At 42.3% G+C, this 57,671-nt stretch carries 47 protein-coding genes and 4 tRNA genes (2 of these 51 running past the window's edge); 19 read left to right on the top strand and 32 right to left on the bottom strand.

What is annotated here, in order from left to right; all coding sequences use genetic code 11:
* Positions 1 to 934: the end of an efflux RND transporter permease subunit gene (locus tag BR06_RS0111720; protein ID WP_084154123.1), read on the top strand. 2,258 nt of this gene lie to the left of the window's left edge; the window shows 934 of its 3,192 coding nt (coding positions 2,259-3,192); its start codon lies off the left edge, out of view; the stop codon is at positions 932 to 934.
* Between the two features lie 240 nt (positions 935 to 1,174).
* Here BR06_RS0111720 and BR06_RS20740 read toward each other — a convergent pair whose 3' ends face one another.
* From BR06_RS20740 to greA, 5 genes are all read right to left on the bottom strand, one after another.
* Entirely contained in the window at positions 1,175 to 1,813 is a 639-nt protein-coding gene (locus BR06_RS20740) for a phosphatase PAP2 family protein (RefSeq protein WP_051677051.1), read from the bottom strand.
* Positions 1,814 to 1,884: 71 nt separating this feature from the next.
* Entirely contained in the window at positions 1,885 to 3,042 is a 1,158-nt protein-coding gene (locus BR06_RS0111710) for a PAS domain-containing sensor histidine kinase (RefSeq protein ID WP_051677049.1), read from the bottom strand.
* 58 nt (positions 3,043 to 3,100) lie between these two features.
* Complete coding sequence (locus BR06_RS19280; RefSeq protein WP_051677048.1) at positions 3,101 to 3,529, bottom strand: META domain-containing protein; 429 nt, start codon at positions 3,527 to 3,529, stop codon at positions 3,101 to 3,103.
* Between the two features lie 72 nt (positions 3,530 to 3,601).
* A complete protein-coding gene (locus BR06_RS0111700; protein WP_031483170.1) occupies positions 3,602 to 4,369 on the bottom strand; it encodes a hypothetical protein in 768 nt (255 codons plus the stop codon).
* A gap of 121 nt (positions 4,370 to 4,490) precedes the next feature.
* Positions 4,491 to 4,973, bottom strand: a complete 483-nt coding sequence (gene greA, locus BR06_RS0111695) for a transcription elongation factor GreA (protein WP_031483167.1) — start codon at positions 4,971 to 4,973, stop codon at positions 4,491 to 4,493.
* 360 nt (positions 4,974 to 5,333) lie between these two features.
* Here greA and BR06_RS0111690 point away from each other — a divergent pair, with 360 nt between their 5' ends.
* Both BR06_RS0111690 and BR06_RS0111685 read left to right on the top strand, forming a co-directional pair.
* Positions 5,334 to 6,524, top strand: a complete 1,191-nt coding sequence (locus tag BR06_RS0111690) for an HD-GYP domain-containing protein (RefSeq protein WP_031483165.1) — start codon at positions 5,334 to 5,336, stop codon at positions 6,522 to 6,524.
* A gap of 12 nt (positions 6,525 to 6,536) precedes the next feature.
* Positions 6,537 to 7,076 carry a class I SAM-dependent methyltransferase gene (locus BR06_RS0111685; RefSeq protein ID WP_051677046.1) on the top strand — a complete coding sequence of 180 codons (540 nt, stop codon included), beginning with the start codon at positions 6,537 to 6,539 and terminating at the stop codon, positions 7,074 to 7,076.
* A gap of 2 nt (positions 7,077 to 7,078) precedes the next feature.
* Here BR06_RS0111685 and BR06_RS0111680 read toward each other — a convergent pair whose 3' ends face one another.
* Complete coding sequence (locus tag BR06_RS0111680; protein ID WP_031483160.1) at positions 7,079 to 7,378, bottom strand: hypothetical protein; 300 nt, start codon at positions 7,376 to 7,378, stop codon at positions 7,079 to 7,081.
* 901 nt (positions 7,379 to 8,279) lie between these two features.
* Here BR06_RS0111680 and BR06_RS0111675 point away from each other — a divergent pair.
* From BR06_RS0111675 to BR06_RS0111665, 3 genes are read left to right on the top strand one after another with little or no spacing between them, the layout of a single operon-like run.
* Positions 8,280 to 9,413 carry a class II glutamine amidotransferase domain-containing protein gene (locus tag BR06_RS0111675; RefSeq protein ID WP_031483158.1) on the top strand — a complete coding sequence of 378 codons (1,134 nt, stop codon included), beginning with the start codon at positions 8,280 to 8,282 and terminating at the stop codon, positions 9,411 to 9,413.
* Positions 9,377 to 11,011 carry a glutamate synthase-related protein gene (locus BR06_RS0111670; protein WP_031483155.1) on the top strand — a complete coding sequence of 545 codons (1,635 nt, stop codon included), beginning with the start codon at positions 9,377 to 9,379 and terminating at the stop codon, positions 11,009 to 11,011. Before BR06_RS0111675 ends, BR06_RS0111670 begins: the two co-directional genes overlap by 37 nt.
* A 33-nt stretch (positions 11,012 to 11,044) precedes the next feature.
* A complete protein-coding gene (locus BR06_RS0111665; RefSeq protein ID WP_031483153.1) occupies positions 11,045 to 13,372 on the top strand; it encodes an FAD-dependent oxidoreductase in 2,328 nt (775 codons plus the stop codon).
* 88 nt (positions 13,373 to 13,460) lie between these two features.
* Here the strand turns inward: BR06_RS0111665 and BR06_RS0111660 are convergent, their stop codons facing one another.
* Positions 13,461 to 14,105, bottom strand: a complete 645-nt coding sequence (locus BR06_RS0111660) for an RluA family pseudouridine synthase (protein ID WP_031483151.1) — start codon at positions 14,103 to 14,105, stop codon at positions 13,461 to 13,463.
* A 514-nt stretch (positions 14,106 to 14,619) separates the two neighbouring features.
* Between BR06_RS0111660 and BR06_RS0111655 the strand changes: the two genes are divergently transcribed.
* Positions 14,620 to 14,964, top strand: coding sequence for a NirD/YgiW/YdeI family stress tolerance protein (locus tag BR06_RS0111655; RefSeq protein ID WP_031483149.1), 345 nt, complete (start codon positions 14,620 to 14,622; stop codon positions 14,962 to 14,964).
* Between the two features lie 119 nt (positions 14,965 to 15,083).
* On the opposite strand, the gene BR06_RS0111650 is transcribed toward BR06_RS0111655, so the two are convergent.
* From BR06_RS0111650 to BR06_RS0111635, 4 genes are all read right to left on the bottom strand, one after another.
* On the bottom strand, positions 15,084 to 17,285 hold the full coding sequence (locus BR06_RS0111650; RefSeq protein WP_456085391.1) for an ATP-binding protein: 2,202 nt from the start codon (positions 17,283 to 17,285) through the stop codon (positions 15,084 to 15,086).
* Between the two features lie 187 nt (positions 17,286 to 17,472).
* The gene (locus tag BR06_RS0111645) at positions 17,473 to 18,468 is read right to left on the bottom strand and encodes a BMP family lipoprotein (RefSeq protein ID WP_031483145.1); all 996 of its coding nucleotides are present in this window, start codon (positions 18,466 to 18,468) and stop codon (positions 17,473 to 17,475) included.
* A gap of 349 nt (positions 18,469 to 18,817) precedes the next feature.
* Positions 18,818 to 19,792, bottom strand: a complete 975-nt coding sequence (locus tag BR06_RS0111640; protein WP_051677043.1) for a DMT family transporter — start codon at positions 19,790 to 19,792, stop codon at positions 18,818 to 18,820.
* A gap of 223 nt (positions 19,793 to 20,015) precedes the next feature.
* On the bottom strand, positions 20,016 to 20,831 hold the full coding sequence (locus BR06_RS0111635; protein WP_031483141.1) for a helix-turn-helix domain-containing protein: 816 nt from the start codon (positions 20,829 to 20,831) through the stop codon (positions 20,016 to 20,018).
* A 742-nt stretch (positions 20,832 to 21,573) separates the two neighbouring features.
* Here BR06_RS0111635 and BR06_RS0111630 point away from each other — a divergent pair.
* From BR06_RS0111630 to BR06_RS19770, 3 genes are all read left to right on the top strand, one after another.
* Complete coding sequence (locus BR06_RS0111630; protein ID WP_031483139.1) at positions 21,574 to 23,112, top strand: methyl-accepting chemotaxis protein; 1,539 nt, start codon at positions 21,574 to 21,576, stop codon at positions 23,110 to 23,112.
* 321 nt (positions 23,113 to 23,433) lie between these two features.
* Positions 23,434 to 24,534, top strand: a complete 1,101-nt coding sequence (locus BR06_RS0111625) for an ABC transporter substrate-binding protein (protein ID WP_084154121.1) — start codon at positions 23,434 to 23,436, stop codon at positions 24,532 to 24,534.
* Positions 24,535 to 26,877, top strand: a complete 2,343-nt coding sequence (locus BR06_RS19770; RefSeq protein WP_051677040.1) for an ATP-binding protein — start codon at positions 24,535 to 24,537, stop codon at positions 26,875 to 26,877. It abuts the gene before it with no gap.
* Between the two features lie 451 nt (positions 26,878 to 27,328).
* On the opposite strand, the gene BR06_RS0111615 is transcribed toward BR06_RS19770, so the two are convergent.
* Positions 27,329 to 27,988, bottom strand: coding sequence for a heterodisulfide reductase-related iron-sulfur binding cluster (locus BR06_RS0111615; RefSeq protein WP_031483132.1), 660 nt, complete (start codon positions 27,986 to 27,988; stop codon positions 27,329 to 27,331).
* 129 nt (positions 27,989 to 28,117) lie between these two features.
* Here BR06_RS0111615 and BR06_RS0111610 point away from each other — a divergent pair, with 129 nt between their 5' ends.
* Entirely contained in the window at positions 28,118 to 28,999 is an 882-nt protein-coding gene (locus BR06_RS0111610; protein WP_034603002.1) for a bifunctional transcriptional activator/DNA repair enzyme AdaA, read from the top strand.
* A gap of 124 nt (positions 29,000 to 29,123) precedes the next feature.
* On the opposite strand, the gene BR06_RS0111605 is transcribed toward BR06_RS0111610, so the two are convergent.
* The 4 genes from BR06_RS0111605 to BR06_RS0111590 form a co-directional block, all read right to left on the bottom strand.
* Positions 29,124 to 29,200: transfer RNA gene (locus BR06_RS0111605), tRNA-Asp, on the bottom strand.
* Between the two features lie 38 nt (positions 29,201 to 29,238).
* Positions 29,239 to 29,314 (bottom strand) — tRNA-Val (locus BR06_RS0111600).
* 73 nt (positions 29,315 to 29,387) lie between these two features.
* Positions 29,388 to 29,747, bottom strand: coding sequence for a SpoIIAA family protein (locus BR06_RS0111595; protein ID WP_031483128.1), 360 nt, complete (start codon positions 29,745 to 29,747; stop codon positions 29,388 to 29,390).
* A 95-nt stretch (positions 29,748 to 29,842) separates the two neighbouring features.
* Entirely contained in the window at positions 29,843 to 31,894 is a 2,052-nt protein-coding gene (locus BR06_RS0111590; RefSeq protein ID WP_031483127.1) for a cache domain-containing protein, read from the bottom strand.
* 517 nt (positions 31,895 to 32,411) lie between these two features.
* On the opposite strand from BR06_RS0111590, the gene gltS reads away from it, so the two are divergent.
* The gene (gltS, locus tag BR06_RS0111585; protein WP_211252478.1) at positions 32,412 to 33,638 is read left to right on the top strand and encodes a sodium/glutamate symporter; all 1,227 of its coding nucleotides are present in this window, start codon (positions 32,412 to 32,414) and stop codon (positions 33,636 to 33,638) included.
* Between the two features lie 136 nt (positions 33,639 to 33,774).
* On the opposite strand, the gene BR06_RS20735 is transcribed toward gltS, so the two are convergent.
* Positions 33,775 to 35,661: a methyl-accepting chemotaxis protein gene (locus tag BR06_RS20735; RefSeq protein ID WP_051677039.1), complete on the bottom strand. Its 1,887-nt coding sequence runs from the start codon at positions 35,659 to 35,661 to the stop codon at positions 33,775 to 33,777.
* Positions 35,662 to 36,064: 403 nt separating this feature from the next.
* The gene (locus tag BR06_RS0111575; RefSeq protein ID WP_031483121.1) at positions 36,065 to 36,400 is read right to left on the bottom strand and encodes a zinc ribbon domain-containing protein YjdM; all 336 of its coding nucleotides are present in this window, start codon (positions 36,398 to 36,400) and stop codon (positions 36,065 to 36,067) included.
* Between the two features lie 269 nt (positions 36,401 to 36,669).
* Between BR06_RS0111575 and BR06_RS19765 the strand changes: the two genes are divergently transcribed.
* Positions 36,670 to 38,424 carry a DUF389 domain-containing protein gene (locus BR06_RS19765; RefSeq protein ID WP_051677037.1) on the top strand — a complete coding sequence of 585 codons (1,755 nt, stop codon included), beginning with the start codon at positions 36,670 to 36,672 and terminating at the stop codon, positions 38,422 to 38,424.
* Between the two features lie 137 nt (positions 38,425 to 38,561).
* On the opposite strand, the gene BR06_RS19760 is transcribed toward BR06_RS19765, so the two are convergent.
* Positions 38,562 to 39,302, bottom strand: coding sequence for an FRG domain-containing protein (locus BR06_RS19760; RefSeq protein WP_051677035.1), 741 nt, complete (start codon positions 39,300 to 39,302; stop codon positions 38,562 to 38,564).
* Between the two features lie 779 nt (positions 39,303 to 40,081).
* On the opposite strand from BR06_RS19760, the gene BR06_RS0111555 reads away from it, so the two are divergent.
* Positions 40,082 to 40,849 carry a substrate-binding periplasmic protein gene (locus BR06_RS0111555; RefSeq protein ID WP_031483112.1) on the top strand — a complete coding sequence of 256 codons (768 nt, stop codon included), beginning with the start codon at positions 40,082 to 40,084 and terminating at the stop codon, positions 40,847 to 40,849.
* Positions 40,850 to 41,041: 192 nt separating this feature from the next.
* Here the strand turns inward: BR06_RS0111555 and BR06_RS0111550 are convergent, their stop codons facing one another.
* From BR06_RS0111550 to BR06_RS0111520, 7 genes are all read right to left on the bottom strand, one after another.
* Entirely contained in the window at positions 41,042 to 42,109 is a 1,068-nt protein-coding gene (locus BR06_RS0111550; RefSeq protein WP_031483110.1) for a hypothetical protein, read from the bottom strand.
* 585 nt (positions 42,110 to 42,694) lie between these two features.
* Positions 42,695 to 43,471, bottom strand: coding sequence for a DUF3226 domain-containing protein (locus BR06_RS19755; protein ID WP_031483108.1), 777 nt, complete (start codon positions 43,469 to 43,471; stop codon positions 42,695 to 42,697).
* A 2-nt stretch (positions 43,472 to 43,473) separates the two neighbouring features.
* Positions 43,474 to 44,589 carry an AAA family ATPase gene (locus BR06_RS19750; protein ID WP_051677033.1) on the bottom strand — a complete coding sequence of 372 codons (1,116 nt, stop codon included), beginning with the start codon at positions 44,587 to 44,589 and terminating at the stop codon, positions 43,474 to 43,476.
* A gap of 270 nt (positions 44,590 to 44,859) precedes the next feature.
* Positions 44,860 to 44,936: transfer RNA gene (locus BR06_RS0111535), tRNA-Asp, on the bottom strand.
* 43 nt (positions 44,937 to 44,979) lie between these two features.
* Positions 44,980 to 45,055: transfer RNA gene (locus tag BR06_RS0111530), tRNA-Val, on the bottom strand.
* A gap of 145 nt (positions 45,056 to 45,200) precedes the next feature.
* On the bottom strand, positions 45,201 to 45,977 hold the full coding sequence (locus BR06_RS0111525) for a class I fructose-bisphosphate aldolase (protein ID WP_031483104.1): 777 nt from the start codon (positions 45,975 to 45,977) through the stop codon (positions 45,201 to 45,203).
* 24 nt (positions 45,978 to 46,001) lie between these two features.
* Positions 46,002 to 47,258 (bottom strand): RsmB/NOP family class I SAM-dependent RNA methyltransferase, encoded by a 1,257-nt coding sequence (locus BR06_RS0111520; RefSeq protein ID WP_031483102.1) that lies wholly within the window; start codon positions 47,256 to 47,258, stop codon positions 46,002 to 46,004.
* A gap of 331 nt (positions 47,259 to 47,589) precedes the next feature.
* On the opposite strand from BR06_RS0111520, the gene BR06_RS0111515 reads away from it, so the two are divergent.
* The 5 genes from BR06_RS0111515 (at position 47,590) to BR06_RS0111495 (ending at position 53,153) form a co-directional block, all read left to right on the top strand.
* On the top strand, positions 47,590 to 49,233 hold the full coding sequence (locus BR06_RS0111515; protein ID WP_031483100.1) for a hypothetical protein: 1,644 nt from the start codon (positions 47,590 to 47,592) through the stop codon (positions 49,231 to 49,233).
* A gap of 90 nt (positions 49,234 to 49,323) precedes the next feature.
* Complete coding sequence (locus tag BR06_RS0111510; protein WP_031483098.1) at positions 49,324 to 50,352, top strand: TRAP transporter substrate-binding protein; 1,029 nt, start codon at positions 49,324 to 49,326, stop codon at positions 50,350 to 50,352.
* Between the two features lie 69 nt (positions 50,353 to 50,421).
* Positions 50,422 to 50,934: a TRAP transporter small permease gene (locus tag BR06_RS0111505; protein ID WP_031483096.1), complete on the top strand. Its 513-nt coding sequence runs from the start codon at positions 50,422 to 50,424 to the stop codon at positions 50,932 to 50,934.
* A gap of 5 nt (positions 50,935 to 50,939) precedes the next feature.
* Positions 50,940 to 52,244 carry a TRAP transporter large permease gene (locus BR06_RS0111500; protein ID WP_031483095.1) on the top strand — a complete coding sequence of 435 codons (1,305 nt, stop codon included), beginning with the start codon at positions 50,940 to 50,942 and terminating at the stop codon, positions 52,242 to 52,244.
* Between the two features lie 12 nt (positions 52,245 to 52,256).
* Positions 52,257 to 53,153: an RluA family pseudouridine synthase gene (locus BR06_RS0111495; RefSeq protein ID WP_031483093.1), complete on the top strand. Its 897-nt coding sequence runs from the start codon at positions 52,257 to 52,259 to the stop codon at positions 53,151 to 53,153.
* Positions 53,154 to 53,251: 98 nt separating this feature from the next.
* On the opposite strand, the gene BR06_RS0111490 is transcribed toward BR06_RS0111495, so the two are convergent.
* The 6 genes in view from BR06_RS0111490 to BR06_RS0111465 are tightly spaced (at most 48 nt apart) and all read right to left on the bottom strand, a layout consistent with a single transcriptional unit that may run on beyond the window.
* Positions 53,252 to 53,638 (bottom strand): 4Fe-4S dicluster domain-containing protein, encoded by a 387-nt coding sequence (locus BR06_RS0111490; RefSeq protein ID WP_031483091.1) that lies wholly within the window; start codon positions 53,636 to 53,638, stop codon positions 53,252 to 53,254.
* An 11-nt stretch (positions 53,639 to 53,649) separates the two neighbouring features.
* Positions 53,650 to 54,726 (bottom strand): hydrogenase large subunit, encoded by a 1,077-nt coding sequence (locus BR06_RS0111485; RefSeq protein ID WP_031483088.1) that lies wholly within the window; start codon positions 54,724 to 54,726, stop codon positions 53,650 to 53,652.
* Between the two features lie 48 nt (positions 54,727 to 54,774).
* A complete protein-coding gene (locus tag BR06_RS0111480; protein ID WP_031483086.1) occupies positions 54,775 to 55,134 on the bottom strand; it encodes an NADH-quinone oxidoreductase subunit C in 360 nt (119 codons plus the stop codon).
* Between the two features lie 27 nt (positions 55,135 to 55,161).
* Positions 55,162 to 55,596: an NADH-quinone oxidoreductase subunit B family protein gene (locus BR06_RS0111475; RefSeq protein WP_031483084.1), complete on the bottom strand. Its 435-nt coding sequence runs from the start codon at positions 55,594 to 55,596 to the stop codon at positions 55,162 to 55,164.
* Between the two features lie 3 nt (positions 55,597 to 55,599).
* Complete coding sequence (locus tag BR06_RS0111470; protein WP_031483082.1) at positions 55,600 to 56,448, bottom strand: respiratory chain complex I subunit 1 family protein; 849 nt, start codon at positions 56,446 to 56,448, stop codon at positions 55,600 to 55,602.
* Positions 56,448 to 57,671, bottom strand: the 3' portion of a protein-coding gene (locus tag BR06_RS0111465) for an NADH-quinone oxidoreductase subunit 5 family protein (protein ID WP_031483081.1). Its footprint extends 681 nt past the window's final position; 1,224 of the gene's 1,905 nt are visible here — the last part of the coding sequence; the start codon falls outside the window, past its right edge; its stop codon occupies positions 56,448 to 56,450. The genes BR06_RS0111470 and BR06_RS0111465 overlap by 1 nt, the downstream gene beginning before the upstream one ends.

Genomic DNA, 57,671 nt, shown 5'->3' with positions numbered 1-57,671 from the left:
CGGTTTTTATATTAACGATTTCAATAAATTCGGTAGAACATATCGCGTTATGGCACAGGCCGCTTCTGAGTTTAGAACCAGCCCTGATGACATCGCTAAATTCTATGTGCGCGGTGACACGGGGAAGATGATTCCTCTGTCTACCTTGGTAACAAGCAAGAAGATTTTCGGGCCGGAATATATCCGTCGTTACAACCTTTTCAAGGCAGTTGAAATCACAGCATCGGGTGCTCCGGGCATTAGTTCCGGACAGGTTCTTTCTACCATGGAAGAAGTTGCCAGTGAAAATCTTCCTAGAGGGTACAGTTATGAGTGGACGAACATTGCCTATCAGGAAAAACAGTCCGGCGGCGAAATTGTAGTTATTTTTGCGCTCGCTGTGCTCATGGTATTCCTCGTTCTTGCTGCTCAGTATGAGAGCTGGATTATTCCGCTGGCTATTGTTTTTGCGGTGCCGCTCGGTGTATTCGGGGCGATTGCAGGACAATGGTTGCGCGGACTTGATAACAACGTTTATGCGCAAATCGGGTTAATTATGCTCATTGGTCTGGCCGCAAAAAATGCGATTCTTATCGTTGAATTTGCGAAGCAGAAATATGAGGGTGGTATGCCGTTCGTTGAGGCTGCCGTTGAAGCAGCTCATTTACGCTTCCGACCTATTTTGATGACCTCATTTGCATTTATCCTTGGTGTTATTCCACTTGTTATCGCAACAGGTGCCGGATCTGGTAGTCGTCATGCACTAGGTACTTCAGTTTTTGCGGGTATGATTGCCGCAACGATTCTCGGGGTATTATTTGTTCCGCTATTCTATGTTCAGCTTTTGAAGATAATCGAGCGGAAAAGCGCTAAAAAGGGCAATACTTATTCTTCACCGGGTGAGCCGAAGTCCGTAGAAGCAAATAAGTCCGGTCCCGACACTGATGATTCATAGGAATGAGTTTACCTTAGATCGTAGCTTTTGCGTTCTATCTGGATGTCGATAGAACAATTAGAAATACCAATGTAGGCAGTAATAAAATCAAAGCTCCTTAACGCAATATATTGCGTTAAGGGGCTTTTGTTTTATTGTTTAAAGTGCACTGGCGAATATGAAGTGGATGAAATCTGTTTACTTGCGTGTAAGTAAAAACGTCGGGTGGCAGCAGTAGCTTTTATGGAAAAGTAGTCGCGCTTAATTTGAAGTCGGGGTGTCCATGAAAATAAAGTAGTAACTCCATGCGGCGCAGGTCATTCCTATGAATGCACCGAATAGTACATCGGAAGGGTAGTGCTTGCCGATTACAACTCTGCTGATGCCAACAAGTAAGGCCAAAATTAGCGGTATGTACCGTTTTTTAGGCAGCAACATGGCGATTGCACAGGCCAGAGAAAAGATGCGCAGGGTATGCCCTGACGGGAATGAATTTTTGAGATATTTGGATGAAAACCAAGTAATTCCGTACGATTCTTTTTCAAAAAAGAGTGGCGGTCTGCAACGTCCGAAAAACCACTTGAGTTCATCTCCAATTAGCATAGCTGTTCCAGTTGCTAATGCAATTAGCAGTAAGCTCCGCGAGCGCATGCTGGGTCCATTAACAACAGCATCGCATGCGCCTGCAAGAAGAGAAGCAACGGTAATAGAAAGTATTACATGTTCAGAGGCAAGAGCACTGAGTCCTTTACCTATAGTTATCAGAAAGGTTCCTTTTAGTGTGTGGACGCCCTTTGCGATAGATAGGTCGAAATATTGGTAGAACAGGACGATTGCAATCAAAGTGATAACACCGGATATAAAGGTGTATCTCACCAGTTTTTTGGGATCTCTAAACATTATAAGCCTCCATTTGAGCCGGATGAATTAACGTCTAAGATTGAGTCTCTTTTATAAGCGATATTTTTTTGTTATGAAGGGGTGTTTAGTGAATATATTAAAGGTATTTTAACAAAGAAGGTAGTCCCTTTGGCTGAAGTTTCAAACCATGTTGTTCCCTGTAAATAATTTTCAGCAAACATTTTGACGCTATAGGTGCCAAGCCCTCTACCTTCACCTTTTGTGGAGAAGAATTTTTTATAAATTTTAAACTGATCGTCCTTGGGGATAAAATTTTCGTTTGAGATCTCAAAAACAATGTCGCTATTTTCTTTATGGCAATTGATAGTAACTGTTTGGTCGGTCGAAGAAGCTTCAATCGCGTTTTTAATTAGATTTTCAAGTACTCTGTATAAAATATTTTTGTCCGAAGAAATGCTTACAGCATCGGCTTCTTTGGAAAGAATAATTTTTTTACCATCCGTAATGGGGCTTCCGGAAAACATGGTCTTAAGGGAATCAAGCATATTGAATGTGTCAATCTGTTCAATCTCAACTTTAAGCTCTTCGTTATCCGCTGAAGTAAATAATTGATGGGCTTTGATCTCATTGGCTATGAAGTTGGCTCTCTCCTTGATCATGCCAGCAAGTTCGGGACTGCTGATTTCGTTTTGCTTCATTTGGATCAAAGAGCTTGCTCCGATGATTCCGTTCACTGCATTCATCAGATCGTGAAGGAATATCTTTTCTAAAATAGCTTTGTTTTTTTGGGCCGAAATGTCAGACAAATATAGAATAGAATAGAATTCTTCTTTAATTTTAAACGGCGAATAAAAAAGGGAGAAAGTAATAGCTTTAAGGACTCCCTGAGTCCTCGTTAGCAATGAGCATTCAGTGTTTGATACTTTGCCTTTAAATGACTTGGTTAATGCGTTTAACACCTCGCAATGCTCGCATTGGTCGTTTTCTCCGCAGCCTTGGGATGCATGAGAATTTATGCACCTAAGAAGCTCACCAGGGCGTAAGCCAAGTAAATCATCCTGCTTCTCTATGTCAAAAAGATTCATCAGCACTTTATTGCACAGAACTATTTCCCTGTTTTCGTTTATCACGAGAACAGCATGGGGGACGGCTTCAATAAGCCTTGGCCCAATCTCTAACTTTAAGGCTCTTTGTTGTTCACGAAGTGTAGCTTTGTCCGTTTTTTTTCGAGTAGTAATTATTGGATCAGAATTTTTATTTATTATCATATTCGCGATAGTGTCTCTGTTGAAGACAAGTTCTAAGGTAGTGGGAAAAGGTCATAATCTATTGGGTAGAAAATCGCAGGCTTCCGCCGTTCCCTTCCATAAAAAGGAGGCCGTTTTCAGTTCTGACGTTAAGCGATTGGCCAAGAGCTTGTAAGAACTTGAATTCTTGACTGTCAACGGCTTCAGCGCAGGCCATCCGTGTGCTGGCAAGAGGCCCAACTTCTAAGGTGTTGTTTTCTAAGGTATAGCTACCGTTAAATCTGTTGCAGCCTCCAGAACCTGTTACACGACCATCTTCAGTGAACATTGCCCATGACTGTGCAAAATCAATTACGCCAGTTCCATCTATGTCCTCAAGAACCCATTTTGTTTGTAAAGGGAGATCTGCTGTCAGCGTTGATTTGGAAGCTGAACAGCCTGCAAATATCAGAACGAGGCAGATTAATGCAATTCTGACTGCTAATGATGTGATGTGTTTTTTTGTCATTTTTTCAGGCACTCCTATTTTTGTTCTAAGTGTACTGTTGATGAAATATACAAAAAAATCAAGGAGTAGGTGCTAAGTTTGAAGTCCGCAAAGCATATACCCAAGGATAAGGCTGCATTTATCTTTGCAGGATGGGTAGAATGTCTTGTGCTGTTTTGTGCCGGACTTGTTTTCTTTGCCATAATAAAATTCAGCAATTCCGAGCGGGGTCAGGTTATTAAGCGCTGCAAAGTTGAGAAGCTTAGGTGCGCAGCAATCACCTGTTCCAGCAGGTATTCCTTTGCCAAGCGGAGGAATTTCCGGAAGAACCCTGGTTTCACCCCGGAAATTTGGTAATTTATATATGTAGCGGATTTTGTCCATCAAGGCGCGAGACATGGTTTTTCGCAGTAATCCTAGCTCGGCATGTTTGTCAGAACCTTTTGTAAGATCTTCCATTTCTGCGCTAATGGCCATAATTTCAAGGGCTTTATTCTGGGTGAGATCTTTAAATTCCAGAGTATCTACTATTGGAGGAACCCAGCCATCTACTTCCCATATGGCGTTGTATTGTCCTGAGAAAGCGTAAGCGACACCTTGCTCATTATCAGAGTTAACATAGGTCATGGCACCAAACATTTGCCCAAGGGCTTTCCCAAAAACATAGTCTGTAGACAACGCAGGATCAGCTTCAGAGCTTGGCACTGTGAAGTCAATTCTGCCTGCCTGATCAAGTTTTTGCATAAGCAGAAGACTTTGCTCGCGTGCATCGTTTAGACCTAGAGCATGAACAGTTTCGCATCTAGCGCAATAACCAGAACATAATATGTCTGTTTTTGGAATCTTCTCAGGTTTGGTCATATTTTATACTTTTGATTAAAAGAAAAGGGGGCCGTGCTTAAGCACAACCCCCTTCGGATAAACAACAGTCAGATATTACGATTTTACAATCTGCTATTTGTTAAGGTCTCCAATTGTCTGCTTAGGATATTGGACCTTTAAATTTAACAGAAAGAATACCGTATTCAATTTGGCCGCGGGGGGTGGTTACGACAACTTCGTCACCTTCCTCTTTACCGAGGAGGGCTTGCCCTACGGGAGACTCGATGGAGATGATTCCTTTTTTGAAATCACTTTCGTCGGGGCCCATGATTGTGTATATTTTTGAATCACCGGAATCGATATCTTCAAGCTCAACGGTAGCTCCAAATATAATTTTGGGACCACCTAGAGTCGCTAGATCGATAATGTTGAAATGCGGGATTCTGGATTCAATATAATTAATCTTGGCTTCCATCATTCCCTGACGCTCACGCGCAGCATGGTAGCCTCCATTTTCCTTAAGGTCGCCCTCTTCGCGCGCCTCTTTGATTGCCTTGATTACAGCTGGGCGTTCTCTTTTAAGAGCGTCCAGTTCTCTCTTAACCTTAGCGAATCCTTCTTTTGAAATGGGTATTGTGCTCATTTCATAAACCTCAAATTTTTTCCTTCGGGGGTGTCAATAAAAAAAGGCAGCCGCAACCGGAGCTATTTCCGGAAAAGAAGCTGCTTGATAAAATGCAACAATCGGTTGCTGAATTACTTGCCTAGAACATCCTCGGGCCATGGTCAAGCAGCTTTTAGTTTTTTTGAAAAAGATCAGTTCTGTCAGGTCTAATAATATTTTGTGTTATTATTAATGTAAACACTATGTTTAATTGGAAAAAAATGTATGCTCTATCCCTTTCTAAATTCTATTAAAATAGATACAATTGTTACCGTTGAGTGAGTTCTTTACGTTTAAGTTCTTATATTTGATTAATACATCTCGCAGGTTGGGAAGTAAGTGGTTGATAATATTAAAGCAATTAAAAAGAAAGAAGTTAAACCTGGGATGTATATTCAAGGTTATGGCAAAGGAACATTTCACGACCCGCAAGTTGAGGTTGGTAGGTTTGTTGAGTCCTATGACGATATAGCCAAATACCTTCCTAATGATACAGAGCAAGTCGAGATTTTAACCGATAAGTTTTTAGACGTCTCGGAAGTGAATTTTCGAAGGCCCAAAGCGTCAGCAAAGCAGGCCGCTGAAGCGTTAGCAGAAGCTATGCCGGCAGCCCGTAAAATTCATGATGAAGCTATGAACTACTCTAAAAAGCTGTTTGCTGACATTCAGAGTGGCAAGGAAATAGAGCTAGAGGATGCTGTTCCGATTGTTGATAAGATAATTGAAAATGTGTCGGCTAATAAGTCGGCATCTTTGACTCTGTCTTTTTTGAAAAGATATGATGAATATACATATACCCATTCGATTAATGTGAACCTGTTTTCCATTCTGCTGGGAAAGGATATGGGGTTGGACCGCGAGCAATTGCAACATCTCGGAATTGCGGCTCTTTTCCATGATGTCGGTAAAGGGAGAGTCCCGAGTGAGGTGCTTAATAAGCCCGGGAAGCTCACAGAAGATGAGTTTGATATTATGAAAGGTCATCCTCTTCTCGGGCTTAAGGTCTTGCGCTCTGTTGATGGTTTGAGTCCTGAGATTTTACGTGGTGTGGTTGAGCATCATGAGAGGTTTAACGGAACAGGGTACCCGAGACAATTGGAGGGTGATGGAATTCATCCATATGGACGGATGATTGCTATTGCAGACGTTTATGATGCTCTTACAAGCGTCAGGGTTTACAAAAAAGCTATGACAGCAGCTAAGACTCTGACTTTAATGTATAAGTGGAAGGGTACTGATTTTGATCCTGTTTACCTTAACCGCTTTGTAAGGGTTATTGGAATATACCCTCCGGGTTCATTTGTTCAGCTGAATGATGAAAGGTATGCTCTAGTCCTTGAGACGAACGAAAATGCGCCGTTAAAACCTATGGTGAAGATTTTATTTGATAAAAGAAGAAAGCCTCTACGTCATGAATGTATAGATTTAAGCACATATGATTTAAATGGAAAGGAACTTAAAGTTCTTTGTCAGCCGGATCCTGATGAGCTTGGTGTGAATATGAAGATGTTAGCAGGTTTCTTAGCTTAAGGAGTGTCTCCCTTGCATGTATGTCCGTGGTGGCTGGCTTACTCTTTTGATAATGGGTTGAGACGTTTAATTGATCCTGTGGATGAGGCTCTGTCCAAATGGGTAAAGCCCGGAATGACCGTGCTCGATTTCGGGTGCGGTATGGGACATTTTTCGATTGGCGCGGCTCGGATGGTCGGGAAAGGCGGGAAAGTTATTGCCGTCGATCTCCAAGATAGAATGCTTGAAGTTATGATGCGCCGGGCGGATAAGGCTGGCGTTGTGGATATTATTACTCCACATAAATGTAGTGCGCATGAGATTGGCTATGCCGGTGTGGTTGATTTTGTTGTGTCATCTTTCGTTCTTCACGAAACTCCTGATATAGCTGTTGCGTTGCAGGAAATATACTCGGTTCTCGGAGAGGGGGGCGGGTTTTATCTAACTGAGCCTCGCATGCACGTTAAAGCCGATTTTTTTACGAAAGAAATGACAACAGCTGCAAAGTTGGGCTTCAATGTAGAAGTGCTGGTTCCAGCTATGCTTGCATATAAAGCGTACATGACCAAATAATTTTAAATTACAAATTCCATATCTGAGAAAACCTTGTCTTCATCATATAATGAAGGGTGGTTTGCAGATATTTCAACCATTGCTTCAAAAAAAGCGTCCCATCCAAGAACTTCCGCCTCTTTCTTTTTGTTCACAAACAGTTTGAACGTCTGCCCTTTAGGGCATTTTGTCATGTTGAGTTCTAGAACTCCATTCGGAGTCGATTCCAGCCATACGGCAGACCATGAGGTCCTGTCTCCTTCTGTTTTTTTATACTTTTCAAAATAAGCTTCAAATATTCTTTCGATCTCTGAGCGTTGCATAATATTCTCTCCCTTAAATAATTAAGATTAGTTCGCTGAATGTTAGCTACGTTACCCTTATTTTAGCTCGCCCTGCAAGTTCGGCTGTGCTGGCTTCATTACTTGCATAAATGTCTATCGCGACCTTTTTGTATAGTTGATGTTTGCAAAAATGTAATAAATTGGCTTTTAGTTTGAGCTTTTTTAGTCGGGGGGCATTGCGCCTCTTACCTAAAAACGGGGCTAATGACGCTCTTAGGTCTTGTATAATAAGGGTAAAGGGTCATATCTGTTTTCTTTAAAAGTTATGACAATTATGGTCACTGATGTTTTTTTCGAAAATGTCGTTTGCAGATGCACATTATATCTAGCGGTAATTAATTAGGATGAAACAAGTTTTTTCAGAAGGGCTTTACGGTTCTTTAGTTCTTTGTTTCTAGTAGTTTATAAGTGTTGTTTATGGGGTATTTAGTGCGTTTTCAAAATGCTATGAGCTTTAAAGCAAGCGCAAATAAAATTGGTAGAGGGCGCATCTTTATCTAAAAAATCTCCATTTTCGTATTTTTGTTTGCCAAAAATGTGTTCTTCTGTCAGGCTGGTCTTCCTGAATCGCTCTAATCTACAAAAAAGTGACCTTAACAACCTGATCTCGATTCATTTTTATAGCCTCCTTATACCTTCAGTACTAATTTTGAAGGGTGGAAAACTCATAATGTAAAAGAGTACATATGATCGCTTGGTGGATTACCTCGAGATTTGCAGGTTAGAGCCGGGGTGGCTGAGTTAATACAGATTTCAAGCAACATTTAAGTAGCTTTTCATAAGATAATTAAAATTATTATTGATAATACATATCAGATTGTAATCATCTTAAAGTAACTGCAAAAATGTGAACCTTATAAACATGGAGTGAGCTGAAAATATGTGCCGTTTATTTGCGCTTACAAGCCGCGACCCAATTTCACCCATGCGTGCCATCGATGCTCTTAATGTAATGAAAGAGGGGCATGATGGTTCCGGTGTGGGACTATATTTAAATGGACTCAGCGGTCCATTTGAAGAATTGAAAGATTGTCCGATTTTGTCGGGAATTTTCACAGAAGCTGGGCTCCGTAGACTGGACCAGTACTCAATGGACAAGGGCTTTAAGTCCAAGTTCAGCATCCTTTATGCTCCAGACGGACCTCCTCCTGTCGGAACTCCTGTTCGTGGAACGTATGCAGCTATTGCTTACAGTGTTCCTAAAGGATGGGAAAACCTTTCTGAAGCAGAGCAGGGCTCGCGTTTGGTTCAAATGCGTCTTGATCTAAAAAAGATGGGTGAAGAGTCTGGCGACATGATGGTCTTTTCTTTCTGGCCTGACACAATCGTTATCAAAGAAGTCGGTGATCCTCTCGAAATTGGAGAATACCTTCAGCTTGATCGCAACAAGGATATCTACGCACGCAGAATTCTTGCTCAGGGAAGACAGAATACTAACTACGCGATTAACCTTTATGCGTGTCACCCATTCTTTATAGAAGGCGTTGCCTCTATGACAAATGGTGAAAACACTGCATTTATCCCCATTAAAGAATATCTTCAGTCAAGAAACATCACTGGGTACAGTGGGTATCAGTCTGATTCTGAAGTTTTCACACATATCGCTCATTATACGACTAAGCGACTCGGCCTTGATATCAGGGCATATAAACACATCATCACTCCACTGAGTGATAGCGAAATTGCTGAGCATCCGGACAGAGAGTTCTTAACTGAACTCAAACGTTCATGCCGCAAACTCATTATTGATGGTCCTAACTGTGTCATCGGCTGTCTGCCTGGCGGACGCATGTTTATGACTCAGGACCGCAAGAAATTCCGTCCTGGAATTGTCGGCGGAAAAGACGGCATCTTTGGTTTCTCATCTGAAGTCTGCGGCCTGAATGCTGCAATTCCAGACCGTGATAAATCCAAAGATTTTCAACCAATGCATCTTGATACCGTTATCGTCGGACCCGACTGCAAGGAGATTATCCAATGCTCTCAGACAGACCAATTACCCCGTCAACTTTAGGCGTTAAGGATTTACCTTGGCAAATCGAGTGGGACAAAGATCTTTGCACACAGTGCGGTCGTTGCACCTCAGTCTGCCCGGTAAGTGCTATTGAATTAGGCGTTTTTCGTAAACGTACTATTGTAACTCCTGCTGGTCTTAGAAAGAAGCCTAGCAATGAGCACTCCATTTTTTATGGAATCAGACAGAAGACCGATCCCGCTTATGGTTGTATCGGCTGCTCCATGTGCAACATGGTCTGTCCAAACAACGCAATTCAGCCGAACCGTGATGAAGGTTCCACCACCCTGAAGTATCATAATGATCGTGGTGGTCAGCCTAGAACACGCGGCGGACGCAGAAATTCTGAAGAAAGCTTGCTTGATCAGATTAAATTCATGCGTATATCCATGCTTACTGACCCCGCACTTGATGCAGGTAGGCATGAATTCAGCCTAAACACTTTGCTCGGACGCGTTCTGTCTCCTGAGCAAAGCTTGAAATGTATGGCTGAAAACGGCTGGAAGCCTCCAGTTAGAGAAATATATCCGCTTGTCATCGGTGGTATGTCCTTCGGCGCGCTTTCCCCTAATATGTGGGAGGGGTTGCAGATGGGGGTTGCCTACTTGAATGAAGAGCTTGGAATGCCGGTTCGCATCAGCACAGGTGAGGGCGGTTGTCCTCCGCGTCTGCTTCGTTCCAAATTCCTGAAATATGTTATTTTACAGATCGCGAGCGGCTATTTCGGATGGGATGAAATTATTCATGCTATTCCTGAAATGCAGGTCGATCCTTGTGCGATTGAAATTAAATACGGACAGGGCGCAAAACCCGGTGATGGCGGACTGCTCATGTGGCACAAAGTGAACAAGCTGATTGCAGCTATTCGCGGCGTACCTACTGGTATCAGCTTGCCTAGTCCTCCTACTCATCAGACACAGTATTCCATTGAGGAGTCTGTAGCTAAGATGATTCAGTCCATGAGTATGGCCTGGGGATTCAGGGTTCCTGTATATCCGAAGATCTCAGCATCTTCCACTTCCCTTGCTGTTCTTAACAACCTGACTCGTAATCCTTACGCAGCAGGACTCGCCATTGATGGTGAAGACGGCGGAACTGGTGCTGCGTATAACGTATCCATGAATCACATGGGACACCCAATCGCAAGTAACTTGCGTGACTGCTACAACGCTTTGGTTGTTACTGGTCAGCAGAATGAACTGCCTCTCATGGCAGGTGGTGGTATCGGTAAGTCCGGTAACCTCGCAGCTAACGCAGCTGCTTTGATTATGCTTGGCGCTAGTGCTGTTCAGGTTGGTAAGTATGTCATGCAGGCTGGCGCAGGCTGTCTCGGTTCCGAGAAAGATCGCTGTAATGTCTGTAACATTGGTATCTGTCCGAAGGGTATTACTTCTCAGGACCCACGACTTTATCGTCGCCTTGATCCTGAAAAGGTCGCAGAGCGCGTAGTTGACTTTTATCTGAGTTTCGACACGGAAATCAAAAAGATTATTGCTCCGCTTGGACGTTCGTCTTCATTGCCTATCGGCATGTCGGACGCACTTGGAATCAGTGATCGTGATGCTGCCGAAAGACTTGGCATTAAGTACGTGGTTTAACACCCGAAGCTCGTGATATACCGGAGATAAAAAATGGCTACAAAAAAAGTATGCATAAGCGGTGTAGAAGACGGTTTACGTCTTGAATCACGCATTCTTGAAGAAATTATTCAAAAGAATGTTCGTGAAGGTGCCCGCAAGCTTGAAATAGATGCCCTTGGTCAACATGGAATTGGCGGACGGTTGTGGATTTCCAAGGACGAGCCAATTGAAATAGATGTTATCGGTTCACCCGGTCAGCGTTTAGGTTCAAAAGGTTTTCCCGGAACAACAATCAATGTTCACGGTTCAGTTTCTGATGACGTAGGCTGGCTCAATGCCGGAGCAGAAATCATCGTTCACGGTGATGGAACCAACGGCGCATGTAATGCTATGGCACAGGGTAAGGTCGTTATCAGCGGCAACCTTGGTGCTCGTGGTATGACCATGACTAAGACTAACCCAAGATTTGATCCTCCTGAGTTGTGGGTGCTTGGGACAGTCGGCGACTATTTTGCTGAGTTTATGGCTGGCGGAACCGCAGTTGTCTGTGGTTACAAAGGTCAGACAGCTGAAAATGTTCTGGGATACAGACCATGTGTCGGTATGGTTGGCGGACGTATATTTGTTCGCGGGCCACACGACGGTTTTTCTCAGGCAGACGCCATCTTAGAACCAATTACCGATGCTGATTGGACATGGCTCACTGAAAATTTAAAAATTAATCTTGCCAAAATCAACAAGTCATACCTGTATGAAAAGTTGATTGATAGATCTGACTGGGAACTCATTAGAGCGAAAACTCCTTTTGAGAAAACCGGTAAAGTTCGTCGTTCCATGACTGAGTTCCGTGCGAAAGTATGGGATGCAGAACTAGGTAAGGGCGGTTTGATCGGTGATTTAACCGATCTTGATAGATCTCCAATCGGACTAGTGCCGAATGGTCTTTTAAGAAGATATGTTCCCGTTTGGGAAAACAGCAAATATGAAGCTCCATGCCAGTCCAGTTGTCCTAGCGGAATTCCTGTTCAGGAACGCTGGCAGCTTGTTCGAGACGGTCTGGTAGACGAAGCTGTTGACCTTGCGCTTGCATATACTCCTTTCCCTGCAACTGTTTGTGGATATTTATGTCCGAACCTCTGTATGGATGGATGTACTCGCGGGCTTAAGAAGATGCTTCCTGTGGACATCACAAAGCTTGGACGCGAAGGTGTTAATAGTAAGGCTCCTAAATTGCCGGCTCTGTCGGGCAAAAAGGTTGCTGTTATCGGTGGTGGACCAGCTGGTATTTCCATCGCATGGCAGATTCGCATGAAGGGACATGAAGCCGTCGTTTACGATATGGCCAAAACCCTTGGCGGAAAGATCGCTTCAGCTATTCCTTCAAGCCGTATTCCTAAAGAAGTTCTTGATGCTGAGTTGAAACGTGCTGCGGAAGTTATTCCTCACGTTCATTTACATAAGAAAATGGACAGCGATGATTTCGCTGAACTCAAGCAGGCAAATGACGCGGTCGTTCTTGCTATCGGAGCTCAGAAACCTCGCATGATTCCTATTCCCGGCCATGAAATGATTACTCCGGCTCTGACTTTCCTTCAGCAATCTGTTGCTGGTAAAGCTAAGGTCGGTAAAAACGTAGTAATTATCGGGGCCGGTAATGTTGGTTGTGATGTTGCTACTGAATGTGGACGCCTTGGTGCGGATTCAATCACTCTGATTGATATTCAGGAACCAGCATCCTTCGGTAAGGAAAGAAAAGAAGCAGAAGAAGTGGGCGCGAAGTTCAAATGGCCTTGTTTCACTCAGGAAGTTACCAAAGAGGGCGTGCTTCTTAAATCCGGTGAGCTTATCGAAGCTGATACTGTGATTCTCTCCATCGGTGATACTCCTGATGTTGAGTTCCTTCCGGAAGGCATTGCTATTGATCGAGGGCATGTGGTTGTTAATGAAAATTACCAGACCACAGATCCTAAAGTATACGCCATCGGTGACACTGTTCGTCCTGGTCTTTTGACTCATGCTATCGGCCATGGTCGCAAAGCTGCGGAAGTAATTGATGACATCTTCACTGGCAGACGTCCTGAATCTCATCCTAAAGAAGTAATAGACTACAGCAGAATGACTCTTGAGTACTTTGATCCTCGTCTGACTGAATTTTCAGACATGAATCAGTGTGCAACTGAATGTTCTTCCTGTGGATCATGTAGAGACTGTGGACTTTGCGAAACTGTCTGTCCTCAAATGGCTATTACGCGTAATAGCCTCGAAGGTAAGAAGTTCGAAATGTACTGCAACGCTGATAAGTGTATCGGTTGTGGTTTCTGCGCAAATGTTTGCCCATGTGGTATCTGGAATTTGGTGGATAATACTCCACTCGGTTAGTTCTCACATATACGAATAAATAAAAATGCCCGCCGAAGTTATTCGGCGGGCATTTTTTTGTGCGTTTGAAATGGGAGTTTTTGAGTTCCTAAAACAACGGCGGAATCTCAAATTCGAGCATTTCTTTCGTCTTAGGATGCACGAAAGATAAATATCCAGCGTGTAGTTTTAGCTGTCCGGGGGCTGTGCCTGTCCCGTACAATCTGTCTCCTACGATGGGACAATTTAATCCAAGAGGATGAGCCGAGTGCACTCTAAGCTGATGTGTACGCCCTGTGAGGGGAGTGAATTCTATTCTGGTCTTTCCATCTTCTATTCCAATTTTACGCCACTCTGTCACGCCTAATTTACCGTGAATCGGATCATATACTTGGTATGGACGGTTGTACGGATCTAGTCTGAAAGCCATCTCTATAACGCCTTCATCTTCTTTTATGATGCCATCTAAAAGGGCTACGTATCTCTTTTTTACTTGTCGCTTTTGAAACTGGTCCACGATTTCCCTTACCGCACGGGCAGTAAAGCCCATTACGATCAGGCCCGAAGTGTCCATGTCTAATCTATGTATGGTTGGGAACTTGCGGCAATCAGGAAACATAGCCTGAACGCGTGTAACTACACAGTCTTTCCCTTCAGGGCCAAGCCCGGGAACGGATAGTAGCCCGCTGGGTTTATTTACTACTACAATTTTTGTGTCCGAATATACTATATCGAGCAGTTCTTTGTGATTCATTATATTTTAAGTTTGTTAAATTTCGAAAGCAGAAACGCTTATTTATGTACATCTCGAGTGGAGCTTACTTACCGCATTTATGATTATAGAGAAAGGGAGCAGGAGGTGGTTTTAAAATTGTAATTCATACTGTACGGGTATGTATAAGTGCTGTTTGAGGTGTAACCTAGTAATATTATGGCACAAAAAAAACCAAGTTCATTATTTTATATATATTTGTCTCACTTTTTGTGGGTTAAGGTTGTGAAAAAAATATCATTAAAGATAATAGGCTGTTATGAGCTTTATAAAATTAAATCAGCAATAGTGTGATTTTTTTGATTGCTTAATCAATTGAAATTAGCTAGTTCCTTGATCACGGAATCAATAAGTCGTTTCGGTAATCAATTTTTGCAACAGCAAAAGGATTCAAAGCTGATTTTTAGACTTGCTGAGATTTTTTTAGGAAGACATTTAAGGTTTTAAAATATTTTTATTAACACAAGCTTCCATTCCGAATGGAACAGGTATTGAGATGAAAAAAATGAGCTTGATCTTTATGGTTTTAGTGGCCCTTGTAGCAGCTGCAGCGACAGCTGAATGTCGTGAAAGTGTATCTGGTGATGTTACAACTGTTGCAGAAGCTAGAATCTCCAGCGCTGACACAAAAGCTGTTCTTCACGGTTTTTTCGTTAAAAAGATTAATGATAATAAATATGTATTTCAGGATAAGACCGGCGAGATAATTGTAGACTTGAATGCTAACGGCGCAGGTTCCCTACTTGCGGATGGAAAAGCAGAGGTTGCACTTGAGGGTAGGGTCGAGCAGGATCTTACTTTTGCCGGAATCGAAGCCCAGAAAATATCCGTTCTTAACTAAAACGGACCTCACTGGAAGTCTCTTCCACACATAGAAAGGCCGTTTCATTTCGACGGCTGAATAAACTGTATTGTCAACAGTTTTTACAGACCGCGTCAGCTGACGCGGTCTTTCTATTTTTAAAGGATATTGGAAATTGTAGTAAATAATGTTTCTTTTGCAATAGGCTTTGTAAGAAAACAATCACAGCCAGCGCTTAGTATTTTATCTTTCACTTCGGACAGTGCATGAGCTGTGAGCGCAATGATTTTTGTCGGCTTTTCTTGATGATCTTTTTCCCACTTACGAATTCTAGTAGTAGCTTCATACCCATCCATGACGGGCATTTCTATATCCATTAGAATCACATCATATGTATTCTTAATCCTTTCAGCCAAGCCTTCCTTCCCATTGCTTGTGGTGGTAAGGCGGTATGGAAGGTCTTTAAAAAACAGTTCTATCAGAAGGCAGTTCGCCTTATTGTCTTCAATAAGCAGCACCTCAAGTGGCTTGGGTGAAACTTGTGCAACCTCGTTTCTGAGTACAGGCTCACTCTCTATATTTTTGACAATGTTTCTTTCTCTAACCACTTTTTCGAGATCAAAAATGGTTAGAGGTTTTAATAGAACATGTCCTTTAAATGAGTCGTTGATATGGTTGTGTTCAACATTTGCAATAAGAATTATCTTTTCTTCTTCAACACCAAGCTCTATCAGGGAGGATACAGTTTGTTCCCATTCCCAACCGTGAAGATTATCCCTGATTATGATTAAGTCGTAAGGAAGAACCCCTTGGGGGGCTTCACATATCAGAATTTTACCTACCTCAAAATTATGAACTTTATCTACTTTTCTAGCTACTGCACTGAGCCTAATCGCAAAAGCTTCACGTGAATAATTTTGATCATTAATTAACAGAATTGATTGATCTTTTAGGACGGAGTCATTGTTATATACTACGGCATTTATAGCAAAAGGAATGTCTATATGTACTGAAGACCCGAATCCCTTAGTGCTTTCCATCCATATGCGCCCATTCATCGCGTCACAAAGTGATTTACATATAGAAAGACCAAGTCCTGTTCCGCCGTACTGGCGAGTTGTGGAAGAATCTTCTTGGGTAAATCTATCAAAAATTGAATTAAGTTTATCCTTCTCAATTCCTATCCCGCTGTCTTTAATCTCAAAGTGAAGTCCCACCTTGTTGCCTAACTCAATGGATCTCCCTTCGCTGAGTGATACTTCGAGCACTACGAAGCCTCTTTCTGTGAATTTAATAGCATTACCAATTAGATTTACAAAAATTTGCTTCAATCTTGCCGGGTCACCGATGATTTGCGTTGGGACATTACGCTTAATACTGTAGGCAAGCTCAAGCCCTTTGCTATGTCCCGCAAGGGAGGTGACTTTAAACGCCTTGCCTATCAAATGATCAAGGTCAATATCCTCGTTCTCAAAGGAGACTTGCCCTGCTTCAATCTTACTTAAATCAAGAATTTCATTGATTAGGTGGAGGAGTGCTTCTCCAGATTCCAGAAGTACTTCGATGAATCTTTGTTGCTCACCATCAAGCCCTGAATCGGCCAGAATGTCTGCCATGCCGAGGATTGCGTTCATGGGAGTTCTTATCTCATGGCTCATTGCAGCAAGAAATTGGGATTTAGCAACAACGCCCTTTTCAGCTTCCACAGCCATTGCTTCAGACCTTGCAATAGCAATGACAAGCTTTTCGTTGGCAGCTTCTAACTCATGGGTTCGCTCAAGAACTTTAACCTCTAAGTTTTTATAGAGGTTTTCGAGATTTTTGCTCATATAATTGAAATTCAGGGCTAGCCGCCCAATTTCATCCATTCTGCTACCAACATTTGCCGTGACGAATTCTCGGTTTGCAATCTTTCGAGTATTGTTATCAAGGATGCCTAGGGGAGTGATCACAATTTTTCGGAAAAAAGCATCCAAAGCGATAACAGTGCAAAGCATACAACCAATGAAAATAAGTATGAGATTAATCGTTTTGGATTTAATATCTTGTCGTACCTGATCAAGGTCCAGACCAATTTCAACCCTACCTAGCGTTTCATTGTCGCTAATGATGGGGTAGGCCACTACCATGATATCATCACTGTACTGAGCTGTTTTTTTGGCTTTGTGGTTTGGAGATATGATATTACCGGATTGCAGAATAGGCATTCCGTTCTGGTCATATATTTCACAAAAGGCGACCTGTGAAGATTTCTCCACGGACAGGGCAAGGTCTTCAATTAAAAAATAACTGAAGCGGGGCAAATATTCAGCGCAGGAGCGCGCGGTAAGAGACGCAATACCATGACCGTGTTCGTACAAGTTTTCTTCTAATATTTTTTTTTGGGAATCAATTATATAATATCCCAGAAAAAGGAAAAAAACTGTTAGTATAAGGCACGTTCCTATGGAAATTTTAAGTCTTAAGCTATCTTTCATTGGTACAGTTTGCTGCTTCCATTGTTCTGATCATTGTTTTTTTATTGTTCTTAAAAATAAACATATACGTTTAGTTGTCGGAGAAATTTTTGAGTTTCAGCTCTCCGCTGATTATCATTTGCTTTATTATTTTAATTTTTTCCAGAGTCTTGGTTGGTATTTTGTCTTTAGTATATTTCATTTCACTTAAACTTACACCATTGTTTTTCAGTCCATAATATGTAGGTCCGGCTTTGAAGTGCCCTTGCATTGCTTTTTTTAATTCTTCATAGGCCGCTACATCCAGTCTTTTAATCATGCTGGTCAGCACATTGCCTTTGGCGAGAGAGTCTTGGTCTGAATCCACGCCGATTGCATATTTATCCGTACGGCGGGCGGCTTCAATCACTCCGTTTCCAGTTAGCCCGGCTACAGTAAAAACAATGTCAGCTCCCTTACTATATTGATCCATAGCGATTTTGAATCCTTTTTTTGGGTTTTCAAACCCTGAAAAATCACCAACTGGACTTGTGTATTGTGAAAAGATTTCAATTCCCGGGGCAGCATATTCTGCGCCAGCTTTGTACCCTTGTTCAAACTGGTGAAGAAGAGTTGTGTCGGCTCCTCCGACAAACCCTATTTTGTTGGTTTTAGTTACGTACCCGGCAAGAGCTCCAGCCATAAAGGAGCCTTCATATTGGTTGAACACAGCAGAAGAAACATTGGGAAAGTTATCAATAGGAACTTCAATCATTATAAATTTTTTATCGGGAAAATTAGTTGCTGCTTCTTCTGCAAGTTTCTGGTGCTGCCCGCCGAGTAATATTATAATATCAGATTTGCTCGCAAGTTCAGCCACTTCTTTTGTTGTGGAAACACCTGTTTCGTGTGGCTCGATAATAATTAATTTGAAGCCAAATTCCTGCTGGGCTTTGCGGATTCCTCCGTATGCCATGTCATTAAATGATAAATCTCCGAGGCCGGCAGATCCGGTCAGAAAACCGACGACCACAGGAGCTGCAAAAGAGGTAAGAGCTGTTGTACTTAATATCAAAAACGTAAAAATGGATGTGATCAAACTTTTCATGCTATGCTCCTCATTGTTTTCAATTGTCGGATAAGAATCGGTATATAGTTTTCCACTAGATTGAGATAATTGAATAGCATCATAACCTTATTAATCGCTTCGTACCATATTCCGTGTTTTGTAGCCGAAGTAAAGTATAATATGTGCTGATTTACGGTGTCTTGTGCTTGTTAAGATTCATTTGTAAATCTTTGTAATGCTTAATTAGTTGTTTTGACGATAGTTTTCAATAAAAAGCCTTTGCAAACGTGTTGCAAAGGCTTTTTAGGAAGAAATGATAGCGATGATCTACGTATTAGGTTTTTCGGTATAGGTAAGTGCAGGTCGGATTATAAATAAAGAGAAGTTGTTAGTGTGCAGATTTTTGTTTTGTTGAGGTTTTAAAAAGAGAGTGAAATGGCCCCTTGCTCCAGTCTATCTTGTCGCCGCGTTGCGCGAGCCATACTCCTGCAAATATCACTAAAGAAGCGAACATTTGTGGTATAGTCAATGTTTCTCCCAATATGATCCAACCAAAGAATGCCGCGATAGCCGGTACAAGATTTATAAAAGCAGAAGCCTTTCCCGCTGGAAGCTTGCTCATTCCAACATTGTACAGCCCGAATGCACCAAGGGTCACAAATGCGCCAAGGTAGCCGGCTACAATTAAAATGGTGAGAGGGTCCGGCCCTATTCCATCACGGATTAGTAAATATAGACCGGGTAGAAAGAATATGGCTCCAGCTGCGTTTTGAACTGCTGTCAGTGTCCACGGGCCGTAGTTGGCAGATAGCCTTTTAACTAAAAGCATATATCCAGCCGCGCTGACCATTGCCCCAAGTTCCATAATATTCCCGAGAGCTGGGTTGCTGGCATTCTCCGATGGGTTTCCCGTAAGCGTCAATGCCCCAACTCCCACTATAGAAAGTGCCAGTCCAAACCATCCTGCGCGAGTTGTTTTTTCTTTAAAGAATATTCCAGCTCCGACAGCAACCATTAGTGGAAGAGATGCTGAAATTAGCCCGGCCTGAGTTGCCGAGGTGTAAGTCAAGGCATGGGATTCACATAAAAAATATAAGCAGGGCATAAGGAAGGCCAAAAGAGCCAGAGCTTTGCGGTCTTTGCCCTTCTTTACAGTTCCAGCGAATCTGGACGTGAAGGGTGCTAGAGCAAGGGTGGCTATGCTGGTTCTGAGCCACATAACCGCCCAGGGATTTAATGTGTTTACGAGATGTTTCATGGCAGCAAATGCGCTGCCCCAGAGAAATACCGCGCCAAGTATTGCGATGACGGGTATTATATTTTGAGATCCTAAGGATTTGTTTTGGGTGCTTGTGTTCTTCATGCATTGGTCTCCTATATGGAGGGTGTTTATTTGGAAAGAAATTTTAAATCTTGGAAAAAATTGCTGTTTTCCAAATAAAGCTTGAGCAAAGAAGTGTACAGCAATGGGATTTGGTAAATTAGGGGCAAGTTTTAGTCTCGAAATAGTGATAAAGGCAGCGGCTGGGAAGTGATACAGTCGCGGGAGCAAAGGCTTTGCTGATGGATTAAGACAAGGTCTGCGGTTAGGCTTGTGTATACTGGGTTGGTGTTGCCCCTGTATACTTTCGGAATACATTGGTGAAGTGGCTTTGGTCGGAAAATCCACTATCAAGGGCGACCTGTGCAAACGGGGTTCCTGAGCGGAGTAACCTTTTCGCATGGTCGATTCTTTGCTGGATGTGGTAGTTATGTGGCGGAAGTCCTACCGTTTCACGAAAAACTCTGAGCAGATGGTATCGGGATAGTCCGGCAATTTCTGACAACTCATCAAGTGTAACTTTTCCCGAAAGATTTTCGTTCAAGTAGTTGCGAGCGCGGCGCACAGCTTCAGGTTCTTTGGTCTTTGGTACTTTTGAACTTAGCTCGCAATGCCTTGTAAGCAGAGCTGCTGCTGCCTGTGATAAAGCCGTATCCAATTCTAGTCTGCTGGTTTGTGCTACTGCTACATTATTTAGTTGAGTCAGCGAATGGGTGGCGAGGTTGTCCTGAATTACAACTGATTTAAATTCTGGCAGCCGGTCTTTTTCCGCAAGATCTCTGGCGGCTTTTGCGAGAAGTGGGTTGTCGAAGCTGAAAACCCTATACGTCAAACGGGTGTCTGGGCTTGTAAGGACCCCTGAGTGAACTAAGCCGGGGTTAAAAAGGGCTATTTCTCCACCACGAATAAAAGAACTTCCGGCTCCGGGCTGACGGCAGTAGCAACCTCCGGCTTCCATTACTCCTACAGAGTGGAAGCCGTGCGTGTGATTTGGGAAGGAGTGATTGGAATTAATAACTTCCTGAATCTCCAATCCCTCGACTGCTTTTGGTCTTAGGTATTGTATTTTGCCCTTGCTCATATTTTATCCTGATCCATAATTTGCACAATCCGCTTAGTGAGGCAAGTTAATGGATGGGGGTTGGGTGGTCTTGCAAAAAATTGCTATGACTTGCTATTGAGTCGAAATGAACGGCTTGAATTAAACATAGTTGATTTGATTAAGCTATTGGATAGCACGTTGTTTGAGTGCTCGCGCGCAGTTTATTGGCGCGTGTGAATACACGCTCACCTAAAAGTTGTATCATCCTTTTAATAATGGGGTTATTATGGCGTACATTGTTTTTAATCATAACAGGCGTGTGTGGCATGTGAATAGTTCACAGCAGGTGCTATTATATATTGAAGTAACCTCGGTAAGCAATAAAGTTGATAAAAGTGCTAAGTTTACATAGAAGGTGAATAAGATATTGAATTATGGGCCGTTAAATATTACTAATTGTGCCGGGTGTGAATTCTCTATTTTTCGTAGTAGCGTTTCTTTTGAGAAAAAATGATTGTCACAATTGGTGAATGAGGACTTATTTGGGTTGATTTTGATACACTGCTAACAAACTCATATTGTTATGTTATTTAAGGAATTTCCCCCTCCTATTAAATTAATGTGTCTATATGTCACATTTTTTAGTTGATTTATATTGCAGGGTGTTGTGGAAGCTACTGTTTTTATAGGAATAAATGTGTTGGTATGGTTGGTGCTTACTGTTTTACAGTAAAACATTTATCTTATTTTATCTATTATTGTAACAGCAAAGGTGTTCGCCATGATCAAACGTCTGTTCGTAAGTATCTTTATCGTAGTCGCTCTTCTGGTATCTGCCGCGCTTTTTAAACAGCATACTGTATTCTTTTTGTCTGCTCAGATTGCTGCCGCTGTTATTGTTATTGGGCTGGGTTTTTGTATCGTGCAAAAGGTCATAACCCCCCTCAATACCCTTACTGCAGAAGTTAAAAAGATTTCCGATGGAGATTTTAATGCCCGTTTGAATACTGATTTTATTTGTGAATTATCTGATCTTTCTCAGGAAATAGCTGGTCTAGTAGATATGTTGAATGAAAAGCTTGGAAGAGATGAATCGATGCTTTCCAATATTATGACTCCCATGGTTGTTGTGGGAGTTGATGGAAATATAAACTGGCTGAATGAGAGCATTGTTAAACTTCTTGAAATTGATGGTGATCCGGCAAAATTTATCGGAGAAGATTTTTCAATATTTTTTTACGGAACCAAGCAAGATACTATCTCAGAAGGCTGTCTAAAAGAACGGAAAAAGAAATTTGCTAAAGGGCAGGTGTTGAGTCGTAAAGGGAATATGAAATATATCTCTATTGCTTCTTCTCCCATATTTGATACCCGTGGCAATCTTATTGGTGGGTTCACTACGATTATGGACTTTACCAACATAAAGCTGAAAGAAGATTTTATTACTGAACAAAATGAGAAAATTGCTCAGGGCGTTTCTGATGCAAGAAAGATTTCAGAGCAGTTGGCCGAAGCATCGGAAGAGATTCGTACAGAAGTTAAAAGTTCCAGCACCGGTATTCATGACCAGCAGACTAGAACTGAACAAGTTGCCACAGCCATGGAACAGATGAATGTCACTATTATGGAAGTTTCAAGAAATGCCAGTAACACCGCACAAGTTGCCAGGCAGACGCAGAATACAGCTCGTTCCGGGTTCAGCCTTGTAGGCAACATCATAAAAGTTATGCAAGAAGTGAATGGGAAAGCTAAGCATCTCAAGGACGAAATGGTAACGTTGGAATCTCACAGTACGGGGATATCATCCATCATGCAGGTTATTTCAGATATTGCAGATCAGACAAATCTTCTGGCCTTGAATGCAGCTATCGAAGCAGCTAGAGCCGGTGAAGCTGGACGAGGATTTGCCGTTGTTGCTGATGAAATTAGAAAGCTTGCTGAGAAAACTATGGTGGCTACAAAGGATGTAGGGGATTATATCACCGCTATTCAGACTAGTTCCAGCCAAAGTACTCAGGCCACTGACCAAACCTTGGGCAGTATAGAAGAGGCGTCCAGTATTTGTGATGAAGCTGGAGAGGCTTTGGAGCAGATTGTTGGATTTTCCCAAGATACTGCGGATCAGGTTGAGGGGATTGCCACTGCCTCTGAAGAGCAGTCCGCTGCCAGTGAAGAGATTAACGCTGCGATTGAAGCTGTAAATGAAATTGCAGTCACGACCTCTGGTTCCATGACAAACGCTGCCGACTCTGTTGCGGATTTGGCGAGTCTAGCTACCGAATTGGATACATACATGGTTGCCATGCAGAATCAGGAATAATGATTACTGCACGGGGGTTGATCATGCATGAATCGTGTAATGGGGTTTTATAGTAGTAGGATGTTTTTTATATAGATTTATAGGAAGGCCGGAACGAAAGTTTCGGCCTTTTTCTTTGTTTGGGCACTTGTTTCCAATCCACAAAAACTAGAAAAGGGTATCAATTAAAAGAAGATAGCCTACCAAAGATCGGATGTTGTAGTCAGATTTGGCTACACCTCTCTATATCTTTGTGCTAGCATTATTTAAAATATGCAATACTATGCTATCCTAAATAGGAATTTATTCCGGCAATCGTCAAAGTAAGTAGAGGTAGAGGGTATGAAAATCTATACGTTGTTTCTATTCTGCTGCATATCTTGCTTGTTCCTTCCCAGTTGTTCGCAACAAAAGGAGGACTATAACATTGGAGCGATATTGGTTCTTAGCTCTAAAGACAGCGCAGAGTTTAGCAATGAACATCAGGTTCTTACCGGTATGAAAGTTGCCATCGATAAAATTAATAATACAGGAGGTATACGCGGGAGAAAGGTGAACTTGATAGTCCGAGATTGCAAGAGAGAAAGTGAGATTGCTCGAAAGCAGGCTGTAGAACTCCTGGAATATAAGCCCATCGCCATTGTATCAATCTACAGCCACATAGCCCAAGCTCTTACCGATATTGCTGCAAAAAACAACATAACGCACATTGCCGCGTTGGCGAGTGCTGAAAACATCGTAAACGATGCTCCACACAGCTTTAGGTATGGACCATGGGCCTCAATCGAAGTGAAAGCTGCATTGCCAATAATATATAAGTTAAACGCAAAAAAAATTGGATTGATTAACATTGACAACCTTTACGGTAATTCTGTCTCAAACCAACTGGCTGAGTTAGTTCATTTACAAGGAATAACTACCAAAAAAGTATCCTACCAGAAAATAAACGAAGACCTGAAAAACAAACTTCGCCAGCTTGATGATGTTGATCTGATATATTTTTCATGCTTTCCTGCTGATATGTCCGCGTTGCTAAAAACAATTCGTGAGGTACTTCCTGGTCTTCCGATAATCGCTCCGAACATCGCTGCCAGTCCTATATTTGCAAGCAAGCCGGAATTGGATGGAGTGTATCTTGCCGCGCCGCTTATTTACAATTCATCATTTCCATTTATTGTAGATATAAACAAATTATTCACCGAAAAGACCGGACAGAAAATTACCCATTATTTAGCCATCGGGTATGACCTTATAAATCTACTGACCCAACTCATTCTTAGATCAGAAGAATCACCGCCTGCGCTTACAAAGGAATTGCTTGCAGGCTTTGTTTACCCCGGGTTGTTTGGTGATGTCATAAATAAAGCTGGTTCTCATGAATTCTCATTTCCCCTATACCCCGCACGCATCCAAAATGGTACTATTGTCTATCAAGAGCGCTAGATGAAACTTAACACACGACTCCTCATATTTATTGTAGCATTTTCTACTCTGTTTTTTAGTATTTCAGGCATTGTGTACCAAAAAAGCTACAATGCATTAAATGAAAGAATCTTAATTGATGTGAATCTAGTTGCTGAAAGAATCAATAGAAAGCTGCAAAGCGATATTAGTTTTATTGAAGAAGATATGAAACTGTTTGCCGTTTCTACAGATCTTAGCAGCTGTAATTATTTAGAGAGTGGCTTACAATATTCGATCCATTCAATGTTAAAGCGGCGGTTCGTATCCTTCTTTGAAGCCGAATATGGATATAAGCTTTATGAGAATGTCATAATGTATGACATTTCAGGAAAAAAAATTGCATCAGCGATTTCTCAGAATTTTGCTAAACCATCTTCATGGAATAAAATTTTAAAAGGTGAGAACCATGTGGATCTTATCAACCTCAACAGTGGGATATCCGCTGTAAGCATTGCTATTGCGCTTAAAGACTGCCACGGGACTGTTTGGGGGGTAATGCAAGGAATAACTACAATATCGGCTTTAGTGCATAACGGAAATATTTCTTTACCTAATCTCAATGCGTATCAAGTTGATCTATTAACTAAAGACGGTAGAATTCTTTACTCAACGGCCCTCCATATTCCTAATGAAAAAGTTAAAAATCAAAAATTTTTCCGGCAACTAAAATCTAACGAAGTAATAGTTGTCAAAGGCGCCAATGGCGAGAATAAGCTCATTCTCAGCAAAGTGAGCCAACAAAATGATAAAAGTTTTTCATGGATTCTGGTGCTTCATCTTGATTACGATAAGCTCTTTTCCAAAATTCTAGCGCTGCGCTGGTGGATTAGCTTAAGTGCGTTCATGCTTGTTCTTTTGAGTATCAGCTTTTTCATTCTAATATCAAAAGCAATCGGAACACCTTTAAAGATCATTTCACAAACTGCTAAAAAGTTAGGTGAAGGAAATCTTTCAGAACGTATTAAAGGTAATTTTCCCAGTGAATTTAATTCATTGTTAGTCATTTTTAATTCTATGGCAGAAAATCTTGAAAAAAATAGGGATCAGTTAGAATCTAGAGTTCGCGAACGCACCGGCCATCTTCTTCAATCAAATGCAAAGCTCGTAAAAGAAATTGAGGAGCGCAAGCATATTCAAGCAGAACTTCTCCAAAGTGAATCTCGATTAAATCTTGCTGCACAAAGTTCCGGTTTGGCCCTTTGGGAATATAAAAGGGATGAGAACAAAATAACTGTCAGCGATCACTGGTTCGTTATTAGAGGTCTTACTCGTGAGGAATGGGATGGATCTTTAGAGCAAGCAAGTGAAGGCCTTCACCCGGAAGATAAAACAAGTATTATGCAGGCTGTTGAACAGCTCCTTAATGGCGAAAAAGACACTCTTGATATCGAGTATAGATTCAAGCGCAACAGTGGAGAATGGGGTTGGGAGCAAGTAAGCGCAAAGGTTACCGAGCGCAGCAGTAGTGGTGGGCTATATCAGGTGGTGGGCTCGCTTAAAGATATTACTGTTAAAAAAAGTATAGAACATCAAATGGCTATGACCCGTAAGCTTGAATCAGTTGGTCAACTTGCATCTGGTATTGCTCATGAGATAAATACGCCACTTCAATATATCGGGGGCAATCTCAAGTTCATGGATGGAGCCTTCTCTGAATTGCTGGAATTTAATCAGGTGTTGCACCAGGATTTGAGTTTCGACAAAAAACTTTCTTTTAATAAGCAACATCTTAAAGATTCTGATGAGCTTTTGACTGAAATGAGTGATGCAACCAAAGAATCCATTAGTGGCGTTGAACATATTTCCAAAATAGTCCAAGCTATGAAACAATTTTCTCATCCCGGTAGCTCTGAGCGTAAGAAAATTGATTTGAACAACTTAATCAAGAACATTGTCACCATTTCAAGAAACGAATGGAAATACGTATCTACAATTAAGTTCAACCTCGAAAATGACTTACCATTTCTGACATGTGATCCTAGTGAAATGAACCAGATTGTACTTAACCTTATCGTAAATGCCGCGGACGCTATAAAGGATAAAAGTGGTAAAAATCCAGAAAAAGGGGAGATTGTTATTTCAACCAGCTTCGAGAATGATCACTCTATTCTATTAACCATAGAGGATAATGGAAGCGGTATCCCTTCTAATATTGTTAGTCGTGTCTTTGATCCTTTTTTTACCACAAAAGAAGTTGGGAAGGGAACAGGGCAAGGACTTGCAATAGTATATTCCATTATTGAAAAATATAACGGAAGTATATCTGTTGAATCTGCTCATGACGTAGGGGCATTATTCACTATAAAAATGCCCATAAATTAGCTTTAAAAAACGGGTGACATTTCAGTCAACTTTATGCAAACGCAGATAATTAATCGTAAAATGTGGCGGAGCCGAAGAATATTTAGCCTTCGGCCTTTGGCATGACAGGCTAGAGGTTGTCGTTACACTTTATTCTTATGAATATTAGTATTGCCAATCCATATGAAGAGCGGATGGTTTACAACCAGCTCTTTCAACTTGAATCAGACTTGAATGGTTTGGTTAGTCATTTTAAAAAGCAAGCACTGACCATTACTAATGATATCCCGCTTTTAAGCCCGTCTCATTTGAGGCTGTCTTTTTTGTGTTTTTCCCAACACGTCCATTTTGGCTAGGATTTGTAAAAAGAAACCGATGTTAGCATAAGTCGTGATCTTATTGGTACAGACAGTGTTCGGAAGACATCTCTCGACTTCAAGAGTGGCAGGTCAGAACTTGTTTAGTCTCATGGCTAGTGACGATCAATATATTCCTGTAATTGGGCATGCCATTTCTCAGTGTCATATTCTTGTGGGGTAGTTGATTCGTTCAGTAGAAGATCAGCTAAATGTCTTGGAGTCTTCCCTCCTATATATAGGGACTTAATGCACGAGACGCAGTATACACAAACATCATCACATGGCATGGAGTCAGCGCGCTTCTTCATTAGTTTATGGACTTTTTCCACAGGAAGTTTCGGATAGAAATCATCACCACAGCAGACTGAGCTTGATTTATTGAATTTAGTTTCAATCGTTTCAACGTTCATATTGTTAAGCAGTCTGCGAACAGCTTGATGTACCCCTGAATTATCGCGAACCGGGCATGCATCGTGGACCGACATTTTTAGTCCAAGGTAATCAGGGAAATTGAATGAATCTAGGCTGTCTATAACTTCCCACAATGATATTGTCGAAACCCCTTCATATAAACTACTGAACCTTTTGTCACAGCCCGCGCAGATATTGATAATCATAGATCCTTTTTCAAGTTGAGGGTCGTGACGGCAGCATGTTTTATGTAAAGAGGTTTCTTTATAATTTTGGTTCAGAAAAGCTAAAATAGTATTTTCCATTTCAGGTTTATAAAGACTAAGTGCACATCCGGGATTAAAATATGTTTTATTTGGCATTTTGACTCTCCTTTTTTTTATAGAAATAATTGTTTTAGCTATCCGTAACGACCCGAATGTTGCTGCATGCAGCAATATTCGGAATGATCTTTGAGGATAATTGTGCAAAAGTTCGAGAAGGAGGCTCAAATGTTATATAGCAATAAGCAACAACATGAGGATTATAATAAAATAGAAAAAGCTATCCATTTTATTCAAGATAATTTTAAGTCTCAACCAAGTTTAGAAGAAATTGCAGATAATGTTCATTTAAGCAAATATCATTTTAACCGCATGTTTAAGCGGTGGGCAGGGATTAGCCCTGTTCAATTTTTACAGTTTATCACTTTGGATCATACAAAAAAAGAATTATCCAAATCCAAGAGTGTTCTAGAGGCTTCTCTTGATTCAGGTCTTTCCGGTCCGAGTCGATTGCATGATTTATTTGTGAACTTCGATGCAATGACTCCGGGAGATTTTAAAAAGCAAGGGGCTGGATTAAATATCGAATACGGTTTTTGCTCATCTCCTTTTGGTGAATGCTTGATGGCAATAACTAAGAGAGGCATTTGCTATTTCGGTTTTGTGGAAGAAAACCATCAAGATATGCTAGACCAACTTTTTAAAGCATGGCCTGACGCTGTATTCATTGAAAATAGTTTAGCTATTGTTCCCGCTGTAGCACAAATATTCGATGCAGATAAAGTACAAGAAACTCGTCCTTTTAATCTCTTAATCAAAGGGACCAATTTTCAAGTTAATGTGTGGAAAGCTTTATTAAAAATTCCTAGCGGAAGTCTGGCAAGCTATCAGGATATAGCAGAATATATGGGAAAACCAAAAGCATTCAGAGCTGTTGCAAATGCAATTGCTAAAAACCCTGTAGCATATTTAATTCCATGCCATCGAGTCATAGCTAAATCAGGTCAAATACATCAGTACCGATGGGGAGCTGCAAGAAAGAAGGCGCTTGTCGGGTGGGAAGCGGCGGATGAATACAATTTAAGATCAGAGAGACTGTCAGATAGTTAGGAGCGTGAAAGAGATGCTGTCTTTTTTGTTTTTGTGTCCATATTAATATACTCGTCTTGTGTCCGATCACCAAAAAAGAAAAAGGATATCAATCTAAAGATTGATATCCTTTTTCTAAGAAAAGTGGCGGAGCCGAAGGGACTCGAACCCTCGGCCTCCGGCGTGACAGGCCGGCGTTATAACCAGCTTAACTACGGCTCCGCGTATATGAAGTGCGTTAAGCGGCACTAAATATCAAATGGTAGGCGAAACAGGGCTCGAACCTGTGACCCTCGGCTTGTAAGGCCGATGCTCTTCCAGCTGAGCTATTCGCCCTCAAGAGAAATATCTTCTAAGTTTAGTCCTGTGATATGTCAATCAAAATTTGTAAAAAAGTGAAAGTTTCTAGTTATTCCATAACCCAGAGCTTCGCTTTCTCTTTTTCAGCAACACCGAAATGCTTAAGTTCAATGAACGGAAATAATTTATCACTAATTTCAGTAAGCGTTTCATGCCAGCTTTTATCGGACACAACGGCCTTTTTGGTGAACCTTTTCAGGTTTGGAAATGCGAACTTAATATCTTCGACTAATGCTTTGAGAGATATTCCGCCAAATTGTACCAGTTCAACGTAAATGGCTACTTTTTCTTCGTATTTGAATTTTTCATTCACTGCATCGATAACAAGCTTCATGTCTTTTTCTTCAATCTTGCCAGAAATTTTAAATCCGACCGCTTTTGATGAGTCTATTTCTACTAGTTCAATCATTTTTGCCTCTTTAGGTTTGGAAAATGCTGATTCGTTGGGACAAGTTACAAAGGATAGCATTTTTTCTAAATAGGGGGCAATAATATTTGGCAGGTTTAGATTCGCACTTTTACTATGCTGAGTATATTGTTCGTGTAGCCGTCGCCACGTTTGTATTCTCTGTATCCTGCGGAATGTGCACATCCTATGGCGAACAGCTTATCTTCTTCTTCAACTAGCTCAGAGGTGAACTCGCCGCATGATAGCTGTTTAAATTCTGTTGGAATATCAATTCTGTCACCGGGCTTATGGTTCGGGTTAGTGGATGCGACTATTTTGCCGTCTGTGCCTACAAACATCCCTTCTGATCCTTCTAGGACATCTCCATTGCCGTCATGAGGAAGTGCATCGTTTAACATGGATAAAAATTCAGGTGCTGAATCGAAAACGATACCGATACCGCCAAGGACATTGGAATGATTCTCCAGCGATGTTATTGATGCACTGTATATGTATGAATGGCGCGGCATTCCATTTTCGGCATAAAGGTCCGTTGAGTCAAAGCTAGAGACGCAATAGCGTTGCGAGTCTGTAATTTTTAATGTTTCTGATATATACTGGTCATTTAGCGCGCGTCCTTCCTGGCGGAATTCTTCTGGATTGGAGCAAGCTAGAATCCTACCACTCCGATCGTAGATAAACAGATTGGTGTAGACCGTATAGAGGCTGTTTATGTAATGTAGAATGTCGCGCATATGATCGCGCTCAGCATCGCTGACTTTAGACTTTTCTAAAATTCTTCTGAAATCTGAGGTCAGTGCCCACCATCTACAGTCGTTTGCACGTTCGTATAGGTTGCGATCCATGATATCGATACCAAGTTGAGCCATAAATTGAACATCGTGAAGTCTGGATGAGGAAGCAAGCTTTAGCAGGCCGTCAGTGGATGACTGGAATACATGCTGAACTTGATCGCCTATTTTTTTGATTTCATTAAGGATGTTGGGCAGTGCTCTCCCTTCCATCTGCTCTGTTATGTTCGGTTCGATGCATTTCTTGGCAGCCATGATCTCGCCGTTTTGAACAACCAGCTCTAGGTCAGAAAGTACATTCTCGGACGCTTCCTCCACCTGAATGAGTCTGCCGGAAAATATAGCTTTATTACGAATAGTGTCTGCATCAAGTGAGCAGTTATCGCTGTCGCTACTAAAACTTGTTTCCATGCGTTGCAGCACATGTCCATACCACGTCAGGCCGAAAAAGCCCTGATACCCTTTGGTTTCAACTGTTTTTGCAAGGTGTGGATCGCCATTTATATTTACAACATTGAATTCATCTTTTTTGGACATGAGATAAGGTCGTCCAACAGGAGCTTTTACCGGATCACTGGAGGAGATTGCTTTCCCGCTTTGGTCGAGGACAAGGAGAATTGTGTCTTCGGAGGATTGCAACAAATTCTTGTAAATGCCTTCCATTTCTCCCGCGAAGTCGAAAATAAGGCATAGAACCCCCAGCGGAGCGCCTGAATTCGGAGACTTAATAGCCTGAGAATATATAAGAACTTCTCCTCGGTTAGGAGCCAGGTCGCTTCTTCTGTAGGTTTCTACGTATTCTTCAGCCTCATATGTTTCAGCTAGAAGAGGGTCTTCGGAATAACTAACCTTATTGTCGTGGTCCAGATGGGCGCAAACTTTACCATTGGTATCTAGGATGATGATTTCGTCATAGACCGTGTATTTGTTGCGATATTCAAGGAGGCGTTCTTCCATTATTTCAATTGCTTCGTGATCGCTGGTGTCGTCTGAAAGGAAACGGACTATATCATCGTCTGTTGCAAGGAAGCCCACATCCGCAGTTCTTTCGAACAGGTTGCGTTTAAGGATATCTATTACGACCTGAGCGACAGAAGAAATTTCAAGTATAACCTTTTGGGTATTCTCTATGACTAGAGTGTCGACTAGGTTCTGTTTTAGGGTAGAAAAGTTTTCCTGAGTTTTAATAATGAAGTCTATTAAAGTTTGAGCAATGCGACTGCAATTAATTTTACCAGTCAAAGTTGCCATGGTCCACTGGCGGTCAAGTCTTGTAAGCAGGCTCAGACATTTTTCAACGGCAGGCATTGCCTTGAGAAGGGTTCGTTCGTGCCTTTTGATCAGTTCATTCTTCATTATATTACTCTTTCTAAATTAGGCTATGCTGGAATTATCGCAGGGGATATTGTTATCGGAGATTTTTATGTCCGAATTTTGGTCTACGCAAATTGTGAATGAAAAAGCTTGGGGAGAGCATGATTCAATTTAAATACAACTTAACTTGTCAATTTTGTCCTGTTTCTTGCGATTGTGTAATCAATGATGCATTGTTTTGTCAATATTTTTACAAAACTGTACAGTGTTGCTTATTTTAGAGTCAATTTCAAGAAAAGCGTGTTATAACTTTTCAAATTTGTGAAAAATGCTGATCAAAGCTCTTTTCTTGAGAGTGTTTATTGCTAATGAGTGATGCTGGTTTTTTGGTAAAGATGGGTTTTTAGTAAATACAGCAACAAAATTATGAACATCTATTGGCATTCAGTAAAAAAAATGCAAGGTTTGTAAGCATAGAATATAAATCAAAAAATGATGTGAGATTTAAGCGTAGTTCGATTTAAGCGCAACTAGTTATACACTTAGGGAGCCTGAAAACGTGGCTGATTTACTGATTCCTACATATGAAGTTACCGGCCGGCAGATCATTATAATGTCTATTCTCGTTTTGTATCTCGGTACTTTTGTTACCAAACACATCAAATTTTTGAACAAGAACAATATTCCTAACTCAGTAACCGGTGGTTTGATTTGTAGCATTGTCGTGGCTATGCTTGCAGGTTTTGGAGTTGTTCAACTTACCTTTGATTTACAGCTTCGCGGTATTTTGCTCCTCATCTTTTTTAGTACAATCGGACTTAACGCAAAGCTGCGCTCGTTGCTCAGAGGTGGAAAGGCTTTAATTCTTTTGGTTGTGGCTTGCTCGGTCTTCCTCGTCTTGCAAAATGTTATGGGTGTTTCTGTTGCGATGTTGCTTGGATTCTCTCCTACCTTCGGGTTGTTTGGTGGGAGTATTCCTTTCGCAGGGGGGCACGGAACTGTTATCGCTTGGGGCGAGGTGGCTACTGCTAAAGGTGTCACCGGAGCATCGGAATTCGGCATTGCCTGCGCTACGCTAGGCTTAATTTTCGGAGGATTGCTAGGAAGTCCTGTTGCTGGCTGGCTGATTAAAAAGGAGAATCTCCAGCCTGATGATGCAAAAGATGCTGATGGGAAATCTAATGTTAAAGATGCCGACTCGAAGGGAGCTAAACGCCATATCAGTGTTGAAGATATTATTGATACTACTCTTGCTTTGGCTCTTTGTCTTGGTGCCGGGGACGCTGTGAATCGCTATTTATTTGCTTATGAAATACGTTTGCCGGGTTTCCTCACCGCACTAGTCGCGGGAGTGGTAATAACCAACCTTGCAGATCCACTTAAAGTGAGCATCAGGCATAATGTTATTGATATTTTGGGCGGAGTTTCGCTCCAGTTGTTTTTGACCATGAGCCTTATGAGTATGGATCTACTTTCACTTGCAGATTCTGCAATGCTACTAGTGATTACCATGGCTGCTCAGGCTCTTTTAGTTGTGTTCTTCGCGACTCAGGTTGTGTTCCGCCTGCTTGGCAAAGATTACGATGCCGCAATGATTTGCGGAGGGTTTTTAGGGCTGGGGCTTGGAGCGACGCCGGTTGCTATTGCGAGTATGGATGCTGTCGCAAAAAGATATGAGCCGTCTGCGAAAGCGTTGCTTGTAATTCCTTTAGTGGGAGCATTCTTTATCGATTTAATTAATGCTGGAACGATTCAGACTTTTTTGAATCATCCGTTTTTTCAGTAAAATAAAAGCCTACCCGATTCGAGCATGCTCGAACCGGATAGGCCATATTTTTTAATAGTCCATTTTGAGGGCTAAGGTCGCCCCCAGTCTGCACAGTTAAGTGCAGCTCTTTATATATAGTATTTGCTTATAGTTATTAGAATCGCTCAAAACCTTGATCTTCAGAGAACCTTTGACGCTGATGCGCACTTTTCGAAGCAGGTAAAGCACTCTTATGCGAAGTTGTATTCTGATTGAAAGTAAAGATTCCGACTGCGGTGCGCAGTATTTCACTCTGTCCGGCAAGTTGCTCACTAGTTGCGGCCATTTCTTCTGAGGAAGAGGCATTTGATTGAATAACGTCATCAAGTTGCTGAATGGAGCGGTTTATTTCTTCCACTCCTCCATTTTGTTCAGCGGTAGTAGCAGATATCTCTTCTATTAGCTCGGCTGTTTTCTGAATGTCTGGAATGATTCGTCCCAGCATATTTCCAGCTTCATTTGCGACATTTACGCTTGATGCTGAAAGTGCGCTTATTTCAGCTGCGGCCTTGCCGCTATGCTCAGCCAATTTACGAACTTCTGCTGCGACGACGGCAAATCCTTTACCGTGTTCACCTGCTCTAGCAGCCTCAATTGCAGCATTAAGTGCAAGCAAATTAGTTTGCCGTGCAATGTTCTCAATTACACTGATTTTACCCGCTATTTCAGTCATAGCTTCAACTGTTTTTGCAACAGCCTCTCCACCAGCTTCAGCATCTGTAGCCGCCTGAACAGCTATCCCTTGTGTTTGCTTAGCGTTGTCAGCATTTTGGCGCAAACTCGAAGTCATTTCTTCCATGCTCGAAGATATTTCTTCAATACTTGCAGCTTGGGCATTAGCTCCTTCAGCTACACTCTGTGAGGATGCTGACAGTTCTTCGCTACCCGCACTCATTTCATTTGTGGCTCCACTGATTGACGTAATTGTTTCTGTCAGGTTTTCAGACATTTGTTTAACTGCACGGGCCATGTCTCCAATTTCGTCGCCTTTTGCGAGGTCCTTTTCCGAAATGGTAATGCGTAGGTCGCCTTGAGCAATCTTTTGAAAGACACTTACAAAAGTGCTAAATGAGTTGGATATCCGGCCGACGATTAGGAAGATCACAAGTGCCGCCGCAAGAATAGTTAGTAATGTTCCGACAATTGCTACATTCCGAATTGCGCTAAGCGGGGTCATGAGCTCTCCGAGAGGAGCTGTTACCGCAACAAGCCAGCCTGTTTGTTCTACTTCGGAAAAAGCCATTGCCTTCCACTGGTTTTGCTTATCGAAGAAGTACTTATATTTACCTTTTTTCTGGGCAATCATAACCTTTCCGTAATCTGATCCGCTTACATCCAGTTCCATTATGTATTTGGGATTAGGATGTCCGATGATCAAGCCTTTAGAATCTGTGAGAAAAGCATATCCATTTTGACCGATTTTGATGGGGGCGAGAATCATGTCGTATAGGTCAGTGATTTTGATTACAGCGAAAAGGACACCTTTGACCGTTCCTGATCTATCTTTGATCGGGGTTGATACAACAAATATGGGATTACCTGTTGCGCGGCTAGTCAGAGGCTTGGACTTAGCAATACTGCCGCCTATAGAAGTTTTAAAGTATTCTCGATTTTCAACATCAAGCGATGCGTAGCTTTCCGGGCTGGCTGTAATAACTTTGCCGTCAGCCCCTACGAGGGCGACACCTTCGTACCAGGGGAAATCTTTAAGTGCATTTAGAGTAAATGAGTGTGCGTCCTGTGCTGCCTGCGTATTCCCTTCAATAGCTTGAATGAAAATTTTGTTTCTACTCCAGTTGGATAGATTTCCCGTTATGCTTTCCATCCATTCTTCAAGAGATCTGGTTGCTGCATTCGCATCACGAGTTATGGCAGTTACAATTTCATCTTCAAGGATGTTTGATGATTTTATATAGCTGAATGTTTGAAGCGAGATTATTCCAAGGATGATAATTGATAGAATGGGGAAAAGTAGTTGCCCTTTGAGCTTTAGTTTGAACATACACTGGAACTCCTTAAACATGTTAAGTAATAACTTGCGCATTTTATAGATTAGCAAAAAACGTCAATTTAAATTTCAGTTGCAGTTCACTAAGCTGTTTCTGAAATTAGTCTGTTTCTCGAGTCTCATTGTGGAATAATGTTTAATATATTATTTACAAGAGGAACAATGTCCACATGATATTATAAATTATATTCAGTTTAAGTGGTTGCAGGTGTGCTGTTGTTCGAATTGTTTTTGCGACTAATAAGGGGGCAGGACGTTTTAGATATGATTTTTACGAGTAAAATTGCAATTCGTATATATGGAAAAATGGTGTCGAGATATAATGAAAAAGGGATACCAATCTAACGATTGATATCCCTTTTTTAGGAAATGTGGCGAAGCCGAATAATTTTTAAATCTACGCTTTCTTTACTATAGAGGTCTTAAGCATCATTGCACCAAAGTTAGGTATTTTGCAGGAGATGTCGTGAATTCCATCCTCTGGTTCTACCAATCTGATGTTTTTTACTTTTGTTCCTTTTTTAATGGAACCAGATGCGCCTTTTACCTTTAGGTCTTGGGTAATGATGACGGTGTCGCCGTCAACCAAGACATTGCCGTTTGCATCTTTGTACACTTTTTCTGCTACGTCTTCAGGCTGAAACTCAAAATTACATTCTGGGCAAATAAGCGCACTACCATCAGAATACACATGCTCACACTTACACTTCGGACAATTTGGTATATTTTCCATTACTTCCAACTATTAGGTTTTTATTATCCCTCTTTCTTAAAGGGGGTAATTAATTAAAAAGTCCAAGCTAAATCTTCTAAACTTTCAAGTTTAAAAGAGCTTGGATAAAAGTCATCTGGTTTGATAACCTTTCAGCACATTGGCTCTATTATTTATCATTTAGCAGACTTTGTAAAACCCTAAAGAAGAAGCACATTCAGACCTAAACAGTTTGTGGTGACCATTTGAATTATTTGCCTTGTTTTATTTTTATGGTACGAATCAATACTATGAAACAGAAGAATGATGACAACTTTATTGTGTACTGTGTGCGGCTTCTTTCAAAATCATTGCATTTGAAAGTTTCACCTGAACGTTTCGATGTTATTTGCAAAACTGTTGCAGAAGGCTCGCAGCCCGAAGCTCGATTTTACATCATGGTTGTGGTGTCCACGCTGATTGCCGGGGCTGGACTTATAAGTAACAGTACTGCAGTTGTTATCGGGGCGATGCTTGTGGCTCCTCTGATGACTCCTATTTTCGGAATTTCTTTGGCTCTTGTGCGTGAGGATACAAAGCTGTTGAACCGTGCTTCCCTAGCGGAAATAGTTGGGGTCGTGGCGGCTATAGGCATGGGGCTGGTGGTAGGGTGGCTTGCCCTAAAAACAGACCCCTATCTTAAAGTTACTCCTGAAATGTTATCCAGAACCAACCCTAATATGGCCGACCTTGCCGTAGCTGTGCTGGCTGGGCTTGCGGGAGCTTATGCCCTTATTGACGAAAAGATAAGTCCCATCCTGCCGGGAGTGGCCATAGCCACAGCCATTGTCCCGCCCCTAGCTAACAGTGGACTGTGTATCGCTTACGGGGCTTACAGCGGAGCCATTGGTTCGTTCCTTTTGTTTTTTACAAATTTTGTGTCCATTCTGCTTGTGTCCTCCGTACTTTTTTACAGGGCGGGAATGGCTCGTGCTACTGTTGCAGATACTCCCCATAGAATCTTTCGAAAATTCGGCCTTGCGAGCATTGGCTTTATTGTAATGCTCGTCATCTTGGCCAACTCTTTTTCAACGATAATACGTGATCGCATGGTGCATCATCAGGTTAAGAAAAGATTGACCGTTGAGTTTGCAGATTATGCGACAACAGGCCTTGATAAACTCCTTATTAATATCCGTGATGGAAAGGTTCATGCCCTTGCACAGATCTATTCTTCCGGCACATTGTCCTCGGATGCAGTGCAAAGGATTGAAGACCAGATCGCTGTGAAACTTGAAATGCCTGTCAGTCTGGTTGTTAGAGAAATTAGTTCCAGTGACATCTCCTCCGAAGGTTCAAATGTTGCGTTGGTGGAGCACACGCTGGATGGTTTTTTTGTGAATGATGATGTTCGGCCCAGTGTTCGTACTGTGCAGGCTTCTGAGTTGGTGATTAAAGATTATCTCCGTGCTCATACAGGGTTGCATCTGGTACATGCCGACTTTTTCCATCTTGAAGATCAAGCAGTGATTCTGGCTAAAATTTCCGGGGTCCGCAGGCTTGCAATAGATGAAATCAAGATGCTGGAATCGAAGATCAGAGAGAAAGTTAAACTGCCACGACTCAGACTTATTCTGCGTTTTGAAGATGTTGCTCTTTATACCGATGCGGGGCTCATCCTTCCTTATTGGGATTCCAAATCCTCCCCGAATAAAAAACAGGCTGATGTTGTTGATAAAATCAGGCTGGCTCTTGAGAATTCTTTCTCTAAAAATGAGCACTATTTGCTCGAATCAATTCATAATTCTATTGTAGGCGGCCAGTATGAAACGCTTGTAGCTGTCAGCGGGGCGGGAGCTTTTGAAAGAAAAGAACTCGTAGCTTTGGAAAATCATCTGGAATCACTTGTTGGTAATCAGGTGCAGCTTTATGTCTGGATCAATAAAGGGCCCGTCATGACCCGAAAAGGGCTTGTTTCTTTTGCGCAGTTGAATGAATCAAGGAAAGGCAGGTTGAATGAGGATGATGAACAGCTGCTCTGGAAAACTTTGAGAAGGGTTCGTTAGGGAGAGTTGGGACTGATCCGAAGGGATTCGGCCCTCGGACTCTGGCGTGGCAGGCTAGAGGTTATCGTTGCGGTCCAATAAATTAAATATGTTACATTGTAGTGATTCGTTAGGTCATGTTTTACCTTTATGAAGACTTATTTTTTTTGCAAGCTTCTCAGTTCTTTTGCGTAATTTTCTATATCTGGAAATAAAATAGAACGACGAATGCCAAGTATGACCAATTCTGATCTGATTCTGTTAATGTGCTTTGCTGGAATAACAACTTTTTCTAAAAATGGACTTTGTTCATGTTCATCCAAAGGTGCGCTCATGTCATGAAGAGTAAAACATGACATTTGATTGAGCATTCTAAAGTCATTCTGACTGGCAATTACTGCAACTGGTCTAAATGAAGTGGTTCGATTCTTAGGGAGTTTGAAGGCATTTTGACATCTTTCTCTTAGTTCCGGACTTAGCGTACTTAAGTTCGGCAGTGTTTCAAATTCATGTAAGGAAGAATTTAATAATCCGGGATTCAGCATGCTAATGGATGCATCTTCTGTCCCTTTGTTACCGGCGGTTGCGAAATATGCTGCGACTAAAGGGGATTCAGACCAATCAAGGAGTCTAGTTGGCAATCCATAATGCTGCATCAATACCAGCCAATCTCCATATTCTGTTTTTGCTGGACAATTATCTATAAATACTTGTGCCTTCAACATGAATCGTTGAATCATTTGTGATTCAAGGTGTGGGGTGTAGTTTCGATATATATAAGGCTGCAAGGGCCATGATTCTTTACGTTGTCCTCGAAACCATGGCATATAGTCCCCGGAATTTCTAATATGTTCAATAAGATCTGAAATACTTGTGATTGTTTTGCTCTGAGATGTCATATTTAAATCCTAGTTTACCGCAACATACAGCGTTCCTGAAACCCGACAAAAACATTCCTGATGTCGGCGATACTTCCGAGTTCTGTCTTGGCATCTTGGACAGAGTTTTATTTCAGGTTTAGAAGCTCGGGAAGTTTGGTATCATTAAGTTAGTTTTGTCTTCTACGATATGGATAAAATTAGATTGGTCATTAATTCCTATTGGAACCCATGCGGTATTCACGTCCGAACACAATACGTAATATTTATACCCGAAAATACTACTGATTTGGATCGAAACAATCTCATCCCAGTCAACAGAATGCCACACGCATGAATCATTTTCATATCAAATTTCATGTCTTCTTTCACTAAGATTGCAACGAAAACAGGTACTGTTGCCAGTAGTTCAATCTTCAGTATAGGGGGGATTAATGGTCCTATTGGGCATGTGAAAATAATTTCTTCATTCTCCATATAATCACACAAGGCCTATACTTTTCGTGTTTCCAGATCGCACCATCACTCACCTCTTCTCAGAAGTTAATTATCTACACTATATCATTATTTTGCGCGGATAGTCCACTGAGATGGCTATCGTAGAACTTCAACATTTGCTGGTTGATTACTGGAGCGTCTGCCAATCCCTCAAAAACATGAAAAGGGTTACATCTTTCGATGTAACCCTTTTTCAGTAAAGTGGCGGAGTCGAAGGGACTCGAATTATCGGCTTTCGGCGTGATAGAGGTATTTGTTTTTTCTGATTTCTATTGATTCAAGTTTGAAAGAAATGTATATATATGTTTATGCTTAAAATAAAAAATATTTTCTTTTTCTTAATTATTACAGCATTCATGGTCTCATTTGAGACGTCAATATATGCTGAAGTTGAAAAGGATTATTTCGGTCGAGAAATGACCTTTGTCTATTCTCAACCGTTGGAATTCCCGAAAACACAAGCATTGATCAGACTTTATTCTGAAGTTTTTAGACGGGCTGGTATCAGATTTAGATATTTGAATGTACCTAGCAAGCGCGCAATGAGTCTGTTGTGCTCCGGTGAGGTTGATGGAGATCTAGGAAGGCTTTATTCTTTTATGAATCAAGATAGGTGTGTCGTGAGGGTTGGTGAACCCAATTTTAGCATTTCTATTACTGCATTTTCAGCAAATCCGAATATTTCATTGAATGGTTGGGAAAGTTTGCGTGGGTCAAAATACAAGGCTGAATGTTTCAGGGGTGAATTGATTTGTTTAACCAGAATATCGGACCTTCTGCCTCCTGATCAGTGTTCTGAAGTTAATACTGTTCATCAGGGAATACAGAAGTTGTTCAAGGGAAGGACAGATGTTTTCATCAAAGGTACGGGAGCTGTAGACTGGTACCTTAAGTCAGATCAGTTTAAAATAATAAGTCAAGGCAGGAAGATATATAAATCCGGAGTGATGGAAAGAACTACCAGTCACATGTTTTTGTATAGAAGACACGCTTACTTAGCTTCCAAAATAGCAGAGATTTTACGAGATATGAAAAAAGATGGTTCTTTTCAACAATTGATGCGTTATTGAAATTTCATATGAAATTCAGGATTGTTTAATTTTTATCGGTATCCAGACTGGAAAGGATTCATTTCAGACAAAAGATTAGTAGCTGCGGATGTTTAAGACTATTCTAAATGAATTTTCTTGTTTGGCGGAGTCGAAGGGGCTCGAACTCTCGGCCCCCGGCGTGACTGGAGTGGAATCGCCCGGCGTAGCTAATTAATTCAAACGGTTAGTCATTGATGATTGCTTGGGGGGTGTCAGATGATGCTGAAACTTTACGTGATGTTTCTGATCCATTGAGTCCATTGTGTCCTGTGTGTTGGGGGTGTTGTACAAGAAACTGTTCAGTAAAGGGCTTTTGTAGCATGGATTGGAAAGGCTCTTATCTAATTCTGACTGAATCATACCATAGCCATCTAGCGTGAAATGGCACAAGGTGTTATTGATCTCAGCCCACTCTGCTATGGGTATCTCTTCATCATATGGAAAATTAACAAAATTTTTCCTTCCCATGTTTACATAGCTTAGAGAATTATGTGCCTTTTCAAATTTTTTATTAATTGATTTCAGGTAGTCATCTGACATGACTTCACGCAACACATTCATAATATCGGTTATTAAGCTGCCTTTAACTATGTTCAACACTGTGCTGCTGGCAAGCCAGGATGCAACATCGAGACACGCGACCCTTCCGCCTCCGCAGCCAAGCACTTCTACTGGGTTGTGCGCGATGGGTTTAACCTCCTCAACATATGTTGAAAAAGCTAACTGAGCATCACCTGGAATGAAATCCCGGAACTGATCGCTTAATCCCCTATGCCTTTCTTTTTTTACTGTTCTCAGCAGCAGACCTTTTTCAACAAAATGAGATAGCAAAGATGGGTCAACAACCATTCTTCCTAGATCTTCAGAGTATCGGCTACCAATACTCTCATGTACTTGTTTCTTGAACCAAAGCGGAAGACTGCCACTAATGCCATAATCCTCTTTTATCAATCTAGCATTTAAGATGCAAACATCTATGTGCCTAGGGTTTACCATAAGATCCCCAAAATTCTGGATTTGGCAATTGTCAGCATACGTTCCAGCCAATAAAACGGTCAACTCCATTAATTTAGCATAGCTTAAGGCAATAAAAGAAAAATGTTTAACAACGGAATTCTTTGATATACGCTCCAGCTCGACTTGTCTTAAAGTAATAAATTCCTCATCTAGATTCTTTGGATCTATTGTTGAATCTAGGAGCTCATTAAATCTTATTAAATCACAAATTGTCGTATCCATCTTTCACTCCGTATGCCAAGTGGGAAAAATCTGTCTTGCTCTATTTCCACTAGTTAGTCGCTCTGAAAAAACTAAGTCCATTTGCTGGTCATCGTTGCCCCATGTCCTTTCCGAGCAGTATAAATGCCAAGAGTGCACAAATGTCACCCAGCATATGCACCCACTTCATCATGTTGAATGAGGATACAGAGTTCATAATAAATAACAAAAAGAGGAAGAATATAAATTGAAGTTTTATATGTTACATAAAGAATCTCTCTCTCGCTAATGTAAGTTGAAGAGTGATTCTAAGTATAGTTAACACAATATATGCTCAGATTGACACAATAAACTCCCCCCAAACAAATTCAGAAGAATAAAAGGAATCAATCGGAGGTTGTAAGAACTATGTTTCCTCTACCTGCTGTGATTATTGCCTAAAATAAATATTGTGTCCGATGGATGTGTCCGGTCCATTTTACCAGTACCAAAAAGAAAAGGAGATCAATCTAAACGATTGATCTCCTTTCTGGAAAAGTGGCGGAGCCGAAGGGACTCGAACCCTCGGCCTCTGGGGTGGCAGGCCGGGATGTTGTGACTTTGTTATTAAAGGGAAAAAAGCTCTTTAATAAAATTTTCAAATGCAATAATTTGAGGTAAAGTTCGCGTTTCTTCTGAAATCCAACGGTTGTCCTGAATAGAAACTTGTATTGATTTCCCAGGCTTAAGCACGCTGCCTACAATGTTTATTTTCGCTTTCTTCTTTCCGGCAGGTTTCAGGATTTCTTTTTTGTCCCGCCGTTTGAATTCATCACAAGCAATATCAAGTGAGTCAATCAGGCTACAAGCTGATTGCATAAGAGTTGGGTATACTTTTTCAGCACATGGAATCAGAAGATCTTCAAGTGTTCCTTCAGATGAGTTGTCTGGTAGGATGTATACGCCCGTATTTGGGGAACCACTTGAAGCTTTGCCGGCTTCGGCAGGGCGAACTAATTTAAGTTTTTCGATTCCGTCTGCAAAAGCGTTAAACCTGTTCACTGGGGTCTTTTCACTGTCAAGGTCCGCGATGATGCCAACTCCGTCGAGGTCTTGTGCAACGAGAACAGCCAGAGCCTCCTGAATATCTTCTACTAATCTTGTGTCTGAGTTTGCACAACTGATGGCGATTATCATTTCATCTGCTTTTCGGAAGAAGGCAGGGACAGGCATTCGTTTTAAAAGGTCACCTTCGTGAGGAAAGGATGTAGGTATTAGATCTTCAAAAGGAGTTCCCTCAATGTCTGCTATTTGCTTAACCAGAGTGAAGTCATAGAATTTAAGAATCTTTCCAACAAATGCGAGATCATGTGGGCCTTCGACGGCGAGGTATCCATATTTCATTTTTATCTCACATCAAATCCGCGTTTGTGGCGGATGCGGTACAGGATGTCGTGTGAATACCTTTTGAACAGTGAGCCGCCTTGATTTAGTTTATATACGGCAAGGTCATCTATTGAAGCATCTATGAAAGCATCAACGGCTTCGAGGCTGTGGGTGGATGCAAAAACTTGGATATCTAATTTTTCGGCCGCCTTGGCGATCCATGTTGCTGTTTCTTGCAAGGCCGATGTGTGGATAGAGTTATCTAATTCATCAAGGATGCAGACTCCATCTTTAGCACTTATTAATTGCATTGCAATGAACAAAACACGCCTCAAGCCGTCGCCAAAGCTTATTATTGGGGCTGTTCCGGTTTTTCTATGTTCTATATGAAGTGTTGCCGCTCCTTCTTCTTCCAGTATGACAAGGCCTTGTATATCGGGGTCAAATTCTTGCAATAGTTCAGTCAGGTTGTCCAAAAGGCCTAGTGAGTACGCTTGCGAATATAATTTTGCATATACTCCGAATATTCTATGGGCATGAGGTTCTACGAATTTGACGGGTAGCTTCGCCTCAAACTGGATGCTCTTTCTTATGTATTGTGTCGGGGTATTGTTCCATATTGTAATGTTGTCAGAATCGAAGATGCCGGGGAGCGTGTCTGCTCGCTCTGTTTTAAGCGTGATGGTTAGCCCATCTTCCTCTTCATGGGTAAGAAGGCTTTCAAAACCTTCAAGAGCAGCTTGACTCTCAATACCTATACTGGACTCCTCAGGAATGCCTTGAACTTCTTCAAAAACGGCACTGTATTTTCTTATACGAATTCTTCCGCTTCCTGATATAGCTAGTTCTGCAGTATGGGAGGATGTATTTTGAGTCGTTGCAGGGAAAAGCCATTTAACCCTTTGGAGTGTATTTAGAGCTCCTCTTCCTGAAATAAACCTAGCTTCTCTAAGGCGAGAGATTTGTATCAATTTAAAAGCATCTGCCGGATTACAAAATGCATACAACGCTTCCAGTACAGAAGTTTTCCCGCAGTTGTTATCGCCAACAAACAGGTTTATTCTACTGAAGTCATTCAGTTCTAATTCCTTAAGCCCTCGGAATGCGTGAATGGTAACATTATCGATGTGCTGCATTATGTGTCTCTAATATAGGTGTATTTAATGGATAGAGAGTAGCTGTGAATTATGAAAAATGCCAGAGGTGTTTTTTTGAGTATAGTATGTGTGAACCACGTCTGGATAAATGGGATATACCAAATAAATTGGTAGCCCATCAGGCGATCAAAAAAAATAGGCATATCTAAATAGATTGATATGCCTAAGTAAGTGCGTTTCATTTCTCTTAAACCCACAAAAGCAGAAAAGGGTACCAATCTAAATGATTGATACCCTTTTCTAGAAAAGTGGCGGAGCCGAAGGGACTCGAACCCTCGGCCTCCGGCGTGACAGGCCGGCGTTATAACCAGCTTAACTACGGCTCCGCAGAATAATAAGTGAGTTAAGCAGCACTTATTAGTTTGTTTGTGGTAGGCGAAACAGGGCTCGAACCTGTGACCCTCGGCTTGTAAGGCCGATGCTCTTCCAGCTGAGCTATTCGCCCCCTAATTCAGTTTGTCAAAACTAAAGGGTGTGTTGAACTTGCTGCACTTGCGTGCGCTTTATTCTTCTCACCGCCACGAAGAGGGATACTGCCGATGAGTTGCCTTTTTGTCAAACAGTTTTTTGATGTATATCGCAAATAATTTCTAAGTGTCTGTTATTGTTTCTTTTTTGTGAATAACTTTTGCAAACTTTTCCATGCTTTCAATGGGGTTTTTAGTCTGAAAAATGTTCCTTCCTATGCAGCACCCCTTACAGCCCGATTCTAAACCGCGTAAAGTGTTGTTGATGGCGCCTTCAATTGTTTGTCCTAGTGGACCGCCTGTGACTAGAACAGGAACGGGGCTGGCTGCTACCGCTTTGCGGAAAGCCTCACCGTTGTCAGGGTATGGCACCGCAACGATGTCAGGGCCAAGTTCTGCGCCGATGCGGATGCAGTGAGCTACCAGACTTGAATCATGTTCATTCACAATCTGGCTACCTCTGGCAAAAACTGTTGCCAGCACAGGAATTCCGAGCTGGTGAGCTTCGTCTGTGATTTCACCTAGGTCTACCAGCATGCGGTCTTCAAGCTCGTTTCCGATATTAACGTGTACGGATACAGCGTCGGCCCCTAGTCTCAGAGCTTCCTGAATAGAGCAGACAATGTTTTTGTTATATGAAGGAGAACCGTGTCTTGTTCCTGCATTCATTTGTATGATCAGGTTTATATCTTCAGGGATAATTGCGCTGAAATGTCTTGCCAGTCCTTTGTTCAGGATTACACCCTGCACTTCGGATGAAGTTAGATCTTTCAGTATAGATGGGATGGCACCAAGGCCGTCGATCATTCCTTCGTTTGCACCGTGGTCGAGTGCTAGAATGAGTGAATTCCCACTTGTTTTGTCAAATAGTCGCTTCATGCGACGTGTAGTACCGTTCATTAAGTCCTCGTATATTTTATAATTCTATTTTTCTGTCCAGATAAAGCGGCTACCTTTTTTGCCTGTAAAGCCTAAAAGTAACTGTTTGAAATATAAACCGACAGGACCTTTCCCTTTGGCCGGAGCTGTCAGGCTTTGCCCTGAAAATAATTTAGCTAAATCTTCCGCATATTCTAATACTAGCGCGGATGCATCCGGTATTTTAGGAAGTAAAACGTGTGCGTACGGATTAGGTCTGAATTTTTTACCTGAAATCTTACCAAGTGGATAGCCCTGCCAGCGAATGTCCGGTGGCAGCATGGTTAGCGCGTGTCTGTTTAGGAACATTGCTTTGCCTTTGAAGTCATAAAGCTCGCCGTCCGGCAATGCTGAAAAATCCACAGCTTCGGGATAATCAAGCTTTTTTAGATTCAACTTTTGTCCCGGCAAGGGCGCAGTTTCGGGGTATTCTGGTTCGGCATTGCCGGGTTTTCTTAGCCCGCAAACGTAGAATCCCTGACCACCGCCTGATCCATCAACCCGCAAGACTCCATCCATATTCGGCAGAAGCGGATCTGCAATGGTGAATCCTTCGGGGTGAGGTAGTTTTATCAGTTCGAATCCTAGTTCCTCGGTTGCGAAACGGGTCTGTTCCTCATTTTCCTGCACATTGGTGGTACATGTCGAGTATACAACCTTACCACCCGGAGTGAGTAGATTATATGCTTTTGCAAGTAGTTCCCGTTGCAGTGCGATCAGAGGCACGGTCTTTTCGCCGGACCATAGATCCATAGCTTTTGGGTTTTTGTTGATGGTTCCCCAACCGCTGCAAGGTGGATCTAGTAAAATATATTCCCATCCGTTCGCAGGAAGTGGAAGTTTTTGCGATTCGTAACTTACCGTTGCACTGTTGATGGCTTGTACGCGTCTTAGATTTTGGCGTAAAAGAGCGAGCCTGTCTTTTGATGGCTCACTGGCTAGAACAAATCCGTCGCGCCCGACCAATCTTGCTAGGAGTCCGGTTTTACTGCCCGGACTGGCGCACATATCTAGCACTTTTGCGCCAGATTCAGGGTTAAGCATTATCGGTGGCAGCATGGAGGAGCGATCTTGTATATAGATACGCCCGAACCTTGAAGCTAGCGAATCGCCAAGCGGGAATGGTTCTTTTGTTAGAATACGCGCCATGGAGTAGAAAGGTTCCGCTTTAAATTCAAAGCCTTGCGAGAGCAAAAGCTCTTCAACTGCGGAGACGTCTTTTTCTGAGCAGATTAGTCTGAATGTTCGAAGATTGTTTGTCATAATGTATCTATAGAAAAATTAATGCATTTTTTATGTAGTCGCGGAGGCGCCATGGTAAGTGCTGGGCAAGTCGCTTACCTGTCAGTTCGAGGTAAGACAGATAAAACAGGGTAGAACATTTGACAAGAGCCTGTTTGGTTTGTTCCCATGTTTCGCTTTGCGTCTCGAGGCGTTAGCTGTTACAAGTTTTTTACCCGTATCCTTGATATGGGGGTATGGATATTGGGTCTTTTTAGGGACCTTTCCAAAAGAGTTTCAGCAATAGATTAGTTATTTAAAATATATAACGTACAATTCCGAAAGTTTTTTACTTTCCGGGAGGATGAAGTACATGTCATTTAAGAGAATTATAGCCTCATTAATTTTAGTAATTTCAATTTTCGCAGCAGGAACGGCTTCTGCCGGCTTGGCGCGCTCATATGCTGTTTATCCATTTGAAGTAAATGGACCTTCACAGTATAAATACTTGAGCCGTGGCGTTCAAACTATGCTCATTTCTAGACTAAACTGGACAGGACATTTCGAACCGCTTGCGGCGTCCAAAGAGTTGAGCGTGGCTGATCGCCCTACTTCAAATATTGAAGAAATTAAAAGTTCAGAGAAATTAGGTGTAGATTACCTGGCTTTGGGTAGTATCACCATAGTAGGAAAAGACGCTTCTATTGATTTGCGTATGGTTGATAAGGATGGGAAGTCATGGACAAAAAGCTCCAAGACAACAATCGAAGGCCTTATCCCTGCATTAGATGGCTTGGCTACAGAGATTAAGGGTGATTTGTTTGAAAAGCCCGGTACTAAAAAGGCTACTAAAGAAGACAAAGCTCGCGAAGAAGCTCGCCCAAAAGCGGCTATGAACCCTGAGTTTTTAACAGCTTCTGCCTCAGCTATTCCGATGCAGAGCAATATTAATGCTCAGTTCAGATATGAAGGCGGAACCGAAACTCCTGGCCGGTGGCGCAGCCAGAGTGTTGATGTTGTAAACCGTGGTGGTTTTGTTGCTGATGTTACCGGTGATGGTAATCAAGAAGTGGTTATCCTTACTGATCGGGATATCAAGGTTTTCTCCGTTAAAGATCAGCGTTTGAAAGAACTCCTTTCCTATAAGTACTCTTCACGGGCAAATGGGATTAAAATCAGTGCAGTAGATATCGGTAATGATGGAGTGAAGGAAGTAATCCTTTGCGTTATCGTAGACCACCGACCTATTTCATATATATTGTCGTTCAAGGGCAAGGTCGTGAAAGAATTAGTCAGCAGAGTTACTAAATTTCTTAGTTCTGTTCGCCTTCCTCCAAACTATACTCCTACAATTGTAGGTCAGGCATATGATTCCAGTCGTACTTTTTATTCAAAAAATATGGTTGAATATATGTACTCTGGCGGTGGGTTAGTTGCTGTTAGAACTCTTTCTGTTCCTGAATTTGCTAATGTTTTCAATACTGCTTTTCTTCCCGATAAAGAAGATTACAAGATGTTAGTCATTAATAAATATGGAAGATTGGGCGTTTATAATAAAGACCGCGAGCCTTTGTATGAAAGTCAGGCTTCATATAACTCAGTTGATGTTAAGTTTGAAACATCCAGCAAGCTCGTAGGATTTGGTTCCGAGAATGAGAAGAATTCTATGGGCCATTATTACTCAGTTCCGATGGCTATAACTATCGCTTCGATATCCGATCCTCAGAAACCTGAAGTTCTTTTAAACAAGGACTTGTCTGTTGCTTCACAGGTTTTTTCCAATTATAAGAACTTCTCACAGGGTGAGATTCATTCTGAATACTGGGATGGAGTCGGCATGAGTCTGGCATGGAAAACTCGCCGTATTAAAGGAAGCGTAACTTCATACGGAGTTGGAGATATTGATAATGATGGAGACAAAGAGCTTTATTGTATTTTGAACAGCTATCCCGGAGCGCTGGGAGTCAAATTCAGGAAAACTCTAATTATAGCTTATGAGCTTAATCTCAAAAAATAAAATATGAAATCCGGCCTCCTGCTAGCGCGGGAGGCCTTTTTGTTCGTTTTGCCCGATTTAAAAGTAAGCCCTTAAGAAGAGGAGAGGACCATGATTAGACTAGGACGTATTACAGGCTTGTTTGCCGTTTTAATGGTGAGTGCAGTAATGTTTTGCTCAGTTTCTTCACTGCATGCTGCAGAGATAAGCCTTAGCTACGCAAACTTTCCACCTGCAAAGACTTTTCCTTGTGTTCAGATGGAACGCTGGAAAGTTGAAGTTGAAAAAAGAACTTCCGGTAAAGTGCAGGTTCAGACTTATCCTGGATCAACTTTGCTTGGTGCTAAGACCACTTTGCGCGGAGTTATGCAGGGGCAGGCTGATATCGGCTGTGTGAGCATCGCTTATCATCCCGGCGCATTCCCTTTAAGTTCAGTTTTTGAACTTCCCCTTGGCTATACGACTTCTACTTCTGCAAGCCTCGCACTCTGGGATCTTTTCCAGAAGCATCAGCCTAAAGAATTCAAGAAATTTAAAGTGCTGACTATGTTCACATCAGCTCCTTCAAACTTGATGACCAAGACTCCTATCCGTACTCTTAAAGATCTGAACGGACTTGAGCTTCGTGCATCAGGAATTTTGTCAAAAATTTTAAGCTCAATCGGAGCAACTCCTGTTTCCATGCCGATGTCTGCAACTCCTGAAGCTTTGCAGAAGGGTGTAGTTAAAGGGCTGTTCTCTTCCTTTGATGTACTTAAAGATATGAACTTCGCTGAAATTTGTCGCTACGAGACAGTTACAAATACTGCTGTATATCCTTTCGCAATCATTATGAATTTGAGCACATGGGAAGGTCTTCCTGATGATGTTAAAAAAGTAATGAATGACCTTGGCCGCGAACAGGCTGAGTGGACAGGTAAATACATGGATCAGCATGTTAATGATTCACTTGCATGGTCTAAAGAAAAATACGGCATTGAGATTATTACCATGCCTGACGCTGATATGAATATTATCAAAGAAAAGACATTGCCTTTGATCGAAGATTGGAAGACTAAAGCAGCAAGTGCAGATATTGATGGTGATGCTGTTCTTGCTGAAGTTGAAGGTTCCCGCGCTCTGTATGAGCCTGCAAAATAATTATTGCAGCTAATTTAATAGTAATTAAATATCCCCGTCCCTAGGGCGGGGAGTAATTGAAATGAGATTATGATCAATAAATTGGAAAAAATTTCTATTTGGTTTTGCCGTGCGCTCGCTGGAATAGCGGGGGTGGCTTTAACTGCTATGGTCTTGCTTGCATGTGCGAACATGGTTTTCCGCGCAACATGGGTTCCTGTTAAAGGAACGTTTGAGCTTATGGGCTTTTTCGGAGCTGTGACGGCGGGCTTCTCGCTTGCATTTTCACAGTTTTACCGCAGTCATATTGCGGTGGGGCTTTTTTACAGCAAATTCCCGAAACCCATTCAAAAATTTCTTGATGTGGTTACAGGGCTAGTTTCGTGTGTTTTCTTTGCCCTTTGCGCAATAGAAACAACTAAATGGGGCATGTTCTTGTTTGATTTAGGCGAAATGTCTGAAACTTTAGGGATACCATTTTATCCATTTGTTTTTGCCGTCGCATTCGGTTGTGCGGTGATGGCTTTTATTCTTCTACTTGACCTTGTCAGAACTATTTCTGGAAATGAACCTCTTAAGCCCGCAGAATTGGGCAGTAAATAATCAGTATGGAACCAATCACAATAGGTTTAATCGGCATTGTATGTTTGCTTTTGATAATTCTTACTTTGCGCATCCCAGTCGGGTTTGCCATGGGAATTATCGGCTTTATCGGCTTTGCAAAAGTTCTTAATCTCAAGGCCGCATATGGCATGCTTGGCACTGAAGTATGGAATGTTTTCTCTTCGTACGGGCTTACCGTAATACCTCTTTTTATCTTGATGGGGCAGATTTGCTTTCACTCAGGAGTTAACGAGCGGTTATATAAATCGGCCTACGCGTGGATGGGGCATATTCGTGGCGGAATCGCAATGGCCACTGTTATGGCCTGCGCCGGATTTGCGGCAATCTGCGGCTCCAATACTGCTACTGCTGCGACCATGAGTACTGTTGCCCTGCCTGAAATGAAAAAATTTGGCTATAATCCAATTCTAAGCACTGGCTCTGTTGCAGCCGGCGCGACTCTTGGCGTTGTTATTCCGCCGAGTGTCGTGTTGATTATTATTGGACTCCAGACAGGAGAATCCATTGGACGCCTCTTTCTAGGTGGAGTTATTCCCGGAATTCTTTTGTGTGTGCTGTTCTTAGTAACGGTTTATTGCATGTGCCTTAGGCACCCTGATTGGGGCCCAGCCGGACCTGAAGTAAGTTTTAAAGATAAGCTGAGGTCCTTACCCGGTTCTATTGAGATGGTTATCCTTTTCTTCCTCGTCATGGGGGGATTGTTTGCAGGATGGTTTACACCGACTGAAGCTGGAGCAGCCGGAACCGCGTTTGCCTTGCTGATAGCTGTCATCTCGGGTCAGATGTCCTTTAAGCGCTTTGCAGCGTCTGTTACGGACACTTTGAAAGTGTCTTGCATGATCATGACCGTTATTCTCGGAGCAATCATCTTCGGGCGCTTTCTGGCTGTTACAAGGTTGCCTTTCGAGGCGGCGGATATGGTTGCCGGATTGCCGATTCCCCCGACTGTTATTATTCTGCTGATTTGCGTGATTTATATCATTGGCGGAATGGTCATGGATGCCCTTGCTCTTTTGCTAATCACTATTCCTATCTTTTTCCCGATGGTTGTCGCCATGGGGTATGATCCTATTTGGTTCGGCGTGCTCATCACCATTGTTACTTCTATGGGCGCAATTACTCCTCCAGTTGGTGTTACCACATTCATTGTGGCATCCATGGCTGAGGATGTTGCTATTGACCGGGTTTTCCTAGGCGTAAGTTATTTTATGATCGCCTATACCGCGCTTGTAGGGCTTCTTTTAGTTGCACCTCAGCTTGTTACTTTCTTACCCAGATTTATGGGCTAGCTGTTAATATTTATGCCAGCAGAATTAGTTACGGTCACAAGTGCCGAAGCCGGGCAGAAGTTAGTGCGCTTTCTTGAACGGAGAGTGGACGGAACAGTGCCGCGCGCAGCTGTTATGCGTTGGATTCGTAAGGGGTATGTTCGAGTGGATAAGGGCAGACGCAAACCCTTTGACCTCGTAAAAGAGGGCCAGATTGTCCGCATTCCTCCTTACAAAGCGGATGAAGTTGCTGAGAAAGTTCAGCGTGCTCCTCTTGAAATACTTTATGAAGACGATGATTACGTAGCGGTTCTTAAACCTGCGGGATTACCTTCCCAAGGTGGAACTGGTCATGATGATTCAGTTGTTGACCGCTTATTGTCCATGTACGCCGATTCTCCGTTTAAACCAGCTCCTGCTCATCGACTTGATCGTGATACTTCAGGCGTTTTATTGTCTGGTAAAAGCCATCGCGGACAGAAAGCTCTTTCTGATATGTTCGCAAATGGTGAAGGCGGTAAATTCTATATTGCTGAGGTTAACGGAAGCTGGGTACCGGATGTTCGTAGTGAAAGTTCATGGACTGAGATGCGCGACCTTCTGGAAAAGAGTGGCGAAGCTGGAAAAGAGAGAATGGTTACGGGATCTGGTAAAGAAGCCTTGGCTTCTGTTCTTCCTCTATCGATAGGTGACGATCGTAGTATCCTCTTAGTTCAGTTACATACAGGGCGCACACATCAGATTCGAGTTCAACTTTCCTCACGAGGTTTCCCTATTGCTGGGGATGCAAAGTATGGCGGCAGCAAGGGTGCAATGAAGCTCCATTGCTGGCGCATTGCTACTCCGTGGTTTACAGCGCAGTGTCTGCCTTTGTGGGATGGAGTTGAAAAGTGGAAAGATCGTTTAAGTAAAGCGGAAGAGTCTTTATAATATCCGTTGCAAATTTCATGTACGAAAAAGCCCTCACTACCATATGGTAGCGAGGGCTTTTTTACTTTCAATGAGACAGCTATCTAGCCAAGATTAAATTAATCTTTTTTAGGTGCTGCTTTTTTCTTTTTAGGAACTTTGAGTTTTCCAACCTGTTCAATCATGTCGCGAGTCGCAGATGGTTTGCGATGGTTCGGTGCCATGCTGAGGCTCTTAGTTGGACAAACGTCAACACAGATGCTGCAGTATACGCATGCAAATGGGTCGCATATCCATTTCCCAGTACCAGCTTCCTTATCTTTGGAAACTGTGATGCACTGTGAAGGACATTTGATCTCACATTTTTTGCAGAAGATGCATTTATCGATGTCATTGAACAGCTCGCCTCTGTAAAGAGGGAAAGGTTCGCGGACTTCGAAAGGGTACATCCTGGTAGAACTTTTCGAGAAGAGATTCTTCAGTACTGTTGGTGTCATTTTAAACATGTTTCAATCTCCTAGCGTTCGGTGCAGCTTATGCACGGGTCGATTGATAGAACAGCAACCGGAACGTCAGCCAGTTCAAGACCTGGCATGAATGCGATAAGCGGAGGAACATTCGCGAACGTCGGGGTTCTGATACGTACTCTTTCAAGGAACTTAGTTCCGTTACCTTTCATGTAGTACATACATTCACCGCGAGGTTGTTCAACACGAGTAATAACTTCGCCTTCAGGATTTCCTTTAACAGGAACAGCGATGTCACCCTGCGGCATTCCGGAGATTGCTGCGCGAACGAGATCTACTGATTGCTGAGCTTCCCTGAATCTGACTTTTGCACGAGCGTAACAGTCTCCATCGTATTCTACGACTGGCTCGAAATCGATTTTGTGGAAAGCAGCATATTTAAGCTGACGCATATCCTGTGAAACACCACTCGCTCTTAGCATAGGACCGGCTGCGCCGAGTTCATATGCCTGCTCTTTTGTGAGTGTTGCAACGCCTTTTGTACGCTTACAGACTGTGTAGTCTTCAAGCATAGTGGCCTGGATAGAGTTTATTTCTTTTTCAGCCTGTGCAACCTCAGTAAGAATCCATGAACACTGTTCTGGGGTGAGGTCCTGACGAACTCCACCAACAACGTTTACAGAAACAATTACACGGCTACCTGTTGTTGCTTCGTTAAGATCCATGATGCGTTCACGGATACGCCAGAACTGCATGAACAGACTTTCAAACCCGAAAGCATCGGCGAATAGGCCGAGCCAGAGTAAATGACTGTGCATACGATGCAGTTCAGACCATACTGTGCGGAGGTATTTAGCTCTTTCAGGAACTTCTACTCCCATCATTTCTTCGATACCCTGACAGTAACAAAGAGAATGAACCATGGAGCAGATACCACAAACACGTTCAACAATCTGAATCATCTGGTTGAAATCGCGGATTTCAGCAAGTTTTTCCAGACCTCTATGAACATATCCAAGCGCGGGAATGGCTTCCTTTACGATCTCGTCTTCGCAGACAAGTTTCAAGTGCAGCGGTTCCGGAAGAACAGGATGCTGCGGACCGAAAGGTATGATGGTGCGTGCCATAATTTACCCTATAGTTGTTTTCGTCTTGATGTCATCCGGAGAGACGAATTATTTTTTAACAGTCATCGCCTTTGCGTTATTACACATAGGGATGGTGGTGATTTCCTCATCCAAGTACAGAGTACGTCCGAAGTCGAGAACAAGGCCGTCGAACATAATGCCGAACTGGTCCTGAATTTCGTTTTCTACAAGCAGAGCGGCAAAGATGACGCCACTGATTGAAGGACAGTTTGTTCCTTTAGGAACAGTTACTCTATAGTTGGTAAGAACCAGCTCTTTGTCGAAGGTGTAGATAATATCAAAGTTATCTGCATCCAATTGGGTACAGCTCAAAGCGACAAGACGTTGTCCGTCGCTTTTCATCTTTGAAGCTTCTCCGACAACTGCGTCCAGTGTTACTTCTTTCATGTTTTCTATCACGTTATTATCCCTCGTTTAGCCTTTAAGGCCTTCAAACTTGGCAAGGGCTGCGACCACGCCGTCGATGATAGCTTCAGGTTTTGCAGGACATCCCGGAACGTATACGTCCACTGGGATAACCTTGTCGATTCCGCCGAGTACATTATAGCACTCACGGAAGACTCCACCTGAGAGACCACATGCTCCAATGGCGATAACGCCTTTTGGATCAGGCATTTGATCGTAGATGTTGCGTAATACCTTGGCGTTACGGGGATTAACCGTACCGGTGACAAGGAGGACATCTGCATGCTTAGGGTTACCGACGTTGATTACGCCAAAGCGTTCAACATCATACATTGGTGTAAGACATGCCAGAACTTCGATATCGCAGCCGTTACAGCTCCCGCAATCAAAATGCATGATCCAGGGGGACTTGGCGCGTGAATTGTCAATGAATTTCTTCAACATAACTTAACCTGCGTGCAGCCAGATGAGGTTAACAAAAGACATGGCAAGACCGACACTCCAAACGTATTTGAGCATCCAACGCCAAGTCATACGCGCCATAGTATTATCAATCAGAATTTCAGCAAAGTAAGTAGTAGCTAGTAAAACAACTACACCTACGAGGCTTGTGTGCCAGAATAAAGCACAGATTCCGAGGATGAAAATAGTCTCATACCAATGAGCAATTTCAATAATGCCAAGGTACGGACCAGAATAGTCAGTTAGTACACCTTTGACGATTTCCTGATGCGCGTGATGCGATGTGGAGAAGTCAAAAGGTGATTTTCTGAGCTTAATAGTAAGAGCGTAACCGAGCACGATGAACATAAGAGGCAGCTTAACTAAAAGCGGCTGGTCGTAGTTCAAGATTTCATCAATTCTGAAACTTCCGGTTACCATAAAGATGGAAGCGAAAACTAGAATGATGAGTGGTTCGTATGTAAGAACCTGAATCAATTCGCGCTGTGCACCAACCTGACTGAATGGGGAAGGACTTGCTAGTCCACCCATAACCAGGAAGACAGCTCCGATTGCCTGAACAAAGAAGATCAGGAGCAAGTCGGACTGAGCAAACAACAGACCAACAGAGAGTGCTGCAGCGATGAGGTAAACCCATGCGCAGAAAACCTGCCAGAAGTTGTTGATGACTTTTACTTTACCAAACAGTTTGGCAACGTCGTAAAATGGCTGGAGAATCGGAGGACCGAAACGGGACTGAAGACGAGCAGTAATCCGTCTATCAACACCGGAGATCAGGCCGCCGAGTACAGGTGCCACGACTATGCCGAGGATAATTAGAATTAATGTTTCCATTATAAAGCTCCTCCCAGCATAAGTACGATGAGAGCTAGCCCAACGAAGTTAACCCACGTGGTGAGTTTTTCTTCACCGAAGAACGCTTCAAGGTAGTAGTTGCTAGCCTTTAGCTCTACTGGAACATTCATAGGTCCGATGAAGGACTGAACACCAGGTTCTTTGACATTTGCTCCACACATGTAAGATGCACCAGTCTGGATATTTCCAGATTTCTTGGTGTCGATCCATGCGTAAATAAATGCTGCGGCAAGTATTATGAATATTGGGTAAACTGCGAATACGCCTACTGGTGAAGAGAATACACCTGCAGTGATTTCGTATGTCTTACCAACCATCGGTTCGATAAGTCCTGTGTAAATAACAGGAGAGAGCAAAGACAAGCCTACTGTTGCTACAGCGAGTGCAGTCAAAGTAAATCTTGTCAGAATGTTCTGTGGCTCAGCTGGAACTTTCTCACGTAGTGGTCCGGTAAGCAGCATTCCTGCCCAACGTGCCCAGAATACGAGAGAGATAGCACTACCGAGTGAAAGCATTACGATGACAAATAAATCACCGGAAGCAGACTCAATAGCCATCCATTTACCGAGAAGCACTCCGAAAGGAGGCAGAATCATTGTCAAAATACCAACGATTGTGATGATCGCAGTACGTGGCATTTTGAGGTAAAGTCCATGCATGTCTTCGATGTCGCGGCTACCGATTCCGTGCTCAATTGTACCTACGCACAAGAAGAGCAGAGCCTTGGAAGCTGCGTGGAAGATGATCAGGATAATTGCTGCAGTAATGGCCCAAGTAGTATTGATACCAGCACAACAAATGATCAGGCCGAGGTTACTAATAGTAGAGTAAGCAAGAATTTTCTTACCGTTACTCTGACTGATAGCAATAGCGGCACAGGCTAGGAATGTGAAAGCTCCACAAAGAGCGATTCCTTCACTGAGGAATGTTCCTGCGTATGCAGGAGCAAGTCTAAGCACGATGTAAACACCGGCTTTAACCATAGTACTTGAGTGAAGAAGAGCAGATACCGGAGTAGGAGCAACCATAGCTCCGAGTAGCCAGCTCTGGAATGGAATTTGTGCAGCTTTGGTAAATCCAGCCAAGCAGAGGAGTCCGAGAGGAACGAGCATTGCTCCGTCCATAGGACCTGCTTCGAGGATCGCCTGAATGCTGAGGGAGCCAGTCACTGCGTACGCCCAGATCATCCCGAAAACAAAAGC

The sequence above is a fragment of the Maridesulfovibrio frigidus DSM 17176 genome (assembly GCF_000711735.1).
Classification (GTDB): Bacteria; Desulfobacterota; Desulfovibrionia; order Desulfovibrionales; family Desulfovibrionaceae; genus Maridesulfovibrio; species Maridesulfovibrio frigidus.
The sequence above is the reverse complement of the archived record's forward strand: the minus strand, read 5'-3'. Positions and strand labels throughout refer to the sequence as shown.

Coding starts and splice junctions, on each gene's coding strand:
- BR06_RS20740 (WP_051677051.1), bottom strand. CDS start 1,813: ATGTTTAGAGATCCCAAAAAACTGGTGAGATACACCTTTATATCCGGT.
- BR06_RS0111710 (WP_051677049.1), bottom strand. CDS start 3,042: ATGATAATAAATAAAAATTCTGATCCAATAATTACTACTCGAAAAAAA.
- BR06_RS19280 (WP_051677048.1), bottom strand. CDS start 3,529: ATGACAAAAAAACACATCACATCATTAGCAGTCAGAATTGCATTAATC.
- BR06_RS0111700 (WP_031483170.1), bottom strand. CDS start 4,369: ATGACCAAACCTGAGAAGATTCCAAAAACAGACATATTATGTTCTGGT.
- greA (WP_031483167.1), bottom strand. CDS start 4,973: ATGAGCACAATACCCATTTCAAAAGAAGGATTCGCTAAGGTTAAGAGA.
- BR06_RS0111680 (WP_031483160.1), bottom strand. CDS start 7,378: ATGCAACGCTCAGAGATCGAAAGAATATTTGAAGCTTATTTTGAAAAG.
- BR06_RS0111675 (WP_031483158.1), top strand. CDS start 8,280: ATGTGCCGTTTATTTGCGCTTACAAGCCGCGACCCAATTTCACCCATG.
- BR06_RS0111670 (WP_031483155.1), top strand. CDS start 9,377: ATGCTCTCAGACAGACCAATTACCCCGTCAACTTTAGGCGTTAAGGAT.
- BR06_RS0111665 (WP_031483153.1), top strand. CDS start 11,045: ATGGCTACAAAAAAAGTATGCATAAGCGGTGTAGAAGACGGTTTACGT.
- BR06_RS0111660 (WP_031483151.1), bottom strand. CDS start 14,105: ATGAATCACAAAGAACTGCTCGATATAGTATATTCGGACACAAAAATT.
- BR06_RS0111655 (WP_031483149.1), top strand. CDS start 14,620: ATGAAAAAAATGAGCTTGATCTTTATGGTTTTAGTGGCCCTTGTAGCA.
- BR06_RS0111645 (WP_031483145.1), bottom strand. CDS start 18,468: ATGAAAAGTTTGATCACATCCATTTTTACGTTTTTGATATTAAGTACA.
- BR06_RS0111640 (WP_051677043.1), bottom strand. CDS start 19,792: ATGAAGAACACAAGCACCCAAAACAAATCCTTAGGATCTCAAAATATA.
- BR06_RS0111635 (WP_031483141.1), bottom strand. CDS start 20,831: ATGAGCAAGGGCAAAATACAATACCTAAGACCAAAAGCAGTCGAGGGA.
- BR06_RS0111630 (WP_031483139.1), top strand. CDS start 21,574: ATGATCAAACGTCTGTTCGTAAGTATCTTTATCGTAGTCGCTCTTCTG.
- BR06_RS0111625 (WP_084154121.1), top strand. CDS start 23,434: ATGAAAATCTATACGTTGTTTCTATTCTGCTGCATATCTTGCTTGTTC.
- BR06_RS19770 (WP_051677040.1), top strand. CDS start 24,535: ATGAAACTTAACACACGACTCCTCATATTTATTGTAGCATTTTCTACT.
- BR06_RS0111615 (WP_031483132.1), bottom strand. CDS start 27,988: ATGCCAAATAAAACATATTTTAATCCCGGATGTGCACTTAGTCTTTAT.
- BR06_RS0111610 (WP_034603002.1), top strand. CDS start 28,118: ATGTTATATAGCAATAAGCAACAACATGAGGATTATAATAAAATAGAA.
- BR06_RS0111595 (WP_031483128.1), bottom strand. CDS start 29,747: ATGATTGAACTAGTAGAAATAGACTCATCAAAAGCGGTCGGATTTAAA.
- BR06_RS0111590 (WP_031483127.1), bottom strand. CDS start 31,894: ATGAAGAATGAACTGATCAAAAGGCACGAACGAACCCTTCTCAAGGCA.
- BR06_RS20735 (WP_051677039.1), bottom strand. CDS start 35,661: ATGTTCAAACTAAAGCTCAAAGGGCAACTACTTTTCCCCATTCTATCA.
- BR06_RS0111575 (WP_031483121.1), bottom strand. CDS start 36,400: ATGGAAAATATACCAAATTGTCCGAAGTGTAAGTGTGAGCATGTGTAT.
- BR06_RS19765 (WP_051677037.1), top strand. CDS start 36,670: ATGAAACAGAAGAATGATGACAACTTTATTGTGTACTGTGTGCGGCTT.
- BR06_RS19760 (WP_051677035.1), bottom strand. CDS start 39,302: ATGACATCTCAGAGCAAAACAATCACAAGTATTTCAGATCTTATTGAA.
- BR06_RS0111555 (WP_031483112.1), top strand. CDS start 40,082: ATGTTTATGCTTAAAATAAAAAATATTTTCTTTTTCTTAATTATTACA.
- BR06_RS0111550 (WP_031483110.1), bottom strand. CDS start 42,109: ATGGATACGACAATTTGTGATTTAATAAGATTTAATGAGCTCCTAGAT.
- BR06_RS19755 (WP_031483108.1), bottom strand. CDS start 43,471: ATGAAATATGGATACCTCGCCGTCGAAGGCCCACATGATCTCGCATTT.
- BR06_RS19750 (WP_051677033.1), bottom strand. CDS start 44,589: ATGCAGCACATCGATAATGTTACCATTCACGCATTCCGAGGGCTTAAG.
- BR06_RS0111525 (WP_031483104.1), bottom strand. CDS start 45,977: ATGAACGGTACTACACGTCGCATGAAGCGACTATTTGACAAAACAAGT.
- BR06_RS0111520 (WP_031483102.1), bottom strand. CDS start 47,258: ATGACAAACAATCTTCGAACATTCAGACTAATCTGCTCAGAAAAAGAC.
- BR06_RS0111515 (WP_031483100.1), top strand. CDS start 47,590: ATGTCATTTAAGAGAATTATAGCCTCATTAATTTTAGTAATTTCAATT.
- BR06_RS0111510 (WP_031483098.1), top strand. CDS start 49,324: ATGATTAGACTAGGACGTATTACAGGCTTGTTTGCCGTTTTAATGGTG.
- BR06_RS0111505 (WP_031483096.1), top strand. CDS start 50,422: ATGATCAATAAATTGGAAAAAATTTCTATTTGGTTTTGCCGTGCGCTC.
- BR06_RS0111500 (WP_031483095.1), top strand. CDS start 50,940: ATGGAACCAATCACAATAGGTTTAATCGGCATTGTATGTTTGCTTTTG.
- BR06_RS0111495 (WP_031483093.1), top strand. CDS start 52,257: ATGCCAGCAGAATTAGTTACGGTCACAAGTGCCGAAGCCGGGCAGAAG.
- BR06_RS0111490 (WP_031483091.1), bottom strand. CDS start 53,638: ATGTTTAAAATGACACCAACAGTACTGAAGAATCTCTTCTCGAAAAGT.
- BR06_RS0111485 (WP_031483088.1), bottom strand. CDS start 54,726: ATGGCACGCACCATCATACCTTTCGGTCCGCAGCATCCTGTTCTTCCG.
- BR06_RS0111480 (WP_031483086.1), bottom strand. CDS start 55,134: ATGAAAGAAGTAACACTGGACGCAGTTGTCGGAGAAGCTTCAAAGATG.
- BR06_RS0111475 (WP_031483084.1), bottom strand. CDS start 55,596: ATGTTGAAGAAATTCATTGACAATTCACGCGCCAAGTCCCCCTGGATC.
- BR06_RS0111470 (WP_031483082.1), bottom strand. CDS start 56,448: ATGGAAACATTAATTCTAATTATCCTCGGCATAGTCGTGGCACCTGTA.